Origin of the sequence: Sinorhizobium sp. NG07B, from assembly GCF_002532005.1 — a bacterium.
Classification (GTDB): Bacteria; Pseudomonadota; Alphaproteobacteria; order Rhizobiales; family Rhizobiaceae; genus Sinorhizobium; species Sinorhizobium fredii_C.
On record NZ_NWTD01000010.1, the window covers coordinates 1 to 57,671 of the forward strand.

Consider the following 57,671-nt stretch of genomic DNA (forward strand, 5'->3'; position numbering starts at 1 on the left):
CCCTCGCCTTGCTCGCTGCGAGAGCATGGAAGATGGACGGCGACAATATCTGGTTCCATCCATGGACGTGGACAACAATCTCTTCCTGGCTTTCGGACAACAATGCTGAAAGCATTTCATAGGCACGTTTGTTGAAATGCTTATCGAATATATCGGCGATGCTGTGTCCGTCTCGCAACGGTCTTTCGCCCAACGCGATCGTGCGCACGGCAACGTCCAGTTCCTTCACACCGACGCCGTCATCCCCGACAAAAAACGTGCAGTCGATGCCGGCATTTCGGCATGCTTGCAGGCACTGGACTGCGACCTTTGTTGCGCCGCCGCGCACGACCGATACGTCATTTATGACTATAAGGCGCATATCCCAGGACCATCGCAAATGGTACGCGCGCCCGGCCCGGGCGCATACTTGATCTCATTAGCTTAGACTTCCCGCCGCTCAATGAGGCGCCATTTTTGGGTCGATTGCAATTCGGCCTTTTGCACTATCGGGTGGCGTCAGAATCATTAAGTCGCCGCTGGCCGCCGCCGGATAGGCGACCCGGTCGAAACGGTGCGTGGTCAAGCATTGCCGATCAAATGGATCGGTCGTCAGGTCTATTGCCCCAGAGCCTTCTACGAATCCCGGTCAGCTTTGGGGCTTCGTTCACACGGAACCTGTGCCTGGCGGGAGACCTAGCCATCAATGGCATGAGTGACGAGTAGTTATCGGCATGTTGGCGGTCGGCGTGTGCGCTACCGACGAAGCAATGGACGAGTCGCTGCCGCCCTTTTGTGCGACCTCTTGAAGGAGGTCGTCGCACGCGGCTGGGGCGGTAGCCGCGAGGAGATCATCAGAGAGACGATGCTGGAAATCGAGTGCTTCCGAAAAGGGGCGTTCGGCGCGGTATAAGAGCGCGACTACTCTCCGGTACTCTGCTGCTGCTTGCCTTCTCGCTCGGCAACCCGCGCTACTAAACCGAGATAAGCACGTCTCACCTCGGCGTCCACGATCCGGGCGAATGCCCGATTGAGCGCGATGCCCATCGGACTCGAGACGAAGTCTTTCATCGAGGGGCCCGCGCCTGGCCCGCTGTCGCCATAGTAGTCCGTCTCCGGCGGGTTCTCGAAGAAGGATGCAAGCGGTACTTCGAGCGCACTCGCAATCGCTTGAAGCCGGCTCGCGCTCACTCTGGTGCGGCCGTTTTCGTATTTTTGGACTTGCTGGTAGCTCACTCCAAGAGCTTGCGCAAGCTCCGTCTGGGACATGTGCAGCAAGACGCGCTGCATACGGATTTTCCGGCCAACTCGAGTGTCGACCGGATCGGGCTGTTTTCGCGCCGAGGGGCTGCGGGACACACGATTCTCCTTGCAATTGAGCCTTAGATCGGCGCCGAGTTGAGACTATTGGGGCCTTCGCCCCGGGACTCTTTGCAGTGCCTTGTTGGTTGGCGAACCGTGGCCGCAGTCCGCATTTCGCCGGCGTTGCTGCCGGAACTTTCGAATTTTCTGCGGCGGATCAACGAACAGCACCAGCACAACAGCAATGGCAACGATTACGTATGCCGGAACACCGGTCTTTGCGCTCGAAACGGCAGCGAGCGACATGGCTGCTGCGATGTAGATGGCTGTCGATCCGGGGCCAGATGCGACCCTCCAACTCAGCTCCGAAAGCCGATCTCTCCATCTACTGTCCGGCATTGCTGTCGCTCCGATTGCACGTCGGCGTCAGCCGCAATTATGTGTCGCGTCAGCCATGCGGCAACCCATTTCAGACCTTTAGCGGCACTCGTCGGACTAAGGTCCGATAGCTGCGAGGCCACTTCGGCTCTTGACTTGGCTCAAGAGCCGTTCTCGTCACTCGCCAGTAATTCCTCGAGGAGCTCGTCTCTGTCCGTCATATCAAACTCGCGGATCATGTAGAGAACTCTCAACCCCTCCATCACAGCCGTATGGCTGATCGGGTCCACTTGGTGCATCTTGCACCACTCGGAAACAACCTGCTCCACGAGCTCCGCCTCGGTTTCTTTGGTTGGCGATACCTTCCCTGCTAAACGCTTGACCATTGACGGTTCCTCCCGGCAATGCAGTGAACTCTTCCTGAAAGAAGGCGTCTCGCCGTATCCAGCGTAGGGCTTCTAGGTCAGTCGGATCTCAGCGCTGCGTGGCGTTTTCTGTTATTTGTGGGGCATAGACAGCGGTTTCTGTCCCGTTCTCAGACCACGCCCCACCGATCGCCAGGTAGGCCAGGATAGCGGCTACGGTGAGCAGAAGTAGGCCGATCGGGAAAGCGGTTGAGGCGTTCTGTTCTGGCCTGTTGTGATTGTAGCGACGCGGCATTTCGCACTTCCACAATATTTCGGGAAGAAACGAAATTGATGTGCACTGGTTCCCGCTGGGAAGACCCGAAGGGACTTTGGTCCGGGGTATAAAGGCTAAAGGTCTGAGAGACATTGCCGAACGATTTTTTCGGCACATATCCGACAAAGCACCCAAAGATCGCGGGCTGGAACCTGCGAACCGCTGGGGTGTTAATCCCAGAGCAATGCGTTCCGTCCCTTCTGCAGCGCTCTGGGATTTTTCAGTTGCGGATCTTTCCAACGATGGCCGGATCAGAATGATTCTCAGGCAGGAAAGAAAATGTCGTTAGTGCGTGTCGGCAGAGCCCGCTTGGCGATGGCTCTGCCGCAATGTCGAAAGCAATTGCTCTCAGTCAAGAGTCGTGAACTGGACGACCTGTTCGAAGCCTACGCCTTGGCGGCCGAGGCATTGGAAAGGTTCGCCTTGGAGGAACCGCAGCAGGCCGATCTAACCGCAGAATACCGGGATATTTGCGCAGGGATTGAAACCGAGGTCCTGCAACTACTGGGCCAACGCGACGGCACGGTTAACGGGGCATGACAATCAAATCGCGAGCTGCAGTGCCCTTTCCACCGCCTGTCGAAAGGGTCAGATCCTCAGTGGCGAGCTAAGGTCTCCTCTCCCCCCCCCACGAAGTTGATGGAGGCGAATTTTGACCTATGCGGTCGTCGATAGCCGGCATGCTGAACGGCACGGTTTGCCCGGCAGTCATTTAAACAGGCGGTGCACCCGGACACGAGATAATCCTGCAGCCGCCTCTGTAAGAAGTTTCACGGCTCCAGGATGGACCAGAAATCAATCAATTGTCATGATTTCCCAGTCGTTCACCTTCCGACCCGAAGGCAACACTGCACACACATGGTCCAGGCTGATGTGAGCTACAAGAAAGTAGCTCACCGGGACGCCCGCGATAGGTACTAGTTACGAGAGATTGAGGTGCCGATGAGGCTTCACCATAGCTTGGGGCCAAGACGACCCAACTTTAAGCCTTTCTTGCCCAATCCATGCTTGCCCCAACCATCTCCGCCATTCGATTCGCAATAGCTTGTGAATTCAAGTTTGTTCCAAGTAACAAAGCAATAGATGGCGGTGTCACCACCGCAAACTGCCCCGCTTTCTTCGCGCCGCGCCTGTTCCTCTTGGTCCAGCTCAGTGGACTTTAAATCGATGGACTTTGCTTCGGTCGTCTTCACGCTCTTCGCTTTGCTTTTCGCTGCTTTCGACATGGAAAAGACTCCCAGCTTTTAGTTTTATCAATATTCAATATTGGCAAGACACTCTTCAGGATACCCTTAGGAAAAAGAGTATTACGACATTTTTGACCCAAGATCGCCATCAAGGAGGATGCTGGCGGCCGGCAACCCATGCCGAGTGGACTCCGTCGCGCCGAGCTCTCGCCATGCACGACCCGCCACATAACCGGGAGCGAATTGCCGAAGAGGCGCAAAGGAACGCCAAGGACGGGATGGTACAGGGGGAAACACGCGCCGCCATATTGCGCCGGTGCGCTGACGCAAGAAGTGGCTTAATGCTGGGAATTGCGTATCGATCGAACGCGTTCCGCGCATTCTGGTCGGGCTTGATGACATCATGGCATGATTCGGTGGAGAGCCCGCGACTGCTGTGGCGGGGATTTTTGCCCGAAGGCCACGCAACCCTTGCAGGCTGGCGGTCAATCGCTCGGTATCGGGGGAGTTCCAGAACGCCGATCACCATAGAAACACTGGCGGACGATGTCTCCGCGGTCGCTTCTCTGCTCCACCTTCAGTCCTTCAACCTCGTCGGCATCAGGATCGGCGGCCTGGTCGCGCAACTGATCGCCGGGCGGCTGCCCGAAAGGAGCGGTCCTTGATCATCCTGGGTTCTCCAGTAGCACCATCAGCTAAGTCATGGCGATAGAGCCTCCGGGAAATGGTGTATCGCAAGCGAAGTCCGTTCGCAGGCCTACGATCGTCCCGAAAGAAGGCGTTTGGGCAGGGTGCAATGACGGTTCCTGTCTGCAAAGGCCGCCATTCAGTGCTTTGGGCTTCTAGTTCCGCTCTCCACCCTTTTGCGACCATGGGAATCGCACCTCAAGCGGTCACTCGGGGGTAAATTACCTTCGCAGAAATGGTAAGATGGCTGACGATCTGAAAAAGGAGCTCTTTGTTTTTCAGTAGGTTGGCCAACGTCAAAAGGCAAAATAGCGTGGCAATGGACACTATGTCGCCGAATCTTCTGCGCTGACCGGGTTCGGAAATGCGGGGTCTTAGGAGCGATCGGTCTCTATCGCCGGCCGGTGGTACGAGACCGGCATGCGTCGTGCCGATCTCGAAAACTGACCTGAGCTCTCAAAAAGGCCAGAACCCGGCAAGGTAGGTCGCGGTGTCGTTTAGCCAAACTATCGTGTCCTGATACCAGGCGACGACGGTTTCATAACCTGCCTGGACGATGGCCAGGAACAGCACAACCACGGCGATCCCGCCAAAGGCCTTACCGAACCATTCGTCGCCTTTGGGATCGTTAGTCTGAATGACGTACTGTTGTCGGTTATCGTTGAGCATGTGCCTTTAACGGTCCCGATCGTCGCGGTCGCGTTCCTTTTGTTCGATCTGCTCCCGCTCAATCTCCTCGAGACGAGGAATGTGCTGTTGTGCGGGATCTGTCCGTGTCGTCTCTCCGCCACCCTGTGCGGCTTCCCTATCCTTATTTAGACGATCTTGCAGGCGATTTGTAGCATCGACCGTCGAAGCCAGATCGTGAGCCTCGCGCGCGTCATTGTCGCTGGGCTGCCGATCTTCCTCGTCTGCCCGCAAATCGCGCTGCTGTTCGTCGAGAGCGTCGACGATCGGTGCCTTGTCCTTTGCTTCCTGCGGACGATCCGATTTGTTTTCGGTCTGATCGATCGCCCGTTGCAAATCAGGATCGTGCTCGGCAACTTCTCGAATGTAGCTATTACCTTGGACGGCCAATTGCGCAGCTCGCTCCATTGCCTGATTAAGACCGTTCTGGAATCCGTCCTTGCGGTCAGTCGAAAACTCTCCGTCTTCGATCCGATCGAGCCCTTCTCGGTAATGCTCGATCTCAATCATGGCTTCGTTGCCGGCCTCGACGGCTGCCTCGCCGTGTTTAGCAACCGCGGCATCCCGCTTGTCGTTCACTGGATCGCGCGTCTCTTCGCCACTTTGCTCCGACAGTGCCTCCTTACGCTGCTCGTAGAGACCCACCAGCTCACGCTTCTGGTTGACGAAATCGCGAGCCAAGCCTGCTACTTCGTCAAAATCTGCCCGGTCCTCTGGGGCAACGGTACGCTCCAGCTTGAACAAGGCCGTTTCCACCTTCTTCTCATAAGCCTCAAACTCTGCTCGTGAAGTTTCGCGCAATTCCTGACCCTCCAAAACCATTTCCTGCAATGTGACCAAATTGGCGCGGAAGTTCGATCCGAAATCCGCATGAATGATAGTGGCGCTGGTTTGCATCTGCACCGCTGAAAGCCCAGTTTCTAAGTATGCTCGATGCTCTGTAGCATAGGCGACCGTCTGACGATCGCCAGCCACCAACGCGATCTTCTGCCATGTCTCCTGAGCCGTTTTGGCGTATTGCCGACTCCTGTCGCTTTTGGCGACAGTACGTCGGCCGCTGCGCTTGGCGTCGTATCTCGCCTGCGCGGCCTCGCTTGTGCCGACATGCTCTGTGCGACCTTCGCGGCTCATCGGCCGGACTTGGGTGCGCGTGAATGCCGGTGGACTGGCAAACTCGCGCCGATCGGTCATTTCCATCTCAATGCCGTGCTCCCGCGCCTTCTCTGCCATGACGGATCGCCATTCCCGAAACACGGCAGGCGTCGTCTCGATGCGATCACCGGAATCCGATTTCATTGCCACGATGGCATGAGCATGCACATGCGGACGCTTACCTCCCTCCCCTGCCTCTTTCGGATCGCTCGCCGGATCGTGCATTGCGAAGACATATCGATGCCCGGCAAATTGATGAGCAAGGAAGTCGCGCACCGCGCCTTCGAATGCGGCAACATCAGTTCCGGCCCGAGCCGACATAATGACGTGCATCACGTCACGGCTCCTGCGACTGTGGAGCTCGCTGCGCCATTCCTTCTGCACCAGGTCGCCTGCGACCTTCTCATTCCCTATCGGCTGGCCGCGATCGTCGCGAACGTCATGCCGATCGACGAGGCCGCGCAAGCGGCTGGCGCCGAACTCGACGCCATTTCCGTAGCCATGAAAGGAGAACTTCGCCGCCGCCTCGCCCGCGGCCGAGCTGATATCATACCGGCCCTGGATGATGCCGGCCGCCTTCGCGTCGCCCGTCAGCCGCTCCCCCTGCCCGCTTCGCAATACGACAAGCCCCTGAACGGTCAGGGAGCCGCCCTCATTTTTCGCGATCGCATAGGCATAGCGCCGGTCGCCAAAGCCGCTCGTCAGGGTGCTCCTTACCTGCTCGTGCAATCCCTCGTCCGATGCAAAGCCGGACGCCGCGATTTCGACGGAAAAACTCCCAATGTCGCGGCTTTCCGCGCGGTTCTGGAAAAGATGGTCCCAATCGGCACGGATCCGCGCCAGTTCCTCTCGCCCCTCGAGGATCCTGCCGCTTTCATTCTCCACCTTCAGCTCGCCGCCACGCGACACATAATTCAGCATCGCCCCGACCCGAGCACCGCCGCCATAAGACGCCATTTTGACGACTGCCGGCTGGCTTCCCTTTGCGACGGCCGCTAGCCGCGCCTCCATCGGTCGGGCAACCGTTGTCGCCGACGTTACCTGCGCTCGATGAGCCCCCCTGCCCTTCGATGCGGATCCACGAGCACCGGAAGCCCCGCTTGATCCTCCGCCGCCACCTGCAGCGCCGAGTTGAGCCAACTGCTTCAGGCGCTTTCGCATCTCTTCTTCAGCCGAAGCGCCCCGCCCGCCAGACGACATTTCGTGCAGTAGCGCTGCGCGCCGCTGCTCCCATTCGCTGGTGAATGCGCCGAAGAAGATTTCCAAAGGCTACTTCTCCCCTCGACGCTGATAACCAGCTCGCCGCGTCAGAGCACGTAACTCGCTCATCACGGCCGCTTGAATCCGCTGCACGTTCTCAAGGTTGATGTCCAATTCGCTTGGGTGGACACCACGGCCGCTGTTGAGCGCCCTCGCAACCTGGTTCAGATTGATCCCGATCATCCTCATGTCTTCGAGCAGAGCCGCCATGATTAGGCGGTCATCGCCGGTCAACATCGGCCGAACCCCCGCCCCCTCCAGTAGCAGCGACCGGAAAAAGCTGGACACCGTCATGCCGGCATCGTCGGCGGCCTTCTCGATCGCCGCATGTTCGTCACCCGTCACGCGAACATGAACAGTGCGATCCTTCTTCGCCGGCTCCAGAGGAGCATTGAATTTCACGTCATCCATTTGGGCATTGGCCCCTACTGGCGCTTGCGTCAGATGATCGAGGGTTCGTCCCTCGATTGCAGGAAAGTGCGTAGCACATTTTTCCGTATCCTGCCACTCAAAAGGGGAATTCAACCACTCTAAAGGGGAATTCAACCAAACAACTTCGAGCTGCCTCGCTCCGCTCGGCCTTTTCGATTTTCGGACCGACCGGGACTGCACCCGGTCGGAGTAAACGAGGAAACGAGGAAACGCTCACCAGGTTCACCTCCGAAAACCGCTCTGAAGGCCTTTGTCCGCCCTCGTACTCAGTGCGAGCGTCAGAGCCGGCCTCACGCGGCTCCGGGGTTCACTGATCTGGGCGCTTTCACCGCACCGGTCAGCGCCAACAATCAAAGGGAATCAGCGAGCGACGCACCAGTCGGTTCACATGCTTTTGTCGTGTCGAATTTTCACACGAGTTAGAAACACGATGGTTGCGTGTCGTGTGGCAGATTGTTCACATAATGTGGACTTGGTTTAAATCGACCGATTGACCACATCCCATGGTAGTGCCATGTTCACTCAGCGTGTGAGCAGTTGTTCACATGCTGCGGCCCCATCCCTGGAAGATGAGGTGTGATCAACAATTCACATCGTGCGCAGAAGGGATGTGAACATGCCGCACAAGCGCCGGCCTGACCGCCGGACCGACTCTGATATGGCAAAAGGAGTTGCGACGTATGCCACTATGTATTTCTGCCGTGAGCGGCAAGGGTGGAGCCGGAAAGACGACAGCGGTCATTTTGATTGCCGGCGAATACGCCCTTCAGGGAAGACGTGTCCTCCTCATCGACGCGGACGGGCGCCAAAACCTGCAGGAATGGTGGAAGCGCTGTGAGGCGAAGGACAGCCTGCCTGCGAACATCGACCTCATTACCGCTGCCCGCCAGACGACCGTGCAGCAGCTCCTGGAAAACGATGCGAACAAGTACGACGTCGTTTTGATGGATACGCCCGGCCAGGACACCGTTTTAAGGGACACGATTATTGCAGGGTCGCATATCGTGCTGACGCCGATCCAGCCAAACCAGGACGAGATCAAGGCGGCTGGCCAAGCGGCGACAGACACGGCCGACATCTCCGACAAGGTGGGGCGGGTTATCCCTCATGCGAACTTCGTCACGAGGATGACGATGCCAGCGAAATTTCTGGAGGCCTATCGCCTGATCAGGCCGTTCGTTCAAAATCTTCGAGAAGGCGGCTACGACTCCTTTTTGCTCGCTACCGAGCTTATGGAGCGGAACTGCTACCGTGAAATTCGAAACGGCTATGGCACGCTGCAAATGCTCGATCTGACCGAGCCGGTGAAGAAGGCGAGGGCTGAAGTGATGAGCCTGGTGCGCGACATCGAAGCAGTCTTGGCGGGAGAGAACGAGGTGGCAGCAAATGGCTAAGGGACAAACGACAATTTCTGATTTTGCAGTTGCGCCACGTCGCGGCCGTTCAACGGACCAGTCCGCCACGCAGGAAGATGCTGCGAAGGCGGCGGACGTGCCGGCTGAGGGATCACGGGCTGAAAATCAGCCTCAACAGGCTGCACCGACCATCACTGGCCCCGGTCAAGCTGGGAGCGCCCTATTTGCGCCGTCGGAAGACGCGCGGCGCGAGCGGTCCGTGACGAAAGCTCTACAGCGTGAGGATTCGAGAGTTCGTTTGCGTGATCTGAAGAGGGCACGCGATCGGGAATCCAAACACTACGTCAACTGCCCGTTGGACTATGACACGAAGAAGCGGCTGGAGAGGGCCGCTCTCGAGAACGACGTGAAGATGACGGTCATCATGAAGGCCGCCATCGATCAGTTCCTTCGCGATAACGGCTACTAATGTTAGGCCGCGGCTTCCTCCTCGGCGTGGCCGTCGGCTGCGTCCTCGGCGTGTATGTTGCGCCTCATATCGGCCGTCCGATGGCCGGGATGGGAAACTTTTCAGAATCCATTTTGGCTGAAGTGAATGGACCGCGCGTACCCGAAAAGGGTACGTGGCCTACAGATGACCAGGCCAAGACCCAGCTATTCAAGTTATCCAAATGGGATCTAACCAAGCATGGGAATGGATCAAAGGTAAGGGTCGATCGCTGCATCGGAATTGCTGAGACCGAGCTGGCCTGCGAGCTGACTGCGCAACTCGGTTGGGTCCAGGGCGAAACGCGGATTGAAGCGGTATTTCGAGGGGAAGACGATCGCTGGAAGATGGTAGCGGCAAAGAATCGCTAATTGCTTTCTTCGTCTGCTTGCTCATCCTAGGATCAAGTTTGTTGCCGTTGCTAAGCACATGCCCGAACCATTTCGGCTCGCGGCTGCGATTGCAACACCCCCAAAAAGGTAAGGAAATCCGCGAAGATCAGTGTAAGAGGGATGTGCCAAATTGGCGCCACTTAGTGCATAGTAGCCGCTGAGGGGCGGTTCACAAAAAAGGGTAAGGTTCGTTGACTGATCTGATCAGCTACAAGAACGCACATGGATTGGTTGAGACAACGGATCCTGATGTCGATAGACCTCTGTGTCGCAAACCGGGGTTCGAAGGCATCGATACCTTAGGTGAAATGGATGAAAAGCTCTCGGCCTTCCTTCGGAGAAAACGCGAGGAGCTGGGTCTCAGCCGAGACGAACTAGCACCGATGTTGGGGATTACCAGGCCGGTTTATGGGCGGTACGAGCGGGCATTCTCTCGATTGACCGTCACTCGCATGATCCATCTCTGTGAACTCCTCGGATTCATGCCCACGGATATGCTCTATGAAGCAGCTCCTCATCTTTGGGGAAAAACCCCGGAGGAAGCCGAGGACCGCGTCACTTTGACAAAGCTCATTGAACGAATGCCCCACGACACTATTCGCGATCTGATACGGCTCCTGAAACGCATGACTCCGGGGGAACTGGCGCCCGATGCTCCCAGCATGAGCGACGGCGGCCGCTAAGCCCAGCATCGATGTACGATTAGCTCGGCAGCCGTGAATTGAATAAAAGCGGCAGCCGCCCCACTCCCGTTTACCACAGACTTCGGCCTTCTCTTCGGCGCAATGAGAAAGCGGGTTCAGGCCTCCGCCTGCTTCGCTCCGCCAAAGGCGGAGTGGAAAACGGGAGCGGGGCGGGAGTTTTTCTATTGAGGCGCCCTCGCGGCCGCCTGCTCAACCTCATGGGCACTTCAAGCAGGCTCCCAACAGCGAACGGCACAGCATTGGTCAACGATCTCCATCAAGATGTGGCGGGAACCTGGCCGATGAGACCATCTCACCGTTGCGAATTGCAGACGTGGCGCTGGACGCACGACGGCGCATCAAATTCTTGAATCGATCAGCGACGATCGATTCACAAATGTCGTTGGACCCCAACCCTTTGTCAGGCGAAGATTCCAGCCATGACCCAGCATTGGTTCCGCCTGAATATTCAACGAATCGACGCGACTAGGAACATGGCGCGCTTTTACGCTATGTCGCTCGAACCGGACCTCTTCGGCGGAACCGCCCTCGTCCGTCGCTGGGGCCGCATCGGCACCGCCGGCCAAGTTTGCATCCACCTGTTTTGGGATGAGCGTCAAGCGATTAGTCGCTTCCTTTTCTTGGCGCGCCAGAAGCGGGCACGCGGATATAGGCCGCGATCGTCCCTTAGTGTGTAAAGTTTCGGGCATATCACGCGCGGCGGAAAGACGCGCCATCTTTATCGCGTATCAGGCAGATACCGGTCGCACCCGAAAGCATGCGGCAGGAACACATACACGAATTGGCCTGTTCTTGGTGGACCAGCTATTCTAGCGCCGCATCCACCGGAATCGGGCCATGAGCCCCACGACCGATTTCATCGTGGAATTGATCAGAGCTGCGAAGACCGGCATTCGGGGCAGCAACCGCGCGAAAGATGTGCTGATAGATCTTCACCAAGCATCGGCGAAATCTGATCGGCTCGCCCCGAACGAAATTAGAGATGCCCTCATCGACGCCGCCGATGTCATCAGGACGCTGAAGATCGCGCTTGATGGGAAGGAATGAAGGAATGATCTGGATGGAATCTGATAAGCATCAGGCCTTCTTTGTGACGGCGCTCCAGCCGTTCGTCGGCGGCAAGTCCGTTGAACTCGCGCTCGATGTTAAACACGGCATCGATGCGCCTGACTGCCTCCAGCGCCACCGGCGAGATCGCCGCAGCATTCTGTCCGCGTTTGGCGTTGGTGGCGATGTCGGCAAGCCCGAAGAATTTGCGCCGCGAATGGGCCCAGCAAAGTTACAGTGATCAGGCGAGATTTTCACGGATGAGCGACGACGACGAAACGTCAGGGACCAAAGCGGCGGCTGGGTAAGCGGCGGCGCTTCGTCTCGACGATAAACCCCTGAGGCTTACTGGGCGAGAGTTTCGCCTTGCTGTCCAGCATGGGATCCGATTTCGCCAAAGCTGCCGGCTCTTCTGGCTGGCGCAACTGCGTCGTGTCTGCCATGCCGAACCGAGCCTGCAACCACGCCTTGGCCGTTGCCGCATCTGCTTCCGTCACTTCGCCCGCGGCATCACCGTTGAGAGATCAACACGCGTCACGCCCGTGCGTAATTGGGCCAGGTATTTGTCCCGTCGGGTATAGGCGCGCAGGGCCCTATTCAAATCCTCATCGGACAGTGCGCTATCAAGCGCCCGAATGTCTCCACGGATGCCGATCTTAAGCGGCTTCGGCTCTTTCGCGTCGAAGGTACCGGGCATCGATCCGACAGATAGCGAAACAGTGAACGTCGTCGGCTTGCTGCAGTGCACAATAAACTTTTAGCATGAATGTTTGGTATTGCCCATGGAAAAACACGAAGCGTCTTTAGCCACGAATTCGCGAGCCTTCGCCCGGTCGATTTCGCGTTCCTCGGATATCCCCGCCTTTAGGCTAACTCCCTGTCCACGGGGAATTCCAGAGGTGAGGTCGATCACGCGGATCAAGGCGTGGGCAAAACGCCACCTGGCGGGTGCCTTGTAACCGCGATTTCTTGGAACTATATTGCGGTGCAACATCAATGATCCTGCCAGCCGCCATATCTATGGCTGCAGGTTTCCTTTTGGAAAAGAGCGCGCGCTCCTGGCGCTTATCGAAGGAGTCATTTCATGACAAAGGCTACCATCAACCTGGACGTTGGCACGTGCCGAGGCCGCGTCGATATAGGTTTAGCTGTCAAGCAATCTCGCGAGGCCATGGGATATAGCGTCGAGGACCTCTCCCTGACCTGCGGGCTCACTGGCGCCGAAATCACAAGGATTGAAGTGGGTGCTGATGTCGACCCCGGCAGGCTCAAACGCATCGCCGCTGCACTCCAGGTGCCGACCTCCACGTTCCGCCCGGCGTAGCAGTATCGGGTTCTCACACCTAACCTCTCAATAGTGCAAAGTCGCGAAAACCGGCATGGCATCGGGTAGCGCAGCTCGAGCAGGCTGTCCGCGGAACTTGCGCCTCAGCGGGTTTCTTTGCCCCGACGCCGGTGCCACCTCGCTATTCGGCATCAAAGCGTTCGAGCATCTGCCTGAGCCGGAGGTTCTGTGCACGAAGCTGTTCGGCCAGCAACCTCTTCAGACGCTTGTTCTCTGCTTCCAGGGCAGCAAGTTCGTCGAGCGAGATCTCCGCCTTTCGACCCTCGTGGCCAAGCTTCGAGTTGTGGGCGGTCGTCTGGGCGGCGGCGCGCTGGGCGCGCTTTCGAGGAGTGCCGGCTGATGTCGTTCGCGGCGGCGATGACGGTTGGCTCTCCTGCACTTGCACAACCGCTTCGGCCGAATGATCGGCCTCATTGTGCTTCGAGACACCGACCTCTACGCCATCGGCAGAGGCTATCGCTGCTAGTGCACCGTCGACATAGTCGGCGCGTTCGTTGACAGACTCTGCATTGAGCGGATCAGCCGGCCGAGCTTCAGCTGAGGCCGGCGCTACAGGTGCTTCATTTGAGTTGAACAGATGCGGCGCCGTATCTTCCACTTCGCGGGACAAAGCCTTGAGATCTGTGTCTCCCCAGATTGAGCTTGTCTGGGCTTTTGGCTGGCGTCGCCCCGACTTGAATTCGACAACGAATCTCCGTTTTGGCGTCTTCATCTACTTCCGATCCCAAGCACCGTGAAAATTCAACCCCGATTGGCGCCGCTGCATTCCTGCAGGCGCACCAATACAGCCCTTCCTTGCGCGCTTCAACCGCTCGCCAGCCTCGCAGCCGGCGCGCCTTCCACCCGACAAGAGCGGGGAACAGCAGGGCTTTCGTTTGCCGCGACAATGCCACGTAGGGATAAAAGCGACTGGCGCAACACGGGAGGACGCCGAAGAGACTGTCCCCCGCGCATTTTCCGGTCCTTGTTAGTTGAGACCGAGCCTCTTGCGCAGTTCGGCATTTTCGGCGCGCAGCTTCTCCGCCAGTTGCTTGCGGAGCCTCTGGTTTTCCTCTTCGAGTTGGACAAGATCTGCCAATTCGTCGCCGGCTGGGATCGGCTTGGTGCCCTTCATGCCCTTTTTTTCCACGGGCTTGGCAGCACCTTTCCACTGATAGTAGGTCTGCTCCGATATGCCGGCGCTCTTGATAGCGTCCTTAAGGGTGCTGCCTCCGGTGACTTGGGTCTCGATCAGCTTCAGCTTCTCGCTCTTCTCTTGCTCGCTATACCCTCTGCGTTTAGCGGCCGCCGCCTTTGATGTAGCTTGCACCGGTTCGGCAGCCGCCTTCGGAGGCCGTGGCGACCTCTGCTTCTTAGCCGTCGGTGCTTTCACTTCTGCGTCCGTCGCCCCAGCCACAGCAACTGGTGCCGCATTACTCTCGTCAGCCATCAGCAATTCCCTCCTTTAGTGATCGTCTGTTTTCGGCTGAGTGCACCACAGAGTCAACACAACCATCATGGTTCTGCTTTACGGATCGTTGATATTTGCTTGTTCCTGGCTGGCGATCGACGCTGAGGCTCCCCGCTCTCACGTGAAATAATCGGCGCTCTGCTTACTACTAGCGCCCAGCTCGACGATCGTGGCGACCCATGTGGTTCGGCGCGAGCGCGGTAGGGATGCTGCAGGGCACCTCCTCCTAGAGATCATGCCGCCGTCATGGCAAGCGCGATCGTCAACGTCAGTTGCTTGGCCCTCTGCTTCCCGTTTTTTCACTGACGCACTTTGGACACGCAATACGAAGCTGAAGCGCTCGCCGCAAAGCTCATCAACGACTATCAAGCAGCGATTCGCGACGACTTGGGTTGAGTATTGTCGCGGGGCTGTCCTAAGAATGCAGCGCGCCCAGCGGCGAGTACACACTGAGCCGATTGATGGCTGCCTGCTCAGCAGCTCCCGCACTCTTTTAAGTGAGTGGCGGCGGCGAGGCCTTCGCCGCCAGGCAAAGATGACGCAAGTGCACGCTTATCGGGAGCGCCGCCAAGCTCACGATACGTCGAACCGCTCGAGCATCTTCTTAAGCTGACCGTTCTGCAGCTGAAGCTTATGAGCGAGGTGGATCCTCAGCATTTTGATTTCTTCATCGAGTGTTGCCGCTTGCTGGAAGAACAAGTCACGTGAAGACGAGGCCTGCAAGCTTTGATGGGACTTTGGGGCGACAGCGCTCTGCGCAGTCGACTCGCCGTTGGCGTTCTTACCACGTTCTCGACGCTTGACCCGCGGTTTGCCATGCGACTTTGTGCTTGCCGCGCTGTTTGGAACCAATGAATTCGCTTCGGCACCTGAATGGTCGACCTGATGACGCGCGGTTGTTTGAGCCGCTTCAGCATCAATAGCCTGTTTTAGCGCCTGCGCGACATCGTCATCGCCTTTCGCCTTATCCGATGCCATCGACGCGTGATCAACCGAGACTTCCTCATCATGAGCAGGTGGGCTGGCAGCGACCCTCAAACTCAGCCGAAGTGCGGGCGTATGCTCCGCTTCGCTCTCGAAAGCCTTGGAATCGGCGCTATTCCCGATCGAACTCTGCTGCGCTTTCGCCGACGGTCGGCGCGACGTCAGTTGGGCAAGGAATTTCCAGGGTGTTTTCATAATCTCACCTTGAGCAAGCCCGACGGAGATGCTGTTGAGCCATTGTTCCCCGCCCGGTTATCTTTGTGACCCGGATAGGTTTGAAGCCGGTTTTCGCCCGAGTGAAAGACGGGCTGACAAAGCCGCCTATTGGCAGAGGCGCCCTTCAACACCTTATCACGACGAGAGCGGAATCCATGGGAAACCTCATGTGATTTGCAAGGTTTGCACAACTTCGTTCTCAGGACCGAGCCGTCAATTTCTTGTTAACTGCTGCCACTCTAGGCTGTTGAAATGGTGCCAGTGCGCGCCATTTCGCCTCTGAACCACGGATCAGATCCCGGCTCGGCCGCTGCGGAGCCAATAATAACGGCAACGCGCTTTCCGCTACGGTCATGTGAGGCAGTATGAGAAACCGCAACTGAGATCATCGGAGTAGCATTTGACTTTCGGCGCCGATCTCGAGGTCCTCCCCTGCTGGTCGGGCGAAGACCGGGCGACCTGATCGGCCGCACGGATTACGACATTCGGCCGGCGGCGGAAGCGGATCGGATTCGCGAGATCGACAAGCGCGTGCTTTGTACCGGGGAGGAGGTTTCGGTCGAGGAAGATATCGCCCAGGCGGGAGGAGAGCTGAGGTCTCTTCTGATACGGACATGTCGAGCCAAGCTGACGCGAACGGTGGCCACTCGACCGGCACGGCCGGGATTTGCATAGCTGCATTGCACAAAAAACGTTTCCCAAATGATCAAAAAACGATCATGCTGCGCACAGTTGATGCACATGGCGGTTTTCCTCCCAGTTCCGCTGCAACAACTGTTCCCCTCTGGAGGTTCATACCTTCAAAACTCATGGGCCGCGGTTTTTCCGACGGCCCTTTTTCTTTTCTCTTCTGCGCCTATCAGATCGGTTTGTGGGCGGCATCAAGCGGTACCGCAAACCTACTTCCCCAGCTCCGTGACCAGATGCACCGGGGTTCCAGTCGATACATTATGCGACTTTCGAAGCACAGAACGAGAACATCTGGCTTGTGCCAAGGGTCACGATCATGACTCCTCTGCTCGCGACCCTAGTCCTGACGTACGGCTATCCGAAATTCGTGCAGATCGCCGCGCGTCGTACAGAGCGCGCGGCGACCATTTCTTGAGGTGACCGATCGTCCGTGATCTAGCCGTACAGCTTGGAACCAAGATCAGCAGAAACGATCTCTTCATGCATCGAATGGCTCATTCCTGTTCCCGCTCCAAAGTGCCACCAGTTTAGGCCCGCGATCCTACGGAAGTCGGACCAGCCGGCGAGAAATTCTTTTAGCTTAGCCTCCGCGTCCCGTTGATCGAAGTCACCTTCGCCCCAATAGGCTTGCCCAGTCAGTATGAGCGGCTTGGGCGTGTTACCCATCATGGCGGTCCATCGATCGATGCACAAATCTGCGTACGCACCCGCAAAGTCGAGCTCATAGAAGGTTCCGTCTGGCCGTCTGAATTGGTTCCGCATTCTCGTGTTCGGATAGTTGAACCAATAAACTTGCGGCGCGAAGGCATCGACATACGGAAGCGCAGCCGCGTACAGGTGAGGCTCGTGCCAATCAATTAGAGCGAAGCCTGACACAGCAAATAAACCCGGCAGATTCCTCCGGACGGCTTTGCAGAATGAAGCAATTTCACTGGCGGACCATTCTGAATTGTTGTGACCGGGCTCGATGTCGGCGATGTAATCGCTGAGACCGAGCCGTTCAGTCTCTCTGAGGGCGAGCGCGGCCTCGGCGCTGGGATTCTCGCCTTGGCACCATCCCCAAGCTGCGCATGCAATGTCCTGCGCAGCAAAAGCGTTGACAAGGGATTGATTTGCACTCCGGGTACCATTGCTTGGCGCCGTACGACCATGAACGCGAAGCCAAACGTGTGTCATACCCGCGCGCTTTGCAGCTGCAGCAACATTGGCCGCTGAGCCGTATTCGGCTATTGTTGCGATCGGATCGTACACAAACGTGCCATGCCTCCTAAACGAAGCTGCAAGAGATGTCGCGGCACCTGCCGCCTCTTCATGTGTCGAAACATGATCGTGGTCGAACGACCCGTCGACCTCTTTAAGATTCTCGATCACGCAAATGTATGGGTCGGGACTGCGTTGCTTCACATAGCCGTTGGCGGTCAATCTCACCTTTTTGATGCGGATTGAATCAGACTCGTTGCCGCCGACGGTCAATGCGTAGCGGATCCCATTCTCGATCGTGAATTCAATGACGATTGCGCCATGCGAATTGTAGCTCTCGAGATTTCGTGCCTGATCATAGGTGACGGTCCCTCCGCCGCGATTGCCACAAATCAAATCTCCGACCTTCGGCGCATATTCGGTTATCCTGCGCGCCCGAAATACCCCGGTCTCGGAATCAGCATTCTCGATAGAATTCTTTATGTACTTCGCGTGCCGAATGGACAGGTCGAATTCGCCATTTCTTGCACCTGCTGCCAGGACACACCAGGATATGAAAGTTGCTGACCAAGCCCAACTCGATATGTTACTTGGCATGTTCCAGCCAAGTTCGTCATCTGGGTCCGCCACGGCCAGATCAACCAGGTACGTACGATAAATCCTCCTGCGCAGCGGATCATCCGATTCAAGAAAGCCGGCAAAGCTACTGTGCTCTCCTCGCGCGACCGCAACCAGTCGCTGTGCGTAGGCACTCGCTGACATCTCACCCTCCAAAGCTAATATGACTATCGAAAACGCAGCTATTACTTACCATATACTGTATACTATAACTACTATTCTCAGAGACGGTCATGGTCTCAACCTAAATCGAAAGCCAGAATCACTGATCTCTGTGTCCATGCCGGGAATTTACTAAAACCATCGCTACATATATCCTAAGCGGACGAGTTGCGTGCTCTCGAAAAACTGGACTTCACGAATATACTTCTTGCAACTGCGACCTAAGCGAGGTCAAACTCTACCCACAGACCCCCATTGCAGCGAACTGCCTGGAGCGAACCGGACGGGGCGCTCAGTCCGAGCGGGAGCTTTCCGCTGCTCACCCAAGCATCGTCAGCGCGAACAGTTCGCCCCTGCGTGCGAATGTCGAGATCCTTAAGGATCGAGTGGAAGGGCATTTCGCCCCATCCGACCTTCTTTGCATCCTGCTCATTGGTTGGAATAAAGGCTGACAGATCTCTGTTGATCATCAGTTGCAGCCCCTTCGCTTTCGCAGTCGCATTGTGGCTGCCGTGATGGCCAACCGTGTAATAGACAGCCCGCGCCAGAAGATCGGACCCGGTCACTTCATCCGACCCAACTGCCCATTTCAGATCCTGCCAGCTGAGCCAACTGCCGATCTGAGCATCACCCACGAATAGCATCACTCGACCCGTTTCCACCGACTCGAAAGCAAGTACGAGGCTGGTGTTGTTTGTCACGTCGTCGAGCTGCATCGCAAGAGTGGCGCTCGCAGCCAGCCAGTCGAGGTCGATCCGGCGCCAGGAGTGGTCCGTGAGATTAGGATCTATGTCGCGGGCCGCTTTGCGCGCAGCCGCAGTTTGCCCGGAACTCTGAGGTGGTGGCCCGCAGTAGTGCTTTTCGAGAAAATCAGCGACCTGATGCTCCTCGTCGCCTTCTGGCGTTCCAAGAACCTTATTTAGCGGCATACCGACGTTGAGATCAAAAGGTGCACCGCTATCGCCGGTACCGTCGCTCGAAAGGTTGAAAGCGCCGCGAAACGCCGCGATAAGCGGAGAGCCGGCGCCACCGCCAATATCGTACATCTCGCTCTCACGCGCTGCGATCTTGAGCAGTGTTTCGTCGCGTGGCGGACCTAGCACATAAATGCGCAGACCGTCGACGCCTTCTAGGGATAGCACCCCACTCGATGGCTCAAGATATCTGATGCCCTTCGTCGCCAAGGCCGCAGCCGCATCCCGCGCCGCCCGAACACGCTCGCCCTTAACTCCAAAATTAAATCCTAAGATGGCCTCAAGGCCATCGCGCACATTGGCGAGATGTGCGTTGAGGCTTTTGACTGAATCGAGCTGGCGCCCGGCTTCGCCGAGGACAGCAAGAGCCTGGCCCTTGAATTCATCCAACTTGCGCGCCTGAGCGTCGCGCGGATTCTCGGTCCAGCCCATCCAGACCTCGCCGATCGTCAGTTGCTTGAACTTATCGGCCGCCGACAGGAACCCTGAAAGATGGTCTATGTGCTCATGGGTAATGACAAGGACGTCGAGCCTTTTGGTAACCGAAGCGATATCTGCTACCACCGCGTCGACTTTTTGGGAGCCTCCCTTGACCGAACTGTGAATGCCGCAATCGATCAGCATGAAGAAATCGGAACCATCTGCCCTGCGAAACTTGAGGAGATGGCAGTCACCCAATCCTTGGCAATAGTGGCGTACAGTCAGAAACGCCGGCTTGGATTTAGAGGCCGCTTCGGCCGCGAGCACCGCGATCCGGCGCCGGGCTGCTACCTCTGCAGTCTCGCCCGGTATGCGGTGGCGGGGGGTTGATGCAGTGATCTTGTCTGATGCTCTAGCCATGGTCGCGCACCTCGTGGCTGCCATGCATTATCGCAAATGGCTCGTCTTGCGTTCGACCGAAATAAAGGCTGTGCAGCGGCGAACCCAAACTGTTCATCGCCATATGCTTTTGCCGGGCCTGACGCGACGTGCTACCACCGTTCTTGACAATGACATAACGGATCTTTTCATTGCCTGGCCGGGGGTCGAGGATCAAAGTCGCACCACCACGGAACCAATAGAAGCCATCAGCGACATTCTTGCCGTCTAGCGGGATCGCCTGCCGCTGGGTTATGACGGCAACAAACTCGGTCCGGAACGTGCCGTCCGAGCAAACACGCCGGGCGGGACGCAATCCGTGCACTTCGAAGGTAGTTTCGCCCAGCGGCGGAGTCTTGGTGACGTTCGCAAAGCGGTCGTATCGCGGCACGTCGGGAACGAGGCCAAAGTGCCTATAGACGCTTGGCTCGTTGGCAAACAGCTTTTTCATGCGATCAAAAAGGATCCAACGGTTCTTCTCGTTGCGCGCAAAAATCGCCGAGCGGTCGGACCCCTGGTCCCAACTCAGATCGACTCCCTTCAGAAGCCCCTTCAACCATGGTGGCCGCGGTTCATCCAGAGTTCCCCAAGCGAGCGATTCCTCGGAGATTGTGCGCATATCCCGCGGGAGGATGCCGCGATTGCGGAAGGCTTCCATAAAGGCGGTTCGGTAGCCGTATACATCGTCCGGCACGTGATCAATATCGGCGGTAATGAGCGCGCGGAGGTATTCACCGAAGGTGATGTCGACCGGTGGCGCATAATCGAGCGCCCGGATGCACATACGAAGCACGTGCCCCGCCGTCTTGCTGGTCTCATCGGCCAGTCGGTTGACGAGATCAGGGTGCAATGCTCCCTTCGGCAAGATTCCTGTTCCGTTGCTCGCAATCCGCAACAGATCGCCGACCCGCCGATTGACGATATTGAGGAAGGACTCGTAAACAGCGAAAACGAGGATAGAACCTCGATCGTGAGGCTCCAAGGTATCCTCGTAGCGCATACCCTGTGCGGCAGGATCGGTGTAGTTGCGCAACGGCCCACGGCGGGAGCCGCCCTCACCGAACTGCTTAGCCAGACCACCAAGCAAGGACATGGCGGTAAGCTTGCCCCTCGCCCGCGCGATCTCGAACCGAACGAGTTCGGTGACGGTAAAATGCTGAAACAACGCCACAATGTCGGCGAAGGCCTCATGGAACGCCGGCACGTCAGGATTCGACGCATCCTGAAATCGGCGATGCAGACCGTCGAGTAGAGCGTGCGACATCTCATGAGCGATGATATCGCTCGAAAGACAGGAAAAGACCATCGAACCAGGTGCTGTTGCGTCGCCATCACGGGAGTCGGCCTGGAAATAACCGAACAGCAAAGCCTTCTTCTCGGGACTGTAGTATGCATTCGGGCCCCGAAACGCGTGCGGATAGATGCGTAGCCGCGGTACCTCATAGGCCTTCGACTGCTCTTTGCCATCCCGGTCGACGTGGCTGACAAATCGGGGTGCCCAAAGGGCGCGCCGGCCCAATGCCTGCTCAAACTGCCGAATAGTCGTCATCGCCACCGCATAGACCATCTGCTGGTGGAACTGCGGATTGCCCTCCGATGGCGGCCAGCCATCCTGTGCAAGCAACATCTTAGCATTGAGATCCACTGGCTCGTAGATGCGGTTCGATGCCGAGTCGATGTCGACGACTTCGAGATATTCGCCAACCGGCCCAGATTGAAGTGGATCCTTCGTCAGCGGCGCGTCGTCCCACGGGACGGATAGAACACACTCGTTCACCGCCACCGAAGCAAGCGATTTGGCGACACTTGGATCCAGCGCATAGACCCGAAGTCTGCGATGCGGAATACCAGGCTCCCTTACCTTCCGCTTGATTGGAGACGGGGCGACCACGCTCGCCGCAGGCACCATCGGTTCTCGTCCAAGCATTTGGATCAGCGCCGCTCTCAGCGGCTTCGAAGGATTGCCGAGATCGAGCGCCGCTTCGAGATAGCGATTACGCGCCGCGGCGCTGATTCGTTCTTCCGGCAGGTCCGGATCGCCGATCGCCTCGTCGATTTGAGCAATGCGCTGTGCCATCTGCGTGAGCTCGAGCGCCAGCATTTCAGGGCGCTTGCGCGTGATCTCATCAGCCCCTGCGAGACTGACGCCGCCGCCGAAGACCCCATCGAGCCAACCGAGGGTCGAGCGGGCCGGCGGTAGCTTCCTTGCGCGCAGCTCCGCTTCTGACAACGGTGCGACGTCCAGAGCTTCGCGTGCACGCATTACTCCCTGACCGAGTGTCCTTTGCGCCTCCTCTCTGGACATACGAGGCGTCGATTTTGAGGCCGCCGTGAACAAGGCGTGGCGCACCGCTTCGACCCGCATCCAGGGCTCAGAATAGGCGCCTGCAATATCCCAGTGCTCGGCGAGCCAGAGGGCAGCAGCGGCGGCAATCTGCGGCGTGGCCGCGGAGGTGCCCGCGCCATCCATGTCGACTACCTTGCCGCAATCGATTTGCGCCCAGGGAACGTTCGGCGTAAACGCACCAAGTGCGGTGTCCATTTTGCTCGCCGGGCCAAAATTGCCCTGCATCGTGCCCAATTCAAGATTGGAGTAGGGCCGACCATCGGCCATGACCCCACAGGCCGCCAGCACCCGCCTGAAGCGGGCAGGATAGACGACCGTCTTTGGCATCAGCACACCCGCAAAATTATTGCCGGCGGCAGTCACCATTACGACGCCAAAGTCATAGGCGAGGTTGACCGCATCAGCGAGCGCTTGGGAGGAAAAGCCTCCCATACTCATGGAAAGGACGCGCGCGCCCTTTTCACAGGCATAGCCAAAACCCTGCACCAGCGTTCCGGTGGTGAAACGCACGACCCAGTCCGCTATCCGGATCGGCAGGATCTGCGCGAATGGCGCTCCACCGACAAAATCGGTATAGCCGCCCCAACCTGGTGAACTACCATCGAGCATGTTGCCCGCGAGAAGACTTAGAGTACCAGTACCATGCCCGCGGCTGGCAAGCAGGTCACCTTGCGGAGCGTGATCACTGGCATCGTCGCGTCCGTGCCCGTCCGACACAAAATTGCGCTCCCACTCATGCTTCAAATACCGGGGCAATGTAATCTGTCCCGGGTCATAGCCAGTGTCCAGGTGGGCGATGAGGATCCGCTCCAACTTCTCACCGACCCTGGTCCGTGCCTCCTGGAGCTGGCTGTATTGGTCACCAAGACTCCATGCGGGACCTGGTCCTGGTGCCTTCCTTCCCTTTTTATCTTGATCGTCAAAGCCGCAAACATCCGCGGCCGCCGGCATAGACCCAGCTGACTGGCTACGCTCGGTGATCCATTGCTGCGGGAGGTCGGGCTCGACCGCCTCGACGCCAGGCAGAGCGCCGATGGAGAATGGCTGCGCCGTATCGAGTGTGGCGTGAGCTCTGTCCCAAGGATTCTCGAGATCCGGAACAGACGTGCCTACCCGCATCCAAGTTGAAGACCCGCCCCGCCCGAGCCCAAGCCCTTGCGTCGCACTCGCCGGAACCGTCAGTATTGTTTCGACCGCTCCACCTGTCACGCCCAGAGATCTGCGCATGTCATCCGCGAACCGGCTACCATCGCCGGAAACCTTCACCAGCAGTCCAGCCAGGTTCGACACGGCCCCCTCCCCGTTCTGTTGAAACTTGCCCGAGTTTCTAGCTCGCCTTGTTATCCACCGGATCTCGAACCGACCACCACCTGCAGTGGAAATTGGATGATGTACAGACCAACGGTGCACAAAATCGTATGGGCAGATTCTGCCACCAAAGGGGTCTCATGCGCCGGTATTAGACGAGCCTTGTGGTGGCTCGCTGACCAATCCTTGGACCGAGGTCACAAGCCTATCTAAAAGCGCAAAGAAAACGTCGATGCTGAAGCCAATGATAAATGCGAAAGCAAACGAATTGACGGAAAGACCCACAAAGCGCTCTAGGTCGCTTGGCTGTGGAGCCCAAAACCAAGCAAAGATAATTCCAGCAAAGCCACCAAGCGCCACTCTGTGGGCGATTTTCTCAATCGGCGGATCTGGAAGAACAGGGTTGAGGATCGATCGCATGTAAAAAACCAGGGCACCTAAGGCTCCGTAGAGGCCAGGCAAGACCCACATGCCCATTATCGAGATCGCCTCTTTGATGTCCGCGCCGAGAGACGCCAGATACGGCAAAGAGTAAGGGGAAATAATAAATCCTTCGGCGCATGCAAAGTTAACGATCAGCTTTTTATTCTCTCCCAAGATACTTCCGGGGGGCTTCTGCAAAAACTCCGCCACTAGCTTGCCGACGGGTTCCGCCTCACTTTCTCCGCATGGGATTTCGGGGAGCTTATCCTGACTTATTGTTCTCGAACCATCGCTGTGGGAGCTCGCCATCGCAGGGGTTGCGCCAACGATCGGGAGCGCTTCTGTATAGGACCTGTATTGGGCCAAATAATCTTTCACCTGAAAATCAAGTTGCCGGAGTTCATCAAGCATCTTGTAGTAGGTCTCAGCACTATTCTTGTCCGAATCAAATTTCGCACTACGCCATTCACGGGCAACCGCCGCCATCTTTTCTGCTGGATGATCCCCATTTATCTTTTCCACCAGCGAAACTAATTCCGTTCCTCTGTTGTAGAGTACGGTGAAATACGCAGTGATTGCCATCAAGAGTATAGAGGCCGCTATCAGAACATATCTTCTGACACTGTCACCCGTAGTTTGCTCATCGAATGGGTTGTTTCGGCGCAGATCCAGGAGCGAAATCGGATGCAATTGCCCGATCGCCTGGTTTACGGCTTGTTGAAGGGCGACGGTTTCGGACGCGCCCCACGTTTTCACCGTCAGGTTTTCATACGTCCTAATCGCATCTAGAAGTTCGGCGTTGCGAAGGCGGCCTGCCCGCTGGCTGTAAGACGCTATGAGTTTCGCGTCGTTGAGAAGCGACGTCAGTTCCGCTAGATCTTGTTCGGTAGGCATGTGCAACTACTCCAGCCATCAGCCAAGCACTCCCGGAACGAATCCGTAGGAGGTGTAGCAGCCACAATGGGCTCCCGGTGGTCCCGGGGGGTTCGCCCAACACCAGAACGTGGGTGTCAGACAGATAGTCCCAGGCGCATGAGGGGGCACTTGTGCCAGTGCGGCCCGCACCGTCACGAGAGTAAGGACGGCAACAACAGTAGCGAGTGCTGCATACTTCATATAATGATCCTCGCCTAACTCAACCGCTGCTCGCTGCAAACTCTTCTGATTCCTCAGACGCTTTATGCTTCTACATTACGAACCTTTTGGACACTGTACATTTTGGGACGTAAGGCTTAGCCGCTTAGTGGGCCCGCCGGTACACGGAAGGCGTTGATAAGCGTGGGCCATTCCGTTCGAGCCTCGGCAGCTCACATGTCGCCAGCCGGCGGAGTCGGATGACCGCAATATGTTCTCACGATGAAACCAGCAATAAAGGAGATGTGTCTTCGCAGCAAAAAATGCAAAGACAAGTTGCCGAAGCGTTTAACGCGAAATAATACGTCGAACTATGAAGTTAAAACCCGGCGAATATATTTTGATGAATGAGCCCCGCTCAATTTTTTCGTTAGTACATTAGAATTTTCTATTTGCTAATGCAAGCCCAAAGTGCAAACAGAAACGGACGACATCTAAACTATTGATTGCAAGGGACAATATCGGTTTAAAATTGGCCACCGTGGCACGTGAAGCGGGGCGCACCCTCAGTTGTAGCCTCCCGACAACGACCCAACGTGGGGCCTCCATCAGCATTCGCAATGCTTACCGCTTTCCAGTTTCAGCCTCGGTACCGACAGATGAGATCCGAGAGATATCTCGATCGATCACAACGGGGTATGCGGCGCGATATTCGCGGAACTTCTCAGCAATATTGGCCGCCGTAAGAGGCTGCCACACCGGATGGTCGTCCTCAGAATACCGGGCAAGGACGTAAACCAGGACCTATAACAGGCGCGAACAGAGGAAAACGCCAGCGTCGTCCGAGGAAGATGAGCGCCGTCGTAATAACAAGCCATATCGAAACGGCAATACAGATCAGTGCAAGCGGGCCGAGATCTTGCCATACTCTGACATGGTCAAACGGGATCCCAAGCCATGTTGAATTTTACCTGAGGCCCCGAAAGAAGCACAAACATTGAAAAAAGCATCAAAGCAACCAGGGCGCGTGTAACCACCGTTTTAGAAGCGGATGAAGCCCCAGCCCATCCGATGCGTCGAAGATAAACAAACCTGCGACAAGTGTCACCAGCGCCGCGAGTGACCAATTGTGCAGGATGCGCGCGGCGCTCGACCCAGATACCTCGGCGCCGGAAGAAGATCGATAGACGCTGATTAAGTAGGCTATGATCGGGCCAAAGCCGACCACGAACGGAAGCAGATTTTTTTGGGCATGACGGCGCCTCATAATAAGCATCGTCGACGTGGACCAGGTCATGGTCAACGAAAGACCAAGGATGGATAGCAATCCAGCCATAATCGGCACGGAACTTTCAGGAAAGCTCGTTCTCCGAAGCACGATGGCCGTAGTCGACCAGAAACTCGTCCAGCTGATCTGTAATAATCGATGGATGGACGAGGCACCCGAGGAAGACAACGGAACCGATCAGCGGTAGCCAAGCAAGGCGCATGTCATCGAGAAACCTGTGCAAGCTTCGAGACGCAACCCTCATCATGGGCTTTGTCACTTCACTCTCCAAGAAGAAAATACGCCTCTTGTATCATCTATAAAAATTTAATAACAATTCGAATTACATTCCGTTTTATACAATTCGCGTATATTTACACAATTAAAAAATTGCATTAGAAGAAAATTCAGAAAAATCACTTTCGATAGAGATATTGACAAATATGCGATTCTTTCTTACGACCTTGATCGCAAGCGCATCATACGCAACGCTTGTTAACGCACAAGAGCCTACGCCAATTGAATGGGAACTGAGAAGGCCCTTCAAGATGTTTGGCGACTTTGGTAAAAACGACAAGTATTTCAAACCCGCCCGCGTCGATCGATCCCTATGGGATTACCGGCGCGATCTTTTTGTCGACGCCTCCTGCACCACCACCCCCAATCCGGTCAGCTGCTCGGAGCAGAAACTTGGGGCGACCCGACTACAGACTATGCGCGACAGCCTCGTCGCCCCCTATAGACCCGACAACAACTCGCACCTTCGCGATGCGTGGCTCGCTACCGCCACGGCCTGGAATAATCGAGATCGCGTTTATGACCGAACGATGCTCGACCAGTCCGGGCGTGTCGGCATCAAAGCCCGCATTTCGGATCCGTCTGTCGCTTCCCTCACCTGCCAATGGTCAACCGATGGGACTGCGGTCGATGCCTGGAAGATCCGATGCGGCGATTGGCTGAAAAACATCAACATCAAGCGCGGCGCCGTTTCGAGCACTCTCAGCGTGAAAGTGCTCGAAACGGGGAAGACCTATAGCTTGTCCGGGTCCGACACCTTGGTGCGAGAACGGTTGATCGTTGGCCTTGGAGACTCGTTTGCGTCCGGCGAAGGCAATCCCGACATTCCGGTGAGACTGTCGAATGAGCTCGACGGGGACAGTGCTTTCCCGCTTCCGAAGAGGCGTGCAACAAGCTCGATGATGCAAACGGACGCAGCCCAATGGCTGGATCGTGACTGCCACCGCTCGCTGCTCGGAGCTCAGCAGCGAGCGGCAATCCAGTTTTCAGCTCGACGACCGAAAGAGGAAACCATCTTTCTCGGCTTTGCCTGCTCCGGCGCCGAAATACTCGAGGGGATCGTCGGCCCCTATGCCGGGACTGGTGATACCTCCCAGTTTTCCCGTGCCGGCCGTGATCAGGGGCGGTTCGATCAATGGGACGAGTCGCAGATAAACCAGGTCATTCGTGCGCTATGCACTGATCCTGTTGGGGAAGCATTTCCCTACAGGGAAATCTATCAGCCATCAGAACTGCGCAACGGTGCCTACGCTAAGAACCTCGAGGGCCTGCACAAAGCCAATGGTCTGGATGCCCTCCTTGCGAGGTGCCCATCGGGCTTCAAGCGTCCCATCGATGCGGTTTTGCTGTCGGTTGGAGGAAACGATATCGGTTTCTCGAAGATTATAGCCGGCGTAATCGTGGAAGGCTGGTTCAGGTCTCGCCTTTTCGGCCTGGCAGGACAGATCGTCAAGCCCGAACGAGCCAGGGAAACGATCAAAAACACGCTCCCGGAGAAGTACCGTACCCTGGATCGCATCCTGGAGACGCACCTAGGCATCAAGGATGCGCGCAGAGTCATCATCAGTGCTTACCCCAATCCGGCGACCGACCAAAAAGGCGCGCTGTGCGGCACAAATCCAGGCGGCCAGCAACGGGGACTCGAGGCCTTCCCGGCGCGAAAGACCGCGACGTTGTCCGCCGGCGAAAGCGAAAGCATCATCAAGAACGTTATCGAGCCATTGAATGCCACGATCAGAAAGGCGCCCGATCGAGCCAATCGCAACTGGACGATCGCTGACAGCCACCTCGGGCGCACGATCGGTCACGGTATCTGCGCGGAAGGCACGGTCTCCAGGGAAGATACACTCACGACCAGTGACTATATGTCCGAGTTCAATCCATATGCCGAAACGACGCGCTGGTTCCGCACCATCAATGACAGCTACCTCATTCAGAACCAAATGAAGGTCGAGAGCGAAATAGACGGATCGCTCACGTCGCTCATCGCGGACAAGTACCTCAAGGTCTATGGGATGATACACCCGAACAGCATGGGCTCAGCGGTGAATGCAGACGCGTACCTTGCCAAGCTGGAAGAGATCATTCCCATCGTACAATAGAGCCGGTTTTGGCTTGCTGTGTCGCCGTCTCGTCCTAAAGCTGCATAACTTTGGCAGAAATTCTAGCGCGTCCAGAGATCAAGGTCGATCGAATCGAATTCGACGAGCGCTGCGCTTTCTGGTCCTATGCATGCGACAATAACCATGATGGAAATCGTTATCGTGCCGTAGGTTACTTCCCCGCTCTCGGAATCGGGCAACGTTGCCTCGACCGGACTATAGAGCGGACCGTACGATCTCCACATTGTTCTCTCCGCATGGAAGAGGAGCTGTTAGTGTTTGGCTCTCATTCGCCAGCCCAAGCCCCAACTGAATGGTCGTCCTTGCCCCATTTGTCAGAATGGCATGTCCTCTGAAATCGGCTCGCATCGCAGACCAGGTGCTGCCCGGCGGGATCTTAGGGGTTATAGAACCAGCAAGGATGGATACCGCTGTTGGCTGAGCTTTGAGGTCTATCCGCGCAGAAAAACCTTCGATCAGAATAGATATCTGCCGCCCATCTGGGGACGCGGCAGGTGGGACAACCCTGGCTTCCGCCGGTGTGATAGAAAGAACATTGAATTCACTCCAATCAATGACAGCTTGCTCATTGTTGGCCACGTTGCACTCCTCTGTCAGATCGCTTTTCTGATGCCAAGGGGATTTCAGGCAGCGGATACAAATCCTCTGGAAGAACCGCTCTCCAGAGGCTGCAATGCTTGTCTACTAACAGGCAATAGGTTTGCCCACCTTCGCCGTTCGTCCGCGACAGCCCCCCGGCTCCCCCATGATCTACTTGCAATTATGCGTCTTATATTAGAGTGTAGAAAAACATCGGGCAATTTGAGACTGTCTATTTTGCGCAAGCTAATTATGACGTCGCAAGAGAAGCTGCACCACACCACGGAGGCAGACCTTCAAATCATACGGACAATAATCCTCGAATGGGATGCACAGGGTTATTGTACCAAATCATTTTGCTGAGTTTGTGGACTCCCAAGGTGGTCTATGGTCTATGGACCTCGAAGCCCGAATCCAATTCGCCCTGGGGCAGTTCAATTCGCTTCGGTAGGCCTACATTGTGCTGCTGCTCACCTACTGCACTCGACTAAAGATCCGGCACCAGCGCCGTGTAAACCTGGAGAGGAAATGTCATCCACTAGGCCCTGACTGCGAAATGCATATGGTTTCCGTGTTGGTTGATCGTAGCGTCGTCGAAAGCAAAAGGACGGCCCCCGTTGAAATTGAAGCGGTTTGTCTTATGTCCAATCTTACGGGAATCGAAGATGATCTCGTCAATTCCGAAACGATCGACGACTGATTGTATTGCAACTTTTGGCAACAGCTTCTCCGCAACATCCTCATTGCCAATGTCCACGGCTTGCCCCACTTGATGGAAGCTACCGCCGTTTGGGCGAACGATTGAGCTTATTTCGATAAACGTATCAACAACGCTTGCCAGGTGAAGCACCAGCCTCCGAAGAGGTGGAACTGCTGAACCATCATGTCCCGTGCCAAGAAGCATCCCACGGAACTTGTCCTTCGGCGGTTGGAAACGAACCTTACCATTGGAAATATGTTCCCGTAGAAGCTCGACCACATCTTCATCGTCTACGGGAGCCGACAGAGCGGCCATTGCGGAGCCATCGCCGTTGAATGCATGTCCCCTGCCCGCATGGAAAATCACGTAGGATCCCGGGGGCTTGTAGAGCGTCCCGTTCTGTTTCCTCGGAAAACCATGATAGTGCACAAAGTCGGTATCTGGATTCCCCGCGATGAATGTCGGATGAGCCTTTACCTCCGCTCCCCAAGCTGGGTTCGATGCGTGGGGATTGAAGAAATGCATGGCGCCCAGCACGACGCTGGAGCCGCCTGAAGCACGGCGCTTAAGATGCGCGTCGACTATCGTGGACACTTCCTCAGAAGGTGGCAATTCGCGCCAGGTTTTGTTTGGCGTCTCCAAGATCGGCGAAAACTGTGACTTCTCGTCAATGACCGCCTGAATGGTGTTCTCGAATTCGGTAGTGTCATCGATCATACGGTTGAAAACTGTGTCGACGACTGCGCCCACCCCATCGATAAATACCTGTTCTCCAAATTGTTTGAAAATACCTACCTCCTTGTTGGACAACCGACTGAGCGCATCGATGTCGTCAGGTTCAATCTTGATCACCACACCTTTGAAATCGGCGGGAACATCATTGAAGCTGGCGTCGGAACTATCCGGCAGTTCAATGGCAAAATCGCGCAGAAGCATCGCCGCCCGATCCAAACCCGCCTGCAGCGCACCACTGCAGCGCTCCAGGAACGTGGACACGATTGCGTCAGCGCCCGCGTTCATTGTCAGCAACCCGCGATTGGCCAGCAGGTCTTGCAACTCGTTTGCGCTGAGTCCAAGCTTATCCAAGATGTCGCTGAGCTTTTTCGCCTGAGCGGAAGGCTCCCGCAGGACCATAGCAGCCGTCGCGCCAAAGATGTGAGCGAGGTAAAGGTCCAGCGAGGTGACGAAGCGTTCCAGATTCTGTGTTAGGATTTCGGAATCCTGCTTGCTCGTGAGCCCCAATGCCAGACATTGCTGATCGGGGAAACTGACGCCCGCTTCACGTAATCCTAGTTCCCGACCGCGATCGCTCTCCGCAATCAGTTTCCAACGATCTTTGGTGAACCGATGAGGCGCAAACGCGCCCTTGCTATCTGAGTTGGCTGTTATCGCCCCGTTACGCCAGTCGTCCCGGCTCTCAACGTGGGCAACAGCCAATAAATAGCCCGCATTCGTCTGGAGGTCCTTCGCAACGGCCACGCAAACGGCAGCGAGTTCCTTTTCATTTATTGATCGGACGAGCGCGGTTTCGCGCAAGTTATCTGGGCGCGTCCATCCTGCTGTGCCGTGATCGTCAACATTGATCCATCGCTTACCGTCCGCAGAATTTGCTTCACCGAGTACTGTCAACTCTGTTTCGGCCAGAACACGATGTTCGGTGAGTTCTCCACCAGCAGCCGATCGAAGAAAGAACGTGAATTTCGCGACAACGATAGTCATGAGCGCGCCCTCTCGATTACTTCATAAGTCTTGTTATCCACAATTCCTGTAGCAGGTAGCTGCTTGCTTACCTGGAAAGCTCTGATGGCTTCGCGTAAGTTTGGCCCGAACTGGTCGCCGCTTTCTATCTTCGCCACTACGTCTGGAGCGATGTTTTGCTCTTTCATTATCGCGGCAAGACTTCCCTTGAATTCCCTGATGTTACGGGGCTCGGGGAAGAGAAACATCTCAAACGTATGGTTCTGCCACGTGTTGCAAAGCGCCGCCGAGCCCTTCGACAAAATGGCCAGTTGCTGGGCCGGGCTATTGATCGTTCTGGGAGCATCACCGCTAGGGATTGTAGTAGTTCTGCTCCACGCGAGCTTGAACTGCTCGATGGCAAGTCTTGTCTTGCTTTCGAGCCCCCCGAAATTTCCGTCATCCGTTACGCAAAGAGCCTGCTGAATGAGCTTGCCGTCCGAACGGTCAATCGCCTTTTCAAAGTTAGTTATTGCGCCGCCAATCTTCCTGCTCCCAATTGGTGTGACGACGACGGGCGTATCAGGACCTAGTGGTACGAACCTTCCCTGACCTCTCTCGGTTGCCCTCAGAGCAGCATTCGGCGAAACCTGTATGCCGCCAACCGTCAACAGCTGTGGCGCGGACAAGTTGCTCGAGCGATCCGCGACAAAGTTTGTGTTGTCGACAGCCCTGTCGATGAGCGACATGATAGTGGGCACGCGGCAGAGATCTAGGTAACCGGCGACCGCGTTCATAGCCAACACCTCTTGGGTATAATTGTTGGCGTGCCTGATCGTCTGTTCTCGGTAGGCAGACTGAGCGCGGGTCACCAATTGCAGCACGCGTGATGGACCAAGATCCACCAGGCGTAGGATCTCATAGTTGTCGATGGTCGATTGAGCGAGGCCGAGCGAAGCCGCGACATAACCTATCGCCTCTAGAGAAGTACCCGCGATCGACATTATAGCCATGGCCGCGGTTCCCGTATCGGAGACTTGGTTGCGCGTGGCACGCAACTTCCGGTCCACAACGAACAGGTTGTCCAAAAACGGCTTGCAGAGATCCTCGTCCACATAGTCATACCCCCCAAGGACGACGAGCTTCCAGTCGGCTGATCCCGGACTCGGCTTTGCGGGAAGGCCTGAATACTCGATCATCGAAGCAACGACACCAACTCTGTTGTTTGCCGCAGCTCTAACCCGATCGGCCCGAAGAACCATCGAAGGCTGTGGATCCGGTGTACATGAGCTCGCGAGTACAACCGCCAACACTATTGTGATCGGACGAAGTCTTTTCGCGCCACTGAGAAACCGTATCATTCCGCCCCTCTGTTGTTGCTCACAATTTTAAAGGCAACTGCCCTTACGACGGACAACGACCAGCAGATAATATTGATAACGCGCCGATTCGAGCTTCGATGCAACGGCAACGCGAGGCTGAACACACAAAAAACTTGTGGATCCACTTTTTTCAGTGCCGAGAGTTGCGCATGCAACCTCTACGGCGAAGCTCATTCATGACCGTTTCAGGCTAATAATCCTATTCTGTCCCGAGCTACCATTGGGTGGTCGTATTTCCGTCAGCGAGAAGAGCGACGCTTTATTTAGATCGGTGGCAAAGGTGTAGGCGTAAGACTTGCCAAGACGTCTGAGCCGAACGCGGGAAGTGATAAGGAATAGTTACCCTCCGGTGCACGCGCGCTCAATTGCAGGGAAAGACAGGCGGGGACGGATGGCTCTCGACGGTAACACCGACCCGTCCGCGATGACGCCCGCAGCGCCATACATCAAAGCAAGGCAGAATAACTCGGAAAAATAGCCAGGAAACCAAGTCTTTACGAGGTCAGGCTGTCTAGTCTGCGGCATTACATGGCTCGCTCCAGAGCAGCGAACTCATTTTTCGCCACTGGGCCGCTTCTGGTTGCGAGGCTTGCCAGTAGTTGGCTTGGCACGCCCTCCCTTCTTGCGTGACTTTATCGCCAACGTCGCCAATGCCTCGCTCGCATACCAGTAAGTGTCAAGTTCGTCCTCGGTGAGGTGTTTCTGAAGCACGGACCTATCCGGATCCCCCACTATTCCTGATCTTCGCTGTACCTTTTTTCTTATGATGTCTATGATTTGGACCGAAACCTTTCGAACCTCCTCCCAACGTTCTAAGTAGATCGAAATGCGTAAATACGTATCCAAAACGGCATCCTGCTTGTGGGACGGAAGCAAAGCGGCAATCGAATTCGGGCTCATTCTTGCAATCAATCGCGCCATTTCTTCCCTTTCGAGAATCGACTCCCCGAATTCATTGAGGTACTCCCACGCGTAGTAAAGAAGATTGTTTTGTGCCCCTAATAGCTCGACCGTCTCGACACCCGAAGATTCACCTAGTTTCAGGGCATCCCGAGATGCATACACGGCGTCACACACAGCAGCGCGATGTTTATCAGGATCGGGCTCGCGCTGAGCAATAGACCAATAACTGAAAGCAAGTTCATTCTTTATGACGGACTTTAATGAGTCGGGGTTTTGCGTTTTATTATCTTTCTTTTCATCCAGGATTCTGATCGCCTGAATATAGGTGTCCCGCGCTCGCTCGTGATTGTCGCGCCGCCTAAGTGCTTGCCCGAGACGCAGGCGACACAAGGCGTTGCGGTCATCCGCCCTGGCTAATGCGCTGTACAAACGTAATGCCTCGTCGTTTGACGCTATGCTGTCGGAATACATAAGACAGAACGCCCTCTCCATTTGAACAAGGTAGATGGCGTCCCTTTGTTGATCCGCGCGGATATCCAACAATCGAAGCTGTTGCTCAATGGCCAGAAACTTGTCGGCAGCATCGTCGAAACCTTCGCTACTGTCGTCTGATTGTGCGGCGGACCGCCGTATGCTAACAGCAGTCTCAAATGCCTCGGTAACGTCTCTTGGAAGTCCCTCAAGCTTGCTGAGTCCTGAATCGCCGCGTGCCCTGGGTCCCTCTCGGGCATCCTTGCCGATGAGAGCAACTAGCTCTGCCTCGCCTTTAATGTTTTCTGCGTATAGCGAACATCCGTCAATTAGTTGCTTTAACGCGTTGAGATGCTTTCCTACAGATGGCTTTCTGTCACTGTTACTGTAGGAGGTAAGATGGCTAATCTGGCCCCAGACGTCCTCCATTGCGGTTCGCACCTGAATCTCAACTGGGATAGCTGAACGTTGCTTCGTTCCATCAAAATTCTCGATGTCGACCTCGCAAGATGCCAACAAGTGAACCGATGAATAAAGCGTTTCGAGACCATATGTTTTGCAACTGCTTGCCGTAAGGTTACGTGATTGCGCCCACGATTCCAAGACACTTTTGAAGGACAGAGGGTCGCTTTCTGGGCGAGCCGTGTACAATATTAAGTTTGGCTCCGCTTTCTTGAATGGAGAATTACCGTTGAACGCATTTTTGTGTTCAATAGCATCAAGAATATTATCTAGCGCCTCAATAACACTTGAGGTGAACAGCGTGACAATTCGAAATCCAATCAGATCGGGAATATCCAAGGCACTTTTATTTGGAAACTCAAGCCTTATACGACTCAGCTTGTCGTAGGCACGTTTTGGCGACTTCACCCGAGAGCTTAGCCGAAAATGAGGTTGCGCAAACAATGGGATCTGACTGAGGGCGCCCTCGATTTTCGTGCGCTGCCCCTCTGCTGCGTGAAGGAGCTTGAGGATCTCCAGTTCAGCGTCAGACACACACGGACCCTTTCGAAAACTTCCTCAGCTTTGTGACGCCGTCTCCTGGGTGAAACCGGGCACGAAATGTTCCGATCCAGCTTGTTTCATTGCCCGTTGCCACAGTCGACTAGACACGTTCGGTGCGCTCTCCGTGATAGCATCAAACGCGAGCCTCACTTCATCGACCAGTGCGGCGTTAATTGTCGATGGAAAGGAAAGGGCTTGTTCGATACGACGTCTGAGTGCCGCAAATTTGGTGGCCGCACCTAAATGGGTATCAGCCTTCTCCGAGAACCGCAGGAAAGTCTGGCAACCAGTTAGAATGGCCGCCACAATAGCGATGATCGCAACCAGCACTCGAAGTCTTATGTCGAGTCCTTCATTTGAATCGAGAGCTGTAAAGACTGTTGTTCCCACGACGGCGGAAAAAATGGCTGCCGGAAGCCCAACAAATAAATGTCTTCGGGAACTTAGCTCTTCGGCCATATAATGCGCCATTTGGCTCCCGCGCGTGCGCTCAAGCCACTTCTCAAGAACTTCTTTCCCCTCCGGACTCGTCACCCTTTCCCCCCGGCAAAAGGCAACCACACACAACACCCACCTCAAACGCTGTGTTGATGCCTGGCCTACATAAAGTTGATTTCCGACGACTACTATCAGATGAGAACTGGCTTGGTCATTTATGGCACTCCACATTAGTTATGATGAATATGTACCTCGGAGCGCAAACCGTCAAGTGTACAACTCGTCGATGCTGCCCTTGAGGTAGCGACATTTGATACGCCCACGCCGCGTCCGGTCTGACGCCCGGATTGCACGTTAGGCCCTCGCCCAACCGCTCTCGCCGAGTCCGGATGTGCGCGCGACTTTTCGACCGCACAGGCGGCTTCGGCCGCGTCATGACCACTGCGAGATTTAGTCCCCAGGCTACGGTTTGCATTGCGCACGTAGGTCGCCCTTCTATCCTTCCACGCGAATGGGGGAACGATCGACCAAAGCTACAATTCGCCGATACCCCGAATTCCGGTGCTCACCAACTCCTCGCCTTGAAGGGATATGACGGGGGTCGCCCTCAATCTTACCTAAGTAGCTGATAAATCAGGGACAAATGGCGGAACATATTGCCAGCCGCATCTCGCTGGTGCCATATCCGGTCTCAATTGAGATCGGGACCTTTCGCTATGCAACTGACACGTCTTGAGCTTTATAAACGGGTCTGCGACCGCCCACTGAGTAAAGTCGCCCCTGAGTTCGGCATTTCCGGCACGGCGCTGGCCGTCATCTGCAAACAATATCAGGTGCCCTACCCCGGATCCGGATACTGGACCCGCAAATCGCTTGGGCTTCCGGCAGAACTGCCACCGCTGCCGGCGACGTCCGACGACATCATTGAGATAACGCCGTCGGTCCCGAAGCCACGGCAAAAGAAACCGCGGGAAGAAGGCTCTGCTCGCCAAACAAGGGCCGCAGCAAAACCTCATCGTCCCGCACGTCATCCGCTGTTGTTCGGTGTCGAGGAGCACTTTAGAAAAACGCGGGATGTGAAAGCTGGGGAATTCCTCAGGCCCTACAAGAGAATCCTTCCAGATCTGATTTCATCAGAACCTGCTTTGCTTCGCGCACTTTCAATCGCCAACGACATCTACCTCGCGCTGGATAAGCAGGGTTATCGGGTGCACATCGCCCCGGCCAACGACGACCTTCGTCGCATCCATGTCAGGGAACAGGAAGTGGAGCGAAAGGATCGCAAATACGGGCGCTACCACTCAGGGAGCATCTGGGGGCCGGACCGACCGACTATCTTCTACGTCGACACGGTGCCAATAGGGCTCGCTCTCACCGAGATGACGGAAAGGGTAACGATGCGATATCTCAACGGTGATTATCATCGTGAGGACAGCAGGCTCGTACGATCAGCCAAGCCTTTGCAACTGACGCACTCCTGGACAACAGAGCAGGATATGCCCTGTGGGCGCTTCCGGGTCATTGCCTACTCGCCAAAGAACGGTGTCGACTGGTCTGTCGGCTGGCAGGAGACGGAGCAGGAGGCACTTGGCACAATGATCCCAAAGATCGTCGAGACGTTGCAAGCGGCGAAAGACAAGCTTCAACGCCTTATGGTAGCCGAGGATGAGGCCGCAGCGAAGAGGAAAAAAGAGCGGGAGGAGGAGTGGGAGCGCTACGAACGGCGAGAGGACGCCCGTAAAGCAGCTCAAGCTCTCACCGATAGTCGGCAGCAATTGGCAGAAATCATCGAGAAATGGGGAAAGGCAATGACAGTTGAGCGTTTTTTCGCGGATGCGGAAGAGCGGCTGTGGAGTGCGGATGAAGAGCGTCGACTGCGCCTGACGGAGCGGCTGGCGCTCGCGAGGGCAATGATGGGAAGCCTGGATCCGCTGGATTTCTTAGAAAGCTGGCTGGCCCCCGATGAAAGGTATCGTTCAAAATATATCTAGGAAGTTGCGATTTCCGGCCTCATTGACACGAGGGGACGAGCGCTCGACGAGGTTCGCCGTACCACAACGAACAGAAAGCTTTTTGCGGCATCTCTGTATCGATCGCGAACGTGCCCGACGATGAAATCAGCATACCAGCATAGCGCCGCAAAGGCGGAATTTCGGGGGTTCTCGACACGTCACGGGCGGTTTAAGAGACCAGCCGCAGGAGCCGCATCCTCCTGTGGCCGCCGGCGCTCCAGGGCCGTATCCGAAAGTACCCAGTAGCTGACATGAAATCGGCCTAGGAATGCAGCTATACGTTAGCTGGCGCGTCATCCGTAGTTGGCTTGTGATCATATCGGATACTTCTCGTCAGAATACTAAGACACGAGAGCGAATGCCCGCAAACCATCAACATCGCAGCCTGCTGTGGGCAAGGTGGTGGGGATCGAACTTCTCATCGACGAAGGCGGCAGCCGCGCGGACGGTGACGGTGACCTTGCCCCCAAGTTTTATCCAGTTTTGAGTTCGCTCCAGCGGTTTTGGGTTGCTGCAGTTGCGGCGGTAGCGGCGGGTTGCGGTGCGGAGCCATTTCGGCTGCGCAGCACCACGTCGCGGGCTGATGGTCTGAGCGAACTCGGCAGGTGTCAGCCAGCCGAGGCCAGAGTGTGGTCGGTTATCGTTGTAATCGCTTCGCCAGTTTAAAAGCGCTGATCGGGCATGGGTCAGTGACGAGAAGAGAGTCTCATTCAAGAACTCGTCTCGCAGACGCCCATTGAAGCTTTCGATGAAGGCGTTTTGGATCGGTTTGCCCGGCGCGATGTAGTGCCACTCCACCTTGGCTCGGTCCACCCATTGCAGGATCGCGCTGCTCGTGAATTCGCTGCCGTTGTCGCTGACGATCATCTTCGGTTTGCCGCGCTCCTCGATGATCCGATCCAGCTCACGGGCAACCCTCAGACCGGAAAGCGATGTATCGGCGACAAGTGCCAGGCATTCCCTGGTGCAATCGTCGACGACCGTCAGAACCCGGAACCTGCGTCCATCGGTGAGCTGATCCGATACGAAGTCCAGCGACCAACGATCATTGGCTGCCATCGGGATCAGCATCGGCGCTCGCGTGCCTATCGCTCGCTTGCGGCCGCCGCGCTTGCGCACTGTCAGCTTCTCTTCCCGATAGAGCCGGAAGAGCCGCTTGTGGTTCACACGGTGACCCTCACGCCTGAGCAGCACATGAAGGCGTCGATATCCAAAGCGGCGGCGTTCATGCGCCAGCGCCTTCATCCGCTCGCGAAGGTCATGGTCATCGCTGCGCCTGGTTTCATAACGGATCGTCATCCGGCAAAAGCCGATGGCTTTACACGCCCGCCGTTCGCTCATCTGGTGGCGATCCATCAGATGCGCGACAGCGTTCCGCCTTGCTGCGGGCGTCACCACTTCTTTCCCAAAAGGTCTTTCAAAGCGGCATTGTCGAGCATGGCGTCTGCCAGGAGCCGTTTCAGCTTTGTGTTCTCGTCCTCCAGCGCCTTCAGCCGCTTGGCCTCGGATACGTCCATGCCGCCGAACTTGGCCTTCCACTTGTAGATGCTGGCGTCGCTGACACCGTGTTTGCGGCAAAGCTCCGACACCGGCGTGCCCGCCTCGTGCTCCTTCAGAATGCCGATAATCTGTTCGTCCGTGAAACGATTGCGCTTCATTCCCTGGTCCTCTCAATGGGCCAGAGCTTACTTCAAAATGGATTATTTCAACGGGGCAAGGTCATCGGTGGACGTCATCGCGCGGTGGGATGTCGACAACAACAGCGGCTTCCGAGGGAACGAGCGATGTCAGTTCGTACATGATTTCGACGAATGTTGCGTTCGTACCGCCGTCAGGTTAATTCGGTTTAACGAAAAATTCCTTGCAACAAATCATGGGGTACGATAGTTATTCGGTCGGGCCTGGCCCGCGAGATCGCCTTTGCGGTCGCCCAAAAGCCTCGATGGAAACGTCGGAGGCTTTTTGAGTTTTTAGGCCTTCCGTTCGACATTCTCAAAGCAGCTATATTTGGATCCGAGCATCGGCCGCTCGTCTTCCTTGATATGGCAGTCAATCAGCTTTCCGTCCTCGATCAGGCGCTGGTAAGGACGATTGCTGGCGTGATAGGCGCCCATGCAGATCGGCCATAGATACAGATCCGCCAGTTGCGCCATCGGCGAAGTCTTCTGCTTGGTCTTGAACTCGTAGAGCGTCTGGGTCAACTGCTCGGGGGTCAAGGGGCCGTACTTATCGGAATTGTCCTTAGCGAACGGCATTCCCTCCGCCTTTAGAGCCTTGTAGTAGCCCTCTAGGTTCGCATCTTCAGCTTTGTTGCAGCGCTCAGGATGCACGCGCAGCTTCATGCCCTGGGCGATAGCGTATTTCGCGGCGCGTTCGACGACGACAGTGAATGCTGTTTTGCAGAGCATCCAAGGATTCTGCTTGTACTGCTCGAGGTATCGTCCACAGTATCCGGGACGGTCGACAGTGCACGCGATACCGACCACGGGCGCCTCTCGCATCAGAATATAAAGTTCCTCGTAGAATGCTCCCAGTTTGTCCTTCCCCCAGCCCCGCAGGAAATCGAAGTTTTCGTTCTGCGATCTGATTTCCGATGAGTGCAACGGCGCCGTGATTTCCCATTTTTCACAGAACTTTGCGTGAAGGTCTCGGGCGTTGTCCTCTTCGTCACTTCGAACCAGGATGCCACCGAGTGCGAACCAGTCATACCCGTGCGCCGCTTTCTTCCCGACCTTGTGGGTGGGATGTCTAGTTCCGGAATCGTCGAGGTAGAGGTTCAAGGTGACAGGCAAGGCAATCTCTCGTGACAGTCGATCGGATTCGTTCTACTCGACTACTGATACCCGCGAATACATAATTTTTGCTCACTATCATTTCATCATCCACCTTGATGTCACTCAGTACCTGGTCAAACTTGCGGCAGTCGGTGAGGAATGTCGCACGAAGCTGGCGGCAGTCAGGCGGCTGGCGAGAAATTTGTCGGAAGAACATGCGCGATTGTGGTAGCACTTCACGTCGTCCTGAGTGGGGTAGAACGTGCGTATTGAATTTGTTGAAATAGCAAACTTCCGAAAATTACTTTCAACGAGGGTTGGCCTATCACCCGAAAAAACCGTGTTTGTTGGAGCAAACAATAGCGGAAAAACGTCAGCGATTACTGCTTTGCGTTATTTCCTCGTCGACCGCGAGCGCTCCAGTTTCTGCTTCAACGACTTCACGCTCGCACATTGGCCCACAATCAACACAATGGGCGCCGCTTGGGAAGCTGCACATGTCGAGAACCAGGCGTTGCCGCCCCCCGAATGGGATTCAGTATTGCCATTCCTCGACGTCTGGCTTCACGTCGCCGAGGACGAAGTGCACTATGTTCAAAAGATCCTTCCCACCCTCGACTGGGATGGTGGATTGCTCGGCGTGCGGATGCGCCTGGAGCCGAAAGATGCCGCTCAACTGCAGCAAGAATATGTGACTGCGCGCGCCCAAGCTTTGGCGCTGCAGGCGGCAGGCGCCGCGCTGGCCGCAGAGCAAGGCAAAGCCGCCGCTACCTTTCAGGTGGCCATCTGGCCGCAGAACCTTGTCGAATTCTTGCAGCGCCGGTTAGCGGCTTTCTTTACAGTCAGAGCCTACGTGCTCGATCCTGCCGCCTGCACCGATCCAGAGCATGGTAGAGCCAATCCGCAGGCGCTTGATGGAAGCGAGCCGATCGACGGAGACCCATTTCGTGGCCTCATTCGCATCGATGAGATCAGTGCTCAGCGCGGTTTCGGCGTGGCAGGTGAGGACAACGGCGAGGACGCCGCCGTCACCGTCAGCGGATCGCGGAAGCTGTCTGTCCAGCTCCGCCAATACTATACTCGCCATCTCGATCCCTACGAGAACCCGGACGCGCAAGACCTCCTTGCGCTCAAGGCGATCGAGGAAGCCCAACAAGCCTTCAACTTGCGGCTGAGCGACGGCTTCAAGAGCCCGCTCAAGGAGATGCACAAGCTCGGTTATCCGGGTGTCACGGACCCGAAACTGAACATTTCGACACGGCTGCGCCCTGTTGAGGGACTGAACCACGACGCGGCCGTGCAGTTCGTCGTGCCGATTCATGATGGCGAAGCCGCCACCGACCTGTATCTCCCAGAGGATTCCAACGGGTTGGGCTACCAGAACCTCATCTCCATGGTCTTCCGTCTCATGGCCTTCCGCGACAGTTGGATGCGGGTTGGCAAGGCCAAGCACAAGGCTTCCGACGACACAATCATCCCGCCCTTGCATTTGGTGCTGATCGAGGAGCCCGAGGTGCATCTTCACACTCAGGTCCAGCAGGTTTTCATCCGTCAGGCGCACAAGATTTTGCGCAACCATCACGACCTCGGCACGGGCCAGAATTTTGTGACGCAGATGGTGGTTAGCACCCATTCCAGCCACATTGCCCACGAGTGCGAATTTGACTCGCTTCGCTATTTCCGCCGCCTGCCGGGCGGCGAAAACGCGATCCCAACCTCTTGCGTTGTCAATCTGGAAAATGCATTCGGCGCTGATCCGGACACCAAGCGCTTCGTGACACGCTACCTGCGCGTCACCCATTGCGATCTATTCTTTGCCGACGCGGCGGTCCTGATCGAGGGGCCGGCGGAACGGATCCTCGTGCCCAACTTTGTAAATTACCATACGGAATTCGAGAGGCTCTCGGAGAGCTACATCACTTGGCTTGAGATCGGCGGCAGCCACGCCCACAAGCTGCGCAGCTTGATCGAGAGGATAGGGCTCACCACACTGGTTATCACCGATATCGATTCCTGCAATGCCGCGGGTGCCAGCGCGCCGCCGGTTCGGGGGGCTGGCTGCACAACCCGTAACGCAACCCTGCGGACATGGTGGCCCATCATCAATGATCTCGATCCGCTGCTCGACAAGCCCGAGCATGAAAAGGTCAAAGCCTACGCAGACGAAAATTTCTCGGTGCGGGTAGCCTACCAGTCGCCCATGCAGGCGACGTTCAAAGGCGAAACCGCCGAGGCGCTTTCCTACACCCTGGAAGACGCGATAGTGATGGCGAACCTCGACCTGTTCGAGACATTGCCGGGGACCGGACTCATTGCTAAATTTCGTACCGCCATCGCTAATAGTGCGGATCTGAATGCCCTGAGCGACGCACTCAAGACGGCGCTCGAAGGTGGCGGAAAGGCCGAGTTCGCGTTGGACTTGCTCGAAATCGAAGACCCGCGTTCGCTGATGCCGCCGGCCTATATCAAGGACGGGCTGCTCTGGCTGGCTGGCCAGCTTGAGCAGAAGCAGGTCGAACTTGGCCTAGCTCAGATCGCAGAAAACGACGACGCGCCGCCGGCGGGCGAAGCCCCTGAGGAGGCCGCAGCGTGAACAACCTTGCAACCGCAACATCGAACGTTACGCTCGACGACCACGTTGAAGATGAGCTGGCCGGATTCCTAAACTTGGAGAAGCCCACCAGCTTCTTCCTCTTTGCGGGTGCTGGTTCGGGCAAAACGCGCTCGCTGGTGAATGCACTGAACTATTTGGCGAAGACCTATCGGGATGTTCTTCGCCTGCGCGGTCGGCAAGTTGCCGTCATCACCTACACCAACGCCGCCTGCGACGAGATTACCCGCCGGACCGAATACGATCCGCTGTTCGTGGTGCGCACCATCCACAGCTTCGCCTGGTCGCAAATACAGGGATTCAATATCGATATCCGCGCTTGGGTGAAAGACAACCTGCAGCGCGAGATCGCCGAGCTTCAAGCCGAAGAGGCGAAGGGCCGAGCGGGCACCAAGGCATCGGCCGCTCGCCAAGCCCAGATCGACTCCAGGCAGCGCCGGTTGGATCGGCTCGCGGAGATCAAAACCTTCACCTACAACCCTAGTGGCGACAACCGCGAGCGTAACGCGCTGAACCACAGCGAAGTCATTAAGATATTCTCGACCTTCCTACTCACGAAGCCGCTTATGCAGCGCATGTTTGTCGAGAAGTTCCCGTTCCTGTTGATCGACGAGAGTCAGGACACCAGCCGCGCGCTCATCGACGCTCTGTTCGTGGTGCAGAACGCACATGCCGATCGCTTTTGCCTCGGCCTGATTGGTGACACGATGCAGCGCATCTACCCAGATGGCAAAGAGCGGATCGAAAGCGAGATACCAGAGAACTGGGCGACGCCTGAGAAGAAGCTAAATCACCGCTGCCCGCAGCGCATTGTGCGGCTTATCAATCAAATTCGCGGCGGCGCTGACGACCACAAACAGGAGCCGCGCGACGACCGGCCAGAAGGCTGGGCGCGGCTCTTCGTGTTTCCAATCGATGCACCGGACAAGCCTACCCTGGAGCAGGGAGTCCGAGACTATATGGCGGGGCTGACCGGCGATCGGGATTGGTCCGATGCCGACAGGTGCAAGATTTTGACCCTTGAACATCACATGGTAGCCCGGCGGATGGGCTTTCTCCAGATGTTTGAGGCACTGGCTTCCGTGGATGATTATCGGACGGGTTTCCTTGACGGCAGTTTTGCACCGACCCGATTCTTCACGCACAATGTTTTGCCGCTGGTCACTGCGCAACAGAAGAGCGACAAGTTCGCGGCAACTAAGTTGGTGCGCGAAAGCTCGCCACTGCTCAGCAAGGAAACTCTGAAGAGCAACGACAGGCCGATTGCGCAGCTCCGCACCGCTCAGGCCGCGATCGACAGCCTTATGACCCTCTGGGTAGACGGCGACCCCACCTGCGCCGCTATCGTTGCGAATATCGCCGAAACCAATCTCTTTGCCATCCCCGATAGCCTCAAAGCAGCCTTGGCCGCTAAGCAGGCGGCGGCAGAAACACCCGACGATGAAGAAGCCGATCCTGTCAGCGATCAGATCGCTGCTCTTATTGCCTTCCTCGACTGCTCGTTCACAGAGATTGCACCCTACGCTGCCTATGTCGCGCACAAGGCCCCGTTTGACACCCATCAGGGGGTGAAAGGCTTAGAATTCGAGCGCGTCATGGTCCTCATGGATGACGGCGAGGCCCGAGGCTTTCTGTTTGGCTACGACAAGCTGCTGGGTGCCAAAGCGGCAACGGCCGCCGACATCAAGAACGCCCAAGATGGCAAGGAAACCTCCCTCGACCGAACACGACGCTTATTCTATGTGACTTGCAGTCGCGCTCGATCCAGTTTGGCTCTTGTCGCGTATTCGCCCGATCCGGCTGCAGTTCGTGCGCATGTTATCGCAAACGGATGGTTCGCCGCAGGCGAAGTCTTGTCCGAGATCCCAGACATCCCTAACGGATGACGTTCGCATGAGCTTGGCTGAAGACGTTCGGCAATGGTTGATCTACGCTCACCCCGGGGGTAGGCACTGCTTTCGCCAGAGCCAAATCTGCCTCTGAAAGTCCGAACAATGCGCTGATCAGGCTTTAATGTGCTCGCGGAATGCGGTCGCGTCACGCTCGTGAAGCGCTTTTTTGGCGCGGCGTCAGCGCTGCCAGCAGGGCATCATGCATGACGTAGACTTGGTTCTACGTTTCGTCGTTCTCGGCCCGCGGGACGAGATTCGAACCGCAACTGTAAAATACCACCCAAGCGTAAGTCCGATTTTTTTCCGCCTCGCTCTCCAGAAGCGGCCAGTCAGCATACGGCCACAATTGAGACGCTCGGATCACACTGGCCAAGTATCCGCTCCTACGACAGGAGCCGGCAACATGCCGCCCGTCCGGCAGCGACCATCGCTGCCAATGGCCCGTGCGCGAACCGCAGTCCACGCCAATTGGCGCAGAATCGATCTTTGTCTGCTTAACCCTCGACTTCGTGTTGTATAAAGCGAAAGCAATGCATCGAATCATCGAGACAGTATGCCCCACGATCTGCCGCCCATCCAAGGAAACCTGTTCACCCGTGATTTCCTCGCCGAGGCCATTCGACAGACGCCCGAATATCTCGGCATCAATGATCATGCCCTGGACCTGTTCGCGGCGGACCTCCGGCAGCTCTTCGAGGCCTTGCCCATCAAACAATCCCCGAACGAGAGCCAGACCGAAGACGATCTGATTTGGCCAGTCTTGTCGCGTCTGGGATGGAGTTCGGCCTTGCGCCAACAAAATCTTGCGGCACGCGGACGGGAGGATGTTCCGGACGGCGTGCTGTTCGAAAATGAATCGAGTAAAGCGCAGGCAAATACTCACCCTGAAGAATGGCGGCGATACGCACATGGCTTGGCGATCGTCGAGTCGAAGCGCTGGGGCCGCCCGCTTGACCGGCGCACCAGCGGCAAGCGCGGAGCCGAAGAAGCTTCGGCGCCGTCTACCCAAATGCTTCGCTACCTCCGTCGCGTGGATGATCTCACCGGCGGCAAGCTCCGCTGGGGAATATTGAGCAATGGCGCGCGCTGGCGGCTGTATTATCAAGGTGCCAAGTCGGTTTCCGAAGATTTTTTCGACATCGATCTCGCCGATTTGCTCGCGATTGAAAGGAGCGGGACACCGTCCGCCTCGGAGGCGACGCGCCGCCACGGCCTGCGCCTGTTCTTAACGATCTTCCGACGCGATGCATTCGTCGCGGAAGGTCCTTCGGGCTCGACCTTTCATAGGCGCGCGCTGGAACAGGGGCGCTATTACGAGGAGCGGGTCTCAGCCAGCCTGTCTTCGCTCGTCTATGACCGCGCCTATCCAATGCTGTCCCGTGCAATCGCCGAGGCCGCCCCCGAGGCGCCACTCTCCGAGGTGCGCGATGCGGGTCTGGTGCTGTTGTACCGGTTGCTGTTCTTGCTTTATGCCGAAGACCGCAATCTGCTGCCCGTAACCGATCGCAGATATAATGACTATAGTCTTCGCAGCCGCGTTCGCGAAGACGTCGGCCGCCGTAAAGACCAAAATGATATCTTCTCGACCACCGCCTCGCGCTATTGGTCCGTCATCGACGACCTAACCCGTGCCATCGACAAGGGCGACGCCTCGATCGGCCTGCCTCCGTACAATGGCGGCCTGTTCGACGGCGACCGTACGCCGCTACTCGCCAAGGTGCGCGTCAGCGACGCCGTGGTGGCAGATATCATCGACGCATTGTCCTTCGATCGCACCGAAGGACGGCGACGCTACATCAATTACCGCGACCTCTCCGTACAGCAACTCGGCTCCATTTACGAGCGCCTGCTCGAGCATGAGTTGACCGGCGAGGACGGCCTCGTCGATGTCCGTCCAAACCGTTTCGCGCGCAAGAATTCAGGGAGCTATTATACGCCCGACGAGCTCGTTCGGCTTATTGTTCGCGAAACGCTCGAGCCGATGATCACGGATCACCTGGAGGCGTTCCGACAGCATGCCGAGCAATTGGCAACAGACAGTCGTCCCACCGACCGACGACTGGCCCTGCTGGACCATCTCGATCCCGCAGTGCGGATGCTGGATCTCAAGATCTGCGATCCCGCCATGGGTTCCGGCCATTTCCTGGTCAGTCTGGTCGATTATCTGACGGACCAAGTGATAGCCGCGCTTGCCGAAGCCGAAGCCATGGTCGACTGGGGCGAATATGTCTCACCGCTGGCGGAGAGGATAGCAAACATCCGGCGTACCATTCTGGCAAATGCCGACCGCAACGGATGGATGGTCGAGCTCGACCAGCTGGACGATCGACACATCATCCGCCGCATGGTGCTTAAACGCTGCGTCTACGGCGTCGACAAGAATCCGATGGCCGTAGAACTCGCGAAGGTCTCGCTCTGGCTGCACACCTTTACCGTTGGCGCGCCACTCTCATTTCTTGACCATCACTTGCGCACCGGCGATTCCCTGTTCGGCGCCTGGGTCAGTGACACGATGTCGGCCGTCGTTAAGCGCGGCGGCAAGCCATTGTTGCTGCACGGCTCGATTCGCGAAGCCATGGGCTCAGCGGCGGCGATGCGCGTCATCGAAGAGTTGACCGACGCCGAGATCGCGGAAGCGCGCAATTCCGCCGACATGTTCGCGGGCGTACGCATTCGCACCGCGCCCCTCGATCGGTTCATGGCAATGCTGCACGCGCTCGATTGGCTGAATCTGCGCAATAAGGAGGATCGATCGGCAATCCAAGCGTGGCTCGATGGCGCCTTCGGGGATGCAATCGATATCGCCTTGGGCAAGACCGCTGTACCGACGACACGCGCAGACGGCATGCGCTTTGCCGCCATCTTGGCTGAGGCGCGTGCCCTCGTCGATGAACAGGGGTTCCTCAATTGGCAAGTCGCCTTTCCCGGCGTGTGGGATGAGTGGGAGGCGGACGGCCTTCGTGGTGGTTTTGACGCTGTGATCGGCAATCCGCCCTGGGACCGGATGAAACTTCAACAGGTGGAGTGGTTCGCCTCGCGCCGCGCCGAAATCGCTCTCGTCGCGCGGGCCTCCGACAGGATGCGCATGATCTCGTCGCTGCAGGCGAGCGGCGATCCGCTCGCCGCCGACTTCGCTCATGCCGCGGGACGGGCTGAAACGGCGGCTCGCGTAGTGCGCGACGGCGGGGATTATCCCTTGCTGTCAGGCGGAGACATCAATCTCTACTCTCTATTCGTCGAGCGCGCGATGCGTCTAGTCCGGGGCAACGGCATTGTGGGCCTGCTAACGCCTTCTGGGATCGCCTCCGACAAGACCGCCGCACCGTTTTTCAGGAGGGTTGCCACCGGCGGCCGGCTGAAAGCGCTCTATGATTTCGAGAATCGGCGCACGAACTACCGCAAAGAGCCGTTCTTTCCCGACGTCGATAGCCGGTTCAAATTCTGTGCCTTTGTAGCGAGCCCTGAGCGCCGCTTTGCGCAAGCGCATTGCGGGTTCTTCCTCCAGGCAACCGCCGAGATCGCAGATGCCGAGCGCGCCTTTCCGATAACCGCCGCTGATTTCCGCAGCGTCAATCCCAACACCGGCACCGCGCCGATTTTTCGCTCGGCCCGTGACGCCGCCTTGATCACTGGGATCTACGGCAGGGTACCCGTTCTCGCCGATCATGGCGTGCCGGAACATGAACGCAGTTGGCAGCTCCGTTACTGCACCATGTTTCACATGACTAATGACAGCCACCTGTTCCGCACAGCAAATGAACTGGCCGCCGACGGGTGGTATCCCGTGGGGTCGAGGCATTGGCGCAAGGGCGACCAGGAGGCTGTCCCGCTCTACACAGGGCGCATGTTCCATCAGTTCGATCACCGTGCGTCGGGGGTCGAGGTCAACGATGAAAATCTTCACAATACGGCGCAAAGTGACCGCACAAGCGGCGCCGAGAAAGCGAACCCAAACTTTCATCCCACGCCGCAATATTGGGTTCCCTGGGACTACGTCGAACCGAAACGGCATTGGGCCCTCGCCTTTCGTGATATTGCCCGACCGACCGACGCGCGCACTATGATTGCCGCCATGCTTCCCGGCGCCGCCTACGGTAACAAGGCTCCGTTGCTGCTCATGGACGATCCAATCAATGCGACGATGCTGCTTGGCAATCTGAACGCGTTCGTTCTGGATTTTGTCGCCCGTTCGAAGATTCAATCGGCCAACGCCAATTGGTATATCGTCGAACAGCTCCCTATCTTGCCGGTGAGCGCCTACGACCGCACCTTCGGCGACCTCAGCGCACGCGAGATCGTGACTCGAGACGTCTTGGCGCTAAGCTACACGTCCCATGAGCTGGCAAAGTACGCGGGAGACCTTGGATTTCTCGACAATGATGGCGGGGTGAAATCCCCGGTTCCGTGGGATGACGATGACCGGGCACAAAGGCGTGCCCGGCTTGATGCCCTCTACTTCCACCTCTACGGAATCGCGATCGAGGAGGCCGACTATATTCTCTCGACCTTCCCGATCATCCGCCGGCAAGACGAAGCGTCCTTCGGATACTTCGCGAGCCGTGACCTTATCCTCCACCAAATGAATGCACTGGAGGCTGGTGATGTGAACGCCGTGATCCGCCGCGGCGGTCCCATCGCAGGAGGGGAATGATTATGGGCCTGACGCTCAGTCACCAGATCAGCGGAGGGGCGGAAGATTTCTGTCACCGACTTAATGAGTTGTTCAAGACAGCCGGGCTGAAACAAGTCCGCTTTGCCGTCGCTTATGCACGGTGGGATGGACTGGGACTGATTTCGGAAGCCTTGGAGGCCTTCCTGGAATCAGGTGGACACTTCGAATCCATCTATGGCGCCGGTAACGGCGTCACAACTTCCGACGCATTGCATTATGGGCTCCTGCTAGCGGCGCGGTTTCCGGGAAGGACCTTTTCGGGATTTATTGAGGACACCCACGCAAATGCGATTTTCCATCCAAAGTTCTATGAGTTCCGGTTCGCGGATCGTGTGATCGCGATCATTGGGTCGCCCAATCTGAGCGGCGGCGGCTTGGCACGGAACGGTGAACTGGCGGTCGAGCTATCTTTGAGGCTTGGCGATCCGATCGAGACTGAACTTTCCGCCTTCTGGGTATGGGCAAAGGGTGCAGCGACGAAGGTGTCGGTGCCCGAGATCCACCGATTGGCGCACGCGCCGGGCGCAGGACGAGAGCGACGCGACGAAGTCGGCGGCGCCAAAACCGGCAAGCCATTTCTGAAAGTAAAGGCCAATCTGTCGCCGAAACCAATCTTCCAGAAAGTTCTTGATCTGCCGGCCGCCAAAACCAAGAAGAAGCATGAGCTCCTTGCCGACATGGGGTCGATCAGCGAACGGCCGGTTCACCTCTACCTTCAGATTTTCGAAAAGGAGACGGGTGGCCAGAAGGGCAAACCAGGATCCGCCGTGCAGCTGCCCGTCGCGACGTTGGGCGCCTATTTTGGATTGGCGAAAGGAGAAGGGCGCGTCATCACCTTTCGGTTCCCTGGTGAGGAGATCACCACCAAGGTCATTCACAATACCAATCATACCCATCAGGTGAGACTAAGTCCCATCTTCACCGTGAAGCGCCCGGCGATCATATATTTCAAACGAATTGCAGAGGATGTCTACGATGCGAATTTCGTTCCCCCCGGCGCATATTTGAGCACGTTGGAGGCAAAATGCCCGCAACAAAGCAGGGCCGGTGCGCGAAAGTGGGGGATGTTTCTTTGAAGCGCAACTTGGCGAGCCTGTCGCAAGTTTCCGTTTTTACCTCATGCTGAGCGTCGCCGGCCTCGGCCAAATATCTCCCGAACAGTAAATGTCGAAAGGCTTCAGATTGCGGCTGCCCGGGCGGGCACTACGCGCTGCCTGATGTTCATCGTTCGTTCGGCCTCAGTGTGTCTCGGCGAACAGTTCTTGTTCTGACCCCTATCACGAGAAAGAACTCACTCTTCGCCGGCAGCGACGGCGGCGAAGGACCAGGTGGCCATCGCGACACTGCTGCAGACCGCAAGAATGAACAACGTCGATCCGCTCGCCTGGCTGACGCAAACGCTCGAGCGCATTGCCAATGGTTGGCCGGGCAACGAAGTCGACGCGCTCATGCCGTGGAACTACGCAGCCTGAACGGCCTCAGCTCGCCGCTTACGTTTGACGACGTTCGGCGGCCGATGAGCTTTCGCTCCATCATCCGCCGCGCCAGCGCCAGCCGATCATGCTCCTTCAGCCCGATTTCGGTCGTCGCGCCGAGGCCGTAGGCGATCGCCAGCGGCCGGGTCTCGCGGTTGTGACGCATCCGGCTCCCACCTCCGAGCGGGCGATGCTCTTATCAGGCGCGCCCGCGCGATGCCGGATGGCGGTAAAGGCCTCAGCACCAATCTGACTATTTTCATGAACAATTAACCATATGAATTAATGTCTGTATTTCCATAAACGGAAGCTAACTCCAAACATTTTTCCGTCATCCGGACGCCGCTTTCTGCGTCGCCTCACTATCGATAGGGACCAAGTATCGATAGCGATGGATTTGGAGGCTCAGACGCAGCTATCTCGGCGGGCCTGGACGGTGGATTCCCCGGAAATCCAGGCTTTTCAGCCGGTTTCAGCGGAACCTTTCGGCCCGATCGCGTGGAGGAGCCTTGGACGGAGCGGCTGGCTACGGAGCTGCCGCCAGACGGTTCTCCCTCCCTGGGCCATCCAAAACGACAAGCCGGGATGGCGACCCCTTCGAAACAGCTGATTTTGCGCCATTTCGCCCACAGAACCCCGCTGGCGCGGTTTCGCGACGCTTGCGATCCATCGGTCATCCGCACTGTCACTTCGAGTCTGGCGGGCTTCCATTCCGGTCATAAAACACGCTTGCAAAGGGCCGTTTTCTGACGCATGTCTTATCTGTACAAACAGCCCCAAAACGGCCGATAAAATCCGATGGCGAAAGCTTCGCATCTCAATCCCCCTCCCCCGCCGAAAAGGCTCATCGGTTACGCCCGCGTTTCGACAGACGATCAGCTCAACGACGCCCAGGTCGACGAGTTGCGCGCGGCCGGCTGCGATCGGATTCACCAGGAGCAAGGGTCGGGCGCATCGCGGGCGAGGCCGGTTCTAAACAAGCTGCTGAAGGATCTCACCGCCGGCGACGTGCTCGTCGTCGTTCGCCTGGATCGTCTGGCCCGTTCGGTCAGCCACTTGCTCGACGTCATCGAAGACCTCGAGACGCGCGGCGTGCATTTCCGCTCGCTGCGTGATCCGATCGATACCTCGACACCGCAGGGGATGTTTTCCCTGCAGGTGCTCGGCGCCGTCGCCCAGCTCGAGCGTGCGCTGATCGCCGAGCGAACGAAGTCCGGCATGCAGGCTGCCAAGAGCCGGGGCCGGCTTGCCGGCAATCCGGGGCTTCGGGAACGGCGACCGGAGGCGATCCGTGCGGTTGCCGCAGCGCGCGAGCGCGCCTACCTCGATGAACTGATTGCGTCGGCGCAGACGTGGCTGCCGGCCGTACGGCAGCTGCGGCCGCGGCACAGCTGGGACGATGTCGTGCGCATTCTCAATCGTCGAGGTCACGACTGGACGGTCGAGCGGTTGCGCCGGGCGGTTCATCGGATGGTGCGCGAAAAGCTCGCAGATCCGGAACTGCTTAGCCGATCCCCGCGTCGGCCGCCCGAGCATCACCTGATGCGGCTGGTCGCCGGCATCGCGATCGCCGATCCCGATCTGTCGCTACGCGACATTGCCGCCCAATTGGACCAGATGCAGGAGCGGCCGCCACGCGGCGGCAGGAAATGGCAGCCGTCTTCCGTCAGGGCGCTATTGGACGAGGCGCGCCGGTTCGGATTGGTTCGCTCCTGAGCGCCGGGTTCATGAGCCGACCAAGCTTCTTGCCAGCGTGCCTTCGTTCGGCCGCGTAGCATCTACCCTTGCACCTGGGGCGCCGCTAGGTAGAAAATAGACAAATAGGAACCAAGGGACCAGCGATGGCGCTCAGCATCAAAGATCCGGAGACGGAACGTCTTGCCAAGGCACTGGCCGACAAGACCGGTGAAACCATCACCATGGCCACCCGCCGCGCGCTGGAAGAACGGCTGCGGCGCCTCGCAAACGCCGGAAATCGCGATGTCCTTCTGGAGGAGCTTGCTGCCAGCCGTAAACGCTGGGCGAAGCTGCCTGTGCTCGACAGTCGCTCTGCCGACGAGATTTTGGGATATGACGAAAACGGACTCCCCAACTGATGGTGATCGACACCTCCGCGATCGTCGCCATCGCCTTGAATGAGCCGGAAGCGGAGACCTCCGAACAAAAGATCGTGGATGCTCCGCGACGCTTCATCTCCGAGGAGTTCCTGCGAACCGTCTAAAAACCGGCGGAAGAGGAGATGCACGGGGCTCGATAGTGGCCGACAGCTTGAGACGAGGTGCACCACTTCGACACGAGTAAGGCGCCGCCGCTTATCCTATTTCCAGGAAAGCTGATCTTTGGGTAGCCGGCCGCTAGGATCGTTTACAACGACTCTGTGCGGAAAATCCGGTCCCCACTTCCAGAGGACAAGGTTTCGATCATCCGCCTCGGCGGCCCGGCGCAAAGCTTGGCACCAGAACGCCGACGGTGCCACGCGAGATCAGCCGATCATAAACTGCCCAGGAGGCGGGCCGTCTCGCCTCTTCAAGGGCTGTAGCCCAGCTACAGGTCATCTCCTCCATGGAGACGGAAAATGCACCCCTCCCCTCCTCCGTGGTCAGGTCGGCCACGTCCTCGTCTCATACGAGCGCGCAGGGATCGATCCGATGCGCAAAGCCTTAATTGGTTTCCTTGACGGCCGTCATAATGCTGAGCGCGAGGTAATGCGCCGGCAGACCTTTCGGATTGAAGCGTGCGCCCCTTATGGCGGCTCCCTCTCCCGAGGTCGGTTTGAATGCCCCGCGTGGATCATGTGCTCTGTAGCAGGTCCCGGCGAACCTCAAGCAAAGCCCCCAAGGGCCATAGGATCGAGGTAATCTCGGACGGCCGCTGCCTTGCCGTCCTTCACCAACGACTGCGCCGTACGACCGGAAGCGGTCAAATGCGTCTAGGGCCGACCTTTGTCTTCCCATCGCGGCCTTATGGACGAGCGGCGCGGCTGATCGTCTAATCGTGACTCCGCGGCGAAGAATGAATCGGCTCGCTTCTCGAACGACTGCCATTCTTCCGGTTCGGCCTCCGCCTCCGATCGATCGGGCCGGTCGGCGGCCAGTGTCGCCTTCCCCCAGGCTTCAGCACGCTGTATCAGCGACACCATTTCGCCCTTCAAGCGATGCCAGCGCTGCAGGTCGCCGGCGTGCTCGAGGTTCTGGCGGTTCGTAGAACACGCCGATCGCCTCGCCGGCCGCCTGTCGCTCCGCCTCCAATTGTTCTTTCAAGCTCTCCAGCTCGGCTTTCCCCGCAAAATACTGTCTCATCACCGCGATGAGCTCACGGTCACTGTCGCTGATTTCCACGCCCCTGCTCCGTCGGATTCCTCGTCGCAGCCAACGATCGATAAGAATTGCAAATCGGAATAGAGTTCCTGCGAAAATGGCAAAAAAAGCCCGGCTCGGGAAGACATGAACCGCTTTGCCGCCCGAGAAAATGTCGCGCAGTAAGCTATCAACCTCGGAGAACGCGTGGCTCCCGCGACGTTGTCTTGCTACAATCGCAAACAGAAGGGCCGGGCAAAAAACCCGACCCTCCGACGATCGCGTCGCAATCAAGCTGAGGCCCGGAGGTTGTCCGCCGACATCTTTCCGGACTTGCGATCCTTCACCAGCTCATAGGTGATCTTCTGGCCATCGTTGAGACTACGCATCCCTGCCCGTTCCACGGAGGAAATGTGAACGAAGACATCGGCGCTGCCGTCATCCGGCTGGATCAAACCAAAGCCCTTCGTTGCGTTGAACCACTTTACCGTACCGGTTGCCGTAACGCTTGCTTTGATCATTGTCTTTAGCGAGCCTCGGGGCTCGGCTGACGCTCTTCTTTGCGCCCGCCCTGATAGACGCTTCTGGCCTCAGGCGAAAGCCAAACCTGCGTGGGCCGAAGTCGGGCGCCAGGTTCAGGAGCTGCTTGCCGACGGTGCCTAGATTGACTCAGCCGTCCTCGGTGTCCTCCTGCGACAGCACCTTCTTGATCGGCGGAACGGCGGCGTTCGCCGGCTGCAGCGGCTCCGCGATCGCACTATCCCGCTTTCCTGCCGGCACGCTCATTTGCCCAATCTGCCCTGGCCTCGGCCTTGGCATTCAGATTACTGAGATGGCCGCCGAGCACGCGCTCTCGGCAGGCGCGCTATCTGCGCCTTAGCGGTTAATCTGGCTATCCTTATTGCCGCTGGTGTCGAGAACGGCCAAATTGAGGTCAATGCGTTGAATTTCCATCGCATTTTGCCGAAATTGCCGGTCGGCAACTTTCTTGAGCGCGGCAACGGCACGTGTTTAAAGCCACGGGGACTCGATGGACCCTCTAAACACACCCCAAGCCTTGCTCGTTGGCCCGCACAACCCTCATAGGCACCACCTTTCGGTCTACAGGCCGAGAGGTTCCGCACCTTGGCTCGAGTGCCCAAAACCCCTTTCTCCGCGCCCTATCGATCCGAGTGTCAACGCCTCCATAACAACCTGCTAGGGGCGGGCATCACATTGGATTCCCCACTCTAATTCGCGTTTTTGCCGGCCGGCAACTACGCGCCGCAGCCAACCCACAACTATGATGCCTTTCGCGTGCTCCCCGCCCGCGCTCGAAGCAGTGCCATTAGCACCGGCCCCAGAGAAAACTCGCCGCGGCGCGCTCTAGAAGTGAGTTCACGCAGGTAGCCACCGGCCGAATTGATGTGCCCTGCCCGCTCGAGGATACACCCCATGACCGCGGCCGCATTTTCCGGCCCCATGACCGCGCAGGCATCCTGGTAGGCGGACGGACTGACAGCAAGCGTCGAGCGAACCACGACTGCCGCCTGCATGAGGTCGCGCCAACTCGCTACAGCGCCTTCCGGACCATAATCGGCAATGGTCGGGCAGGCCTGCAGCACCATCCCCAAGGGAAACCCCTTTATCGGCTCAGGTGGCCGCTCATTGGTCTTGCTCGGCTTCGCGCCCTGCTCTTTTCGAGAGCTAGGTTCAAGTTCATAAGTGGATTCTGGTTTTGAATTCTGTTTGTGCCGCTCAGTTTGATCAGGATTGCCGCTCAGATTTCGAGCTTTTATTCGAATTTCCAGGAGGTTGGATACTTCGTCGCGCAACATCTCCATCTCTTCAAGGACAGGTTCTATCGTTCCGGCCGTAGCGGCGCGCGGAATGGATACGACCAGACTGCGGTAGTGCTGGTGTATGGCTCCCCAATCGCCGTCGACCCCCTCGTCGAGAGCGACCTCGATCAACTTGCCGATGTCGCGCCGGCAGATCGCCAGGCGCTCGCGGAGCCTTCGCAACTGCAATCGCTCCGCCTCGACCTCGGCAGCCATTTGCTCGATCTCACGTGCGCGAGCCAAGAAAGGTGCAAGCGAGAAACCGAACGCCTCGTCGATCGCACCGTCTCCGTCCTTGCGGGCGTAGCGCTTGCCGTTCGGGCTGTCCCGGCGAGCCAAGAGCCCTGCATCGACAAGCGCCGCGATATGGCGCCTCAGCGTTGCTTCTGCCATGCCGTGAGCGCGAAGCGACAGCTGCATGTTCGAGGGAAAAACGATGAGTCCGTTTTCCTCCGACAGGGTTGCCTCCGGATAAAAGCTCAATAGGGCATTCATCACCGAAAGCGCACGCTCGCTGATACCGAGTCTTGGCTTCGCCTCGCAGAGCGAGCGAAACAGCTTCCACTTGTCGGCTGATGTCTCGGGCGCGATTTCACGCGACATAAATTGGCTTGCCAACATGCCGAGCGTCATCGACCGCCGCCCGAAAGGCGTCGTCACACTTCCACTTTGCATCTTCATTCACCTACTTCGAGGCAAAAAACGTCCGCTCACCCGTTCCGGTGCCAAAGACTCTTGACTGCGATTCGTGGAAATGCGATTCTCAGGCTGCTAAACGATGAGAGAGGCTTCCACGATGGTTACCGTCTGGGGGCCTTTTTCTTTTGCGCGTTCAGTCTTCCTTTCGATCTGCCGCCGACAGGAACTCGGCATACAGCCGATCCAGGTTGTCAGCGAC

At 57.2% G+C, this 57,671-nt stretch carries 47 protein-coding genes and 8 pseudogenes (1 of these 55 running past the window's edge); 20 read left to right on the forward strand and 35 right to left on the reverse strand.

The window, feature by feature from the left end; translation table 11 throughout:
• The 4 genes and pseudogenes from CO664_RS23895 to CO664_RS31310 all read right to left on the reverse strand — a co-directional run.
• Nucleotides 1–361 (reverse strand): annotated as a pseudogene (locus CO664_RS23895) (polysaccharide biosynthesis protein); the annotation flags it as partial.
• 539 nt (nucleotides 362–900) lie between these two features.
• On the reverse strand, nucleotides 901–1,338 hold the full coding sequence (locus CO664_RS23900; protein WP_097540109.1) for a helix-turn-helix transcriptional regulator: 438 nt from the start codon (nucleotides 1,336–1,338) through the stop codon (nucleotides 901–903).
• 482 nt (nucleotides 1,339–1,820) lie between these two features.
• Entirely contained in the window at nucleotides 1,821–2,045 is a 225-nt protein-coding gene (locus CO664_RS23905) for a hypothetical protein (protein ID WP_097540110.1), read from the reverse strand.
• A gap of 88 nt (nucleotides 2,046–2,133) precedes the next feature.
• Nucleotides 2,134–2,319, reverse strand: a complete 186-nt coding sequence (locus CO664_RS31310; RefSeq protein WP_097540111.1) for a hypothetical protein — start codon at nucleotides 2,317–2,319, stop codon at nucleotides 2,134–2,136.
• Between the two features lie 300 nt (nucleotides 2,320–2,619).
• Here CO664_RS31310 and CO664_RS23915 point away from each other — a divergent pair, with 300 nt between their 5' ends.
• The gene (locus CO664_RS23915) at nucleotides 2,620–2,880 is read left to right on the forward strand and encodes a hypothetical protein (RefSeq protein WP_097540112.1); all 261 of its coding nucleotides are present in this window, start codon (nucleotides 2,620–2,622) and stop codon (nucleotides 2,878–2,880) included.
• Between the two features lie 410 nt (nucleotides 2,881–3,290).
• On the opposite strand, the gene CO664_RS23920 is transcribed toward CO664_RS23915, so the two are convergent.
• Nucleotides 3,291–3,566: a hypothetical protein gene (locus CO664_RS23920; protein WP_097540113.1), complete on the reverse strand. Its 276-nt coding sequence runs from the start codon at nucleotides 3,564–3,566 to the stop codon at nucleotides 3,291–3,293.
• A gap of 302 nt (nucleotides 3,567–3,868) precedes the next feature.
• On the opposite strand from CO664_RS23920, the gene CO664_RS23925 reads away from it, so the two are divergent.
• Nucleotides 3,869–4,192 carry an alpha/beta hydrolase gene (locus CO664_RS23925; RefSeq protein WP_141471759.1) on the forward strand — a complete coding sequence of 108 codons (324 nt, stop codon included), beginning with the start codon at nucleotides 3,869–3,871 and terminating at the stop codon, nucleotides 4,190–4,192.
• Between the two features lie 478 nt (nucleotides 4,193–4,670).
• Here CO664_RS23925 and CO664_RS23930 read toward each other — a convergent pair whose 3' ends face one another.
• Genes CO664_RS23930 through mobC form a run of 3 tightly spaced genes read right to left on the reverse strand, consistent with a single transcriptional unit; the run spans nucleotide 4,671 to nucleotide 7,724 of the window.
• Nucleotides 4,671–4,883 carry a hypothetical protein gene (locus CO664_RS23930; protein WP_097540115.1) on the reverse strand — a complete coding sequence of 71 codons (213 nt, stop codon included), beginning with the start codon at nucleotides 4,881–4,883 and terminating at the stop codon, nucleotides 4,671–4,673.
• Between the two features lie 6 nt (nucleotides 4,884–4,889).
• Complete coding sequence (locus tag CO664_RS23935; protein WP_097540116.1) at nucleotides 4,890–7,319, reverse strand: conjugal transfer protein TraA; 2,430 nt, start codon at nucleotides 7,317–7,319, stop codon at nucleotides 4,890–4,892.
• 3 nt (nucleotides 7,320–7,322) lie between these two features.
• Entirely contained in the window at nucleotides 7,323–7,724 is a 402-nt protein-coding gene (gene mobC, locus CO664_RS23940; protein ID WP_097540117.1) for a plasmid mobilization relaxosome protein MobC, read from the reverse strand.
• Nucleotides 7,725–8,425: 701 nt separating this feature from the next.
• On the opposite strand from mobC, the gene CO664_RS23945 reads away from it, so the two are divergent.
• From CO664_RS23945 to CO664_RS23970, 6 genes are all read left to right on the forward strand, one after another.
• On the forward strand, nucleotides 8,426–9,139 hold the full coding sequence (locus tag CO664_RS23945) for a ParA family protein (protein WP_097540118.1): 714 nt from the start codon (nucleotides 8,426–8,428) through the stop codon (nucleotides 9,137–9,139).
• Nucleotides 9,132–9,569 (forward strand): hypothetical protein, encoded by a 438-nt coding sequence (locus CO664_RS23950; protein ID WP_097540119.1) that lies wholly within the window; start codon nucleotides 9,132–9,134, stop codon nucleotides 9,567–9,569. Before CO664_RS23945 ends, CO664_RS23950 begins: the two co-directional genes overlap by 8 nt.
• Complete coding sequence (locus tag CO664_RS23955) at nucleotides 9,569–9,958, forward strand: hypothetical protein (protein ID WP_097540120.1); 390 nt, start codon at nucleotides 9,569–9,571, stop codon at nucleotides 9,956–9,958. Before CO664_RS23950 ends, CO664_RS23955 begins: the two co-directional genes overlap by 1 nt.
• 212 nt (nucleotides 9,959–10,170) lie before the next feature.
• Nucleotides 10,171–10,662 carry a helix-turn-helix transcriptional regulator gene (locus CO664_RS23960; protein ID WP_097540121.1) on the forward strand — a complete coding sequence of 164 codons (492 nt, stop codon included), beginning with the start codon at nucleotides 10,171–10,173 and terminating at the stop codon, nucleotides 10,660–10,662.
• 440 nt (nucleotides 10,663–11,102) lie between these two features.
• Entirely contained in the window at nucleotides 11,103–11,360 is a 258-nt protein-coding gene (locus tag CO664_RS23965) for a WGR domain-containing protein (protein ID WP_097540122.1), read from the forward strand.
• A 160-nt stretch (nucleotides 11,361–11,520) separates the two neighbouring features.
• Nucleotides 11,521–11,730: a hypothetical protein gene (locus CO664_RS23970; protein ID WP_097540123.1), complete on the forward strand. Its 210-nt coding sequence runs from the start codon at nucleotides 11,521–11,523 to the stop codon at nucleotides 11,728–11,730.
• Between the two features lie 55 nt (nucleotides 11,731–11,785).
• On the opposite strand, the pseudogene CO664_RS23975 reads toward CO664_RS23970, so the two are convergent.
• The 3 genes and pseudogenes from CO664_RS23975 to CO664_RS31320 form a co-directional block, all read right to left on the reverse strand.
• Nucleotides 11,786–11,962, reverse strand: a pseudogene (locus CO664_RS23975) (transposase); the annotation flags it as partial.
• A 49-nt stretch (nucleotides 11,963–12,011) separates the two neighbouring features.
• Complete coding sequence (locus CO664_RS31315) at nucleotides 12,012–12,227, reverse strand: hypothetical protein (protein WP_234820322.1); 216 nt, start codon at nucleotides 12,225–12,227, stop codon at nucleotides 12,012–12,014.
• On the reverse strand, nucleotides 12,224–12,427 hold the full coding sequence (locus CO664_RS31320) for a ProQ/FINO family protein (RefSeq protein ID WP_234820323.1): 204 nt from the start codon (nucleotides 12,425–12,427) through the stop codon (nucleotides 12,224–12,226). Before CO664_RS31320 ends, CO664_RS31315 begins: the two co-directional genes overlap by 4 nt.
• 387 nt (nucleotides 12,428–12,814) lie before the next feature.
• Here CO664_RS31320 and CO664_RS23985 point away from each other — a divergent pair, with 387 nt between their 5' ends.
• Nucleotides 12,815–13,054, forward strand: coding sequence for a helix-turn-helix transcriptional regulator (locus tag CO664_RS23985; RefSeq protein ID WP_097540124.1), 240 nt, complete (start codon nucleotides 12,815–12,817; stop codon nucleotides 13,052–13,054).
• Between the two features lie 142 nt (nucleotides 13,055–13,196).
• Here the strand turns inward: CO664_RS23985 and CO664_RS23990 are convergent, their stop codons facing one another.
• From CO664_RS23990 to CO664_RS24000, 3 genes are all read right to left on the reverse strand, one after another.
• Nucleotides 13,197–13,787: a hypothetical protein gene (locus tag CO664_RS23990; protein ID WP_097540125.1), complete on the reverse strand. Its 591-nt coding sequence runs from the start codon at nucleotides 13,785–13,787 to the stop codon at nucleotides 13,197–13,199.
• 255 nt (nucleotides 13,788–14,042) lie between these two features.
• Nucleotides 14,043–14,504 (reverse strand): transposase, encoded by a 462-nt coding sequence (locus CO664_RS23995; protein ID WP_097540126.1) that lies wholly within the window; start codon nucleotides 14,502–14,504, stop codon nucleotides 14,043–14,045.
• Nucleotides 14,505–15,098: 594 nt separating this feature from the next.
• On the reverse strand, nucleotides 15,099–15,704 hold the full coding sequence (locus tag CO664_RS24000) for a hypothetical protein (RefSeq protein ID WP_097540127.1): 606 nt from the start codon (nucleotides 15,702–15,704) through the stop codon (nucleotides 15,099–15,101).
• Nucleotides 15,705–16,160: 456 nt separating this feature from the next.
• On the opposite strand from CO664_RS24000, the gene CO664_RS31325 reads away from it, so the two are divergent.
• Nucleotides 16,161–16,400: a PAS domain-containing protein gene (locus CO664_RS31325; RefSeq protein WP_272939100.1), complete on the forward strand. Its 240-nt coding sequence runs from the start codon at nucleotides 16,161–16,163 to the stop codon at nucleotides 16,398–16,400.
• A gap of 450 nt (nucleotides 16,401–16,850) precedes the next feature.
• On the opposite strand, the gene CO664_RS24015 is transcribed toward CO664_RS31325, so the two are convergent.
• The 5 genes from CO664_RS24015 to CO664_RS24035 all read right to left on the reverse strand — a co-directional run bounded on the left by CO664_RS24015 (nucleotide 16,851) and on the right by CO664_RS24035 (nucleotide 26,724).
• Nucleotides 16,851–18,377 (reverse strand): DUF2272 domain-containing protein, encoded by a 1,527-nt coding sequence (locus CO664_RS24015; protein WP_097540128.1) that lies wholly within the window; start codon nucleotides 18,375–18,377, stop codon nucleotides 16,851–16,853.
• Nucleotides 18,378–18,616: 239 nt separating this feature from the next.
• The gene (locus CO664_RS24020) at nucleotides 18,617–20,209 is read right to left on the reverse strand and encodes a hypothetical protein (protein ID WP_097540129.1); all 1,593 of its coding nucleotides are present in this window, start codon (nucleotides 20,207–20,209) and stop codon (nucleotides 18,617–18,619) included.
• The gene (locus CO664_RS24025) at nucleotides 20,202–23,864 is read right to left on the reverse strand and encodes a S8 family serine peptidase (RefSeq protein WP_234820324.1); all 3,663 of its coding nucleotides are present in this window, start codon (nucleotides 23,862–23,864) and stop codon (nucleotides 20,202–20,204) included. The genes CO664_RS24020 and CO664_RS24025 overlap by 8 nt, the downstream gene beginning before the upstream one ends.
• Nucleotides 23,865–24,020: 156 nt before the next feature.
• Nucleotides 24,021–25,199: a hypothetical protein gene (locus CO664_RS24030; protein WP_097540130.1), complete on the reverse strand. Its 1,179-nt coding sequence runs from the start codon at nucleotides 25,197–25,199 to the stop codon at nucleotides 24,021–24,023.
• A 1,189-nt stretch (nucleotides 25,200–26,388) separates the two neighbouring features.
• Nucleotides 26,389–26,724: a hypothetical protein gene (locus CO664_RS24035; RefSeq protein ID WP_141471761.1), complete on the reverse strand. Its 336-nt coding sequence runs from the start codon at nucleotides 26,722–26,724 to the stop codon at nucleotides 26,389–26,391.
• Between the two features lie 470 nt (nucleotides 26,725–27,194).
• Here CO664_RS24035 and CO664_RS24045 point away from each other — a divergent pair, with 470 nt between their 5' ends.
• A complete protein-coding gene (locus CO664_RS24045) occupies nucleotides 27,195–29,045 on the forward strand; it encodes a hypothetical protein (RefSeq protein WP_141471763.1) in 1,851 nt (616 codons plus the stop codon).
• A gap of 216 nt (nucleotides 29,046–29,261) precedes the next feature.
• Here the strand turns inward: CO664_RS24045 and CO664_RS30345 are convergent, their stop codons facing one another.
• From CO664_RS30345 to CO664_RS24070, 5 genes are all read right to left on the reverse strand, one after another.
• Nucleotides 29,262–29,645 (reverse strand): hypothetical protein, encoded by a 384-nt coding sequence (locus CO664_RS30345; protein ID WP_141471766.1) that lies wholly within the window; start codon nucleotides 29,643–29,645, stop codon nucleotides 29,262–29,264.
• A 538-nt stretch (nucleotides 29,646–30,183) separates the two neighbouring features.
• Nucleotides 30,184–32,064: a cell wall hydrolase gene (locus CO664_RS24055; RefSeq protein ID WP_097540135.1), complete on the reverse strand. Its 1,881-nt coding sequence runs from the start codon at nucleotides 32,062–32,064 to the stop codon at nucleotides 30,184–30,186.
• Nucleotides 32,061–33,383 carry a peptidoglycan-binding domain-containing protein gene (locus CO664_RS24060; RefSeq protein WP_097540136.1) on the reverse strand — a complete coding sequence of 441 codons (1,323 nt, stop codon included), beginning with the start codon at nucleotides 33,381–33,383 and terminating at the stop codon, nucleotides 32,061–32,063. The genes CO664_RS24055 and CO664_RS24060 overlap by 4 nt, the downstream gene beginning before the upstream one ends.
• Nucleotides 33,384–33,956: 573 nt before the next feature.
• A complete protein-coding gene (locus CO664_RS24065) occupies nucleotides 33,957–35,774 on the reverse strand; it encodes a hypothetical protein (RefSeq protein WP_097540137.1) in 1,818 nt (605 codons plus the stop codon).
• A gap of 24 nt (nucleotides 35,775–35,798) precedes the next feature.
• Nucleotides 35,799–36,452 carry an SLATT domain-containing protein gene (locus tag CO664_RS24070; RefSeq protein ID WP_141471768.1) on the reverse strand — a complete coding sequence of 218 codons (654 nt, stop codon included), beginning with the start codon at nucleotides 36,450–36,452 and terminating at the stop codon, nucleotides 35,799–35,801.
• Nucleotides 36,453–36,937: 485 nt separating this feature from the next.
• Between CO664_RS24070 and CO664_RS24075 the strand changes: the two genes are divergently transcribed.
• The gene (locus tag CO664_RS24075) at nucleotides 36,938–38,212 is read left to right on the forward strand and encodes a hypothetical protein (protein ID WP_097540139.1); all 1,275 of its coding nucleotides are present in this window, start codon (nucleotides 36,938–36,940) and stop codon (nucleotides 38,210–38,212) included.
• Between the two features lie 393 nt (nucleotides 38,213–38,605).
• Here CO664_RS24075 and CO664_RS24080 read toward each other — a convergent pair whose 3' ends face one another.
• From CO664_RS24080 to CO664_RS24085, 3 genes are all read right to left on the reverse strand, one after another.
• Entirely contained in the window at nucleotides 38,606–39,742 is a 1,137-nt protein-coding gene (locus CO664_RS24080) for an IS3 family transposase (protein ID WP_234820332.1), read from the reverse strand.
• Nucleotides 39,625–39,891, reverse strand: coding sequence for a transposase (locus CO664_RS31330; protein ID WP_028002672.1), 267 nt, complete (start codon nucleotides 39,889–39,891; stop codon nucleotides 39,625–39,627). The genes CO664_RS24080 and CO664_RS31330 overlap by 118 nt, the downstream gene beginning before the upstream one ends.
• Before the next feature lie 312 nt (nucleotides 39,892–40,203).
• Nucleotides 40,204–41,025, reverse strand: coding sequence for a DUF3800 domain-containing protein (locus tag CO664_RS24085; protein ID WP_158254934.1), 822 nt, complete (start codon nucleotides 41,023–41,025; stop codon nucleotides 40,204–40,206).
• Nucleotides 41,026–41,269: 244 nt separating this feature from the next.
• Here CO664_RS24085 and CO664_RS24090 point away from each other — a divergent pair, with 244 nt between their 5' ends.
• The 5 genes and pseudogenes from CO664_RS24090 to CO664_RS24110 form a co-directional block, all read left to right on the forward strand.
• Nucleotides 41,270–43,600, forward strand: a complete 2,331-nt coding sequence (locus tag CO664_RS24090; RefSeq protein ID WP_097540141.1) for an AAA family ATPase — start codon at nucleotides 41,270–41,272, stop codon at nucleotides 43,598–43,600.
• Nucleotides 43,597–45,504, forward strand: a complete 1,908-nt coding sequence (locus CO664_RS24095; RefSeq protein ID WP_097540142.1) for a UvrD-helicase domain-containing protein — start codon at nucleotides 43,597–43,599, stop codon at nucleotides 45,502–45,504. Before CO664_RS24090 ends, CO664_RS24095 begins: the two co-directional genes overlap by 4 nt.
• Before the next feature lie 559 nt (nucleotides 45,505–46,063).
• Complete coding sequence (locus CO664_RS24100; RefSeq protein ID WP_097540143.1) at nucleotides 46,064–50,161, forward strand: restriction endonuclease; 4,098 nt, start codon at nucleotides 46,064–46,066, stop codon at nucleotides 50,159–50,161.
• Between the two features lie 2 nt (nucleotides 50,162–50,163).
• Nucleotides 50,164–51,258, forward strand: coding sequence for a phospholipase D family protein (locus CO664_RS24105; RefSeq protein ID WP_097540144.1), 1,095 nt, complete (start codon nucleotides 50,164–50,166; stop codon nucleotides 51,256–51,258).
• Between the two features lie 194 nt (nucleotides 51,259–51,452).
• Nucleotides 51,453–51,654: pseudogene (locus CO664_RS24110) on the forward strand (transposase domain-containing protein); the annotation flags it as partial.
• Nucleotides 51,655–51,673: 19 nt separating this feature from the next.
• Here CO664_RS24110 and CO664_RS24115 read toward each other — a convergent pair.
• Nucleotides 51,674–51,814 (reverse strand): annotated as a pseudogene (locus CO664_RS24115) (DUF1612 domain-containing protein); the annotation flags it as partial.
• A 641-nt stretch (nucleotides 51,815–52,455) separates the two neighbouring features.
• Between CO664_RS24115 and CO664_RS24120 the strand changes: the two are divergent.
• The 3 genes and pseudogenes from CO664_RS24120 to CO664_RS24130 all read left to right on the forward strand — a co-directional run.
• Nucleotides 52,456–53,373, forward strand: coding sequence for a recombinase family protein (locus CO664_RS24120; RefSeq protein ID WP_097540145.1), 918 nt, complete (start codon nucleotides 52,456–52,458; stop codon nucleotides 53,371–53,373).
• 125 nt (nucleotides 53,374–53,498) lie between these two features.
• Nucleotides 53,499–53,753, forward strand: a complete 255-nt coding sequence (locus tag CO664_RS24125) for a type II toxin-antitoxin system VapB family antitoxin (protein ID WP_097540146.1) — start codon at nucleotides 53,499–53,501, stop codon at nucleotides 53,751–53,753.
• Nucleotides 53,753–53,854: pseudogene (locus CO664_RS24130) on the forward strand (type II toxin-antitoxin system VapC family toxin); the annotation flags it as partial. The gene CO664_RS24125 and the pseudogene CO664_RS24130, both read left to right, overlap by 1 nt.
• Before the next feature lie 120 nt (nucleotides 53,855–53,974).
• Here the strand turns inward: CO664_RS24130 and CO664_RS24135 are convergent.
• The 7 genes and pseudogenes from CO664_RS24135 to repB all read right to left on the reverse strand — a co-directional run.
• A pseudogene (locus CO664_RS24135) lies at nucleotides 53,975–54,482 on the reverse strand (RES family NAD+ phosphorylase).
• A pseudogene (locus CO664_RS24140) lies at nucleotides 54,479–54,568 on the reverse strand (XRE family transcriptional regulator); the annotation flags it as partial. The pseudogenes CO664_RS24140 and CO664_RS24135, both read right to left, overlap by 4 nt.
• Before the next feature lie 202 nt (nucleotides 54,569–54,770).
• Complete coding sequence (locus CO664_RS24145) at nucleotides 54,771–54,995, reverse strand: hypothetical protein (RefSeq protein WP_234820325.1); 225 nt, start codon at nucleotides 54,993–54,995, stop codon at nucleotides 54,771–54,773.
• A 248-nt stretch (nucleotides 54,996–55,243) separates the two neighbouring features.
• The gene (locus CO664_RS24150; RefSeq protein WP_097540147.1) at nucleotides 55,244–55,474 is read right to left on the reverse strand and encodes a cold-shock protein; all 231 of its coding nucleotides are present in this window, start codon (nucleotides 55,472–55,474) and stop codon (nucleotides 55,244–55,246) included.
• Between the two features lie 73 nt (nucleotides 55,475–55,547).
• Nucleotides 55,548–55,700, reverse strand: a pseudogene (locus CO664_RS24155) (OST-HTH/LOTUS domain-containing protein); the annotation flags it as partial.
• Nucleotides 55,701–56,233: 533 nt separating this feature from the next.
• Nucleotides 56,234–57,448, reverse strand: a complete 1,215-nt coding sequence (gene repC / locus CO664_RS24160; RefSeq protein ID WP_097540249.1) for a plasmid replication protein RepC — start codon at nucleotides 57,446–57,448, stop codon at nucleotides 56,234–56,236.
• Nucleotides 57,449–57,605: 157 nt separating this feature from the next.
• A protein-coding gene (gene repB, locus CO664_RS24165) for a plasmid partitioning protein RepB (protein ID WP_097540148.1) crosses the window boundary here: on the reverse strand, nucleotides 57,606–57,671 show its final stretch. The gene runs 915 nt beyond the window's last position; the window shows 66 of its 981 coding nt (coding positions 916–981); the start codon falls outside the window, past its right edge; its stop codon occupies nucleotides 57,606–57,608.

Bases quoted from the DNA above. Each gene is read 5' to 3' on its own strand.
- CO664_RS24045 (WP_141471763.1), top strand. From the start codon at position 27,195: ATGTTTGGCGACTTTGGTAAAAACGACAAGTATTTCAAACCCGCCCGC.
- CO664_RS23920 (WP_097540113.1), bottom strand. From the start codon at position 3,566: ATGTCGAAAGCAGCGAAAAGCAAAGCGAAGAGCGTGAAGACGACCGAA.
- CO664_RS23905 (WP_097540110.1), bottom strand. From the start codon at position 2,045: ATGGTCAAGCGTTTAGCAGGGAAGGTATCGCCAACCAAAGAAACCGAG.
- CO664_RS24000 (WP_097540127.1), bottom strand. From the start codon at position 15,704: ATGAAAACACCCTGGAAATTCCTTGCCCAACTGACGTCGCGCCGACCG.
- CO664_RS23945 (WP_097540118.1), top strand. From the start codon at position 8,426: ATGCCACTATGTATTTCTGCCGTGAGCGGCAAGGGTGGAGCCGGAAAG.
- CO664_RS24055 (WP_097540135.1), bottom strand. From the start codon at position 32,064: ATGACTATCGTTGTCGCGAAATTCACGTTCTTTCTTCGATCGGCTGCT.
- CO664_RS23925 (WP_141471759.1), top strand. From the start codon at position 3,869: ATGCTGGGAATTGCGTATCGATCGAACGCGTTCCGCGCATTCTGGTCG.
- CO664_RS23985 (WP_097540124.1), top strand. From the start codon at position 12,815: ATGACAAAGGCTACCATCAACCTGGACGTTGGCACGTGCCGAGGCCGC.
- CO664_RS24020 (WP_097540129.1), bottom strand. From the start codon at position 20,209: ATGGCTAGAGCATCAGACAAGATCACTGCATCAACCCCCCGCCACCGC.
- CO664_RS23915 (WP_097540112.1), top strand. From the start codon at position 2,620: ATGTCGTTAGTGCGTGTCGGCAGAGCCCGCTTGGCGATGGCTCTGCCG.
- CO664_RS31330 (WP_028002672.1), bottom strand. From the start codon at position 39,891: ATGAAGCGCAATCGTTTCACGGACGAACAGATTATCGGCATTCTGAAG.
- CO664_RS24120 (WP_097540145.1), top strand. From the start codon at position 52,456: ATGGCGAAAGCTTCGCATCTCAATCCCCCTCCCCCGCCGAAAAGGCTC.
- repC (WP_097540249.1), bottom strand. From the start codon at position 57,448: ATGCAAAGTGGAAGTGTGACGACGCCTTTCGGGCGGCGGTCGATGACG.
- CO664_RS23965 (WP_097540122.1), top strand. From the start codon at position 11,103: ATGACCCAGCATTGGTTCCGCCTGAATATTCAACGAATCGACGCGACT.
- CO664_RS23950 (WP_097540119.1), top strand. From the start codon at position 9,132: ATGGCTAAGGGACAAACGACAATTTCTGATTTTGCAGTTGCGCCACGT.
- CO664_RS24150 (WP_097540147.1), bottom strand. From the start codon at position 55,474: ATGATCAAAGCAAGCGTTACGGCAACCGGTACGGTAAAGTGGTTCAAC.
- CO664_RS24060 (WP_097540136.1), bottom strand. From the start codon at position 33,383: ATGATACGGTTTCTCAGTGGCGCGAAAAGACTTCGTCCGATCACAATA.
- CO664_RS24070 (WP_141471768.1), bottom strand. From the start codon at position 36,452: ATGTGGAGTGCCATAAATGACCAAGCCAGTTCTCATCTGATAGTAGTC.
- CO664_RS24125 (WP_097540146.1), top strand. From the start codon at position 53,499: ATGGCGCTCAGCATCAAAGATCCGGAGACGGAACGTCTTGCCAAGGCA.
- CO664_RS23990 (WP_097540125.1), bottom strand. From the start codon at position 13,787: ATGAAGACGCCAAAACGGAGATTCGTTGTCGAATTCAAGTCGGGGCGA.
- CO664_RS31310 (WP_097540111.1), bottom strand. From the start codon at position 2,319: ATGCCGCGTCGCTACAATCACAACAGGCCAGAACAGAACGCCTCAACC.
- CO664_RS24105 (WP_097540144.1), top strand. From the start codon at position 50,164: ATGGGCCTGACGCTCAGTCACCAGATCAGCGGAGGGGCGGAAGATTTC.
- mobC (WP_097540117.1), bottom strand. From the start codon at position 7,724: ATGGATGACGTGAAATTCAATGCTCCTCTGGAGCCGGCGAAGAAGGAT.
- CO664_RS23970 (WP_097540123.1), top strand. From the start codon at position 11,521: ATGAGCCCCACGACCGATTTCATCGTGGAATTGATCAGAGCTGCGAAG.
- CO664_RS24075 (WP_097540139.1), top strand. From the start codon at position 36,938: ATGCAACTGACACGTCTTGAGCTTTATAAACGGGTCTGCGACCGCCCA.
- CO664_RS24100 (WP_097540143.1), top strand. From the start codon at position 46,064: ATGCCCCACGATCTGCCGCCCATCCAAGGAAACCTGTTCACCCGTGAT.
- CO664_RS31320 (WP_234820323.1), bottom strand. From the start codon at position 12,427: ATGCCCGGTACCTTCGACGCGAAAGAGCCGAAGCCGCTTAAGATCGGC.
- CO664_RS24030 (WP_097540130.1), bottom strand. From the start codon at position 25,199: ATGCCTACCGAACAAGATCTAGCGGAACTGACGTCGCTTCTCAACGAC.
- CO664_RS23955 (WP_097540120.1), top strand. From the start codon at position 9,569: ATGTTAGGCCGCGGCTTCCTCCTCGGCGTGGCCGTCGGCTGCGTCCTC.
- CO664_RS23995 (WP_097540126.1), bottom strand. From the start codon at position 14,504: ATGGCTGACGAGAGTAATGCGGCACCAGTTGCTGTGGCTGGGGCGACG.
- CO664_RS23930 (WP_097540115.1), bottom strand. From the start codon at position 4,883: ATGCTCAACGATAACCGACAACAGTACGTCATTCAGACTAACGATCCC.
- CO664_RS24015 (WP_097540128.1), bottom strand. From the start codon at position 18,377: ATGTCAGCGAGTGCCTACGCACAGCGACTGGTTGCGGTCGCGCGAGGA.